Genomic DNA, 56,824 nt, shown 5'->3' with positions numbered 1-56,824 from the left:
GCGGTGACTCAAGCGGAAGTTGCGGGTGCCGTGGTGGACTTAGCGGCCATTAACAATTTATTTGGCGAATACGACCCCACTGCCGAGCGAGATAGGCTAGCACAGCTCGAAAAAGAGCGCCTTGAGCAAGAGGCTAATCAGCCTGTCAAAGAAACTACTCTGAATTTAAAGTTGCAAGGCGTGGTAGCCAGTAACGATCCTGCAAAGTCGTGGGCCATTATCGGCGAGGCGAGTTCGCAAGCGCTTTATAAAATAGGTGATGCGGTGCCAGGTGTTAGGGGTGTTACCGTTAAAAATATTGCCGACCTCTGGATTATCTTAGACAACAACGGTAAAGCCGAGAAGCTGTGGCTGTACGGCGAGAACGATAAAAAAATCAAGGCTAGGCCATCTCGGGTTGCTCAGCCGGCAGTTAGGCCGGACGAAAATGTTATTAAAGCTGAAGTCGACGAAAGCGCTGTTAAAGACATTAAGTCGATAGGTGATGTCGTACGCTTTATGGTGGCGACAGAAAATGGCCAAATGATTGGTTATAAGGTGCGCCCTGGTCGAAAGCGTGAACTATTTGATCAGGTTGGCCTCAAGAACAACGACATTGTTGTGTCAGTAAATGGAATTGAGGTGAACGAGCCTCAAAAAGTTCGGGAAGTCTACCAAGCATTAAAAACGGCCACAGAGGCTAACCTTGAGGTGATGCGTGACGGTAGTACGCAATTTATCCAAATCCGCATGAGTTCTGGTTAGGAGACGAGTGGGTGCTTAAACGTATAATAAAAGCTGGATCGGTGTTTTCATTACTTGCTGCAATTAGCGTTGCTAGCTGGGCTGAGCAAACATGGACAGTGAATTTTAAAGATTCTGATATCGAAGAAGTGATCAAGTTTGTTGCAGATGTAACAGGCAAAACGACGGTTATTGATCAGCGGGTAAAAGGTCGTGTCAAGGTTATTTCTTCTAACCCTCTCAACGAAGAAGAGCTGCTGCACCTTTTTCGTACAGTACTAGAGATTCATGACTTCACGCTGGTAGAAGTTGATGATGTTATTCGGGTAGTACCATTAAAAGATGCGCGCTCTTCCCCTGTACCAGTGACGGATCAGGCAACCAAAGAGCAGGGGTTTGTTACTCAGGTTATTCAGCTGCAAAATATTGCTGCAGCCAAGGTGTTGCCGGTTATTCGCCCGTTGGTGCCACAGCACTCACATTTAGCGGCTTACGACCCTTCTAACTCTATTGTTATTTCGGACTCAATCGATAATATCGCGCGAATTCGCTCGTTAATTGAGCGCATTGATAAGTCAGCCACACCGGTTACCGATGTTGTTGAATTGCGTTATGCCAGTGCCGACGAAATGGTCACAACGCTTACTAAAATCGATAAAGACGAAAAAGCGCGTAGCGGCTCGCAGAATACTGTGACGCTAATTGCCGATAAGCGCAACAACGCCGTTTTGGTGACAGGTGAAGAGCTACAGCGTCAACGCATTAAAATCTTATTGCGTAAACTGGATAAGCCCAAACCGCAAACAGGCAATGTTCGTGTTATTTATTTGGATTACGCAAAGGCTAAACCAACAGCAGAAGTGCTGACTAAAATTGTTTCTAATTTATCCAAGCTTGGCCCTGGTGGCGGTAAAGGCGATACCGCGAATGCAAGTGCAACAGTGGAGGCCGATGAGGACACGAACGCGCTTTTGATTACTGCCGAAGGCGACACTTTAAATTCGTTGTTGGAAGTGGTTGATCGGTTGGATATTCGACGCGCGCAAGTGCTTGTAGAGGCAATTATTGTTGAGACGCTAGATGGTGCCCAGTTGGATTTAGGGGTTTCGTGGATGTTCCGCAATACCGAAAATGGCACCTACGGCGCCTCAGATGGCGGCGGCGGGCCGCTAGCAGCGGCTGCATTTGGCGGCGCGGTTGAGAATGGCGCCGATGATATCAGCGCGTTAACAGATTTAGCGACAGCACTTGCGGGTACAACAGGCCAAGTGTTGGGTATTGTTGGTACGAATAAAAACGTAGATTTCAATGCTGTCATTGATGCAATGGAAGGTGATACCAAAACAAATATCTTATCAACACCAACATTATTAACACTGGATAACAGTGAAGCTTCGTTTACCGTTGGTCAGAATGTTCCTTTTGTAACAGGAAGCTTTTCTAATTCGGGTACCGGTGTGAATAGCCCTTTCCAGACAATTCAGCGTGAAGATGTTGGTATTACCCTAAAAGTAACACCTCAAATTAACGAAGGCGATAAGGTCGTACTGGATATATCGCAAGAAATATCGAGCATTTCTGAAAGCGCCGATGGCGCTGCCGACATCATTACCAATCAGCGTAAAATAGAAACTAAAGTGCTCACGGCTGATGGCGAAGTTGTGGTTATGGGCGGCTTTATTCAAGAGCGAGCTGTGAATAGTGAGCGCAGGGTCCCTGTACTTGGCAGCATCCCTTTGGTTGGGCGCTTATTTCGATCCGACTCGGATAAAAATGATAAAACGAATCTGATGATTTTTATTCGCGCTACCGTAATTCGTGACGATTCTGCATTAACGGGCGCAACCGCTGAAAAGTATAAATATATACGAGACCAGCAATTGAATATGCGAGACCGCGGCTTTATGCGAGTCAAAGAAAACAGCATGCCTTTGTTGCCGGATATGTCGGAATACGATTTATCTCCTGTTGTTGCTCCTGTGACTACTGAAGAGTAGGGGCGCATAAATGAGCGATTTAGAGCAAACATTAGCCGAGGAGTTTGAAGATTCTGGCTACTCGGAGCTTCAAGATGAGGAAGAGATCAAGCTGGGTCGCCTGCCATTTGGTTTTGCCTCTGAAAACTCGGTATTAATTGAAGATGGCACGGTGTTTTATACCGGCACGCCTTCGCTCAAAACTCTTGTGGAACTTCGCCGCTATACTGGTGATACACTGCGCCTTGAAGCACTTGAAACAGAGGTGTTTCAAAAAAGGCTAACCCACCACTATCAAAGCGGTGACAACGAAGCGCAGCAAGCTGCAGACGACATGGGCGCCGAATTTGATTTGTCGGCGCTAGCAGAAGATATTCCAGATGATGGTGAGCTGCTTAGCGGTGAAGGTGATGCGCCAGTTATTCGTCTTATTAATGCAATTCTCTCGCAGGCTGTGCAAGAGCGCGCTTCCGATATTCACGTAGAGCCTTTCGAGCATCGCGTATCTGTACGATTCCGTATTGACGGCGTTATGAAAGAGGTGCTTTCCCCAAAAGCTCAGCTTGGCCCAGTTTTAACGTCTCGTTTAAAGGTTATGGCGCGCTTGGATATTGCTGAGAAGCGGATTCCACAAGATGGTCGTATTACTGTAAAGCTAGCTGGGCACGCTGTTGATATTCGGGTTTCGACATTGCCAAGTGCCCACGGCGAGCGGACTGTAATGCGGATTCTCGACTCATCTGCCGGTGCGCTAAAATTAGAGCAGCTTAATATGCCGGCCCAGGTGCTAGAGCATTTTCAAGCAGCGCTAGCCAAGCCGCACGGTATTATTTTGGTTACAGGGCCGACCGGCTCGGGTAAAACAACATCGCTATATTCTGGCTTAAGTTATCTTAATAGCCCCAATCGCAACATATTAACGGTGGAGGATCCCATTGAATACTTGCTGCCTGGCGTAGGTCAGACGCAAGTAAATAACAAAGTGGATATGACCTTTGTGCGTGGCCTGCGCGCTATTTTGCGACAAGATCCAGATGTCGTAATGATTGGTGAGATTCGTGACCAAGAAACAGCTGCAATTGCAGTACAGGCGAGTTTGACGGGACACTTGTTGTTGTCCACGTTACACACCAATACCGCAATTGGTGCAATTACCCGATTGGGTGACCTTGGTATTGAGCCCTTCTTATTGTCTTCAAGCTTAGAGGCGTTGATTGCTCAGCGCTTGGTGCGCGTATTGTGTTCAAGTTGTAAAGAGCCGCATGATGCCAGTGCATCTGAGTGCGAGCGCATTAAGATTCCAAAAAACAGTAAAATTTTTAGGGCGGTTGGTTGCGAGAAGTGTAATTACGGTGGCTATCGTGGCCGTACGGGTATTTACGAGCTTATCCCTGTTGATGACGGCCTGCGACAATTGATTCATGAAGGGGTGGGTGAGCAACAAATGCTAGCTCATGCCCGTCAGTATTGTGAGCCGATAGAAGCTGATGGTCGCGCAAAAGTGCTTGCCGGGATCACAACTGTTGAAGAGCTTCTTCGTGTCACCTCCTCACATTAATGGTTTTTTATGGCAGCGTTTAGTTATCAAGCCCTGGATGCGAAAGGGAAAACGGTTAAAGGTGTTATCGAGGGCGATAACGAGCGTCAGGTACGCACGCAGTTGCGCCAGCGAGGCTTGCGCCCGCTAGAGGTTAAAAGCTCGGTAAAAAGAGCCACTCCTAGCAAAACGAAAGGGAGCCAAAGCACTGGCGGCTTGGCTGGTTTACTGAGCGGCTTTGGGCAGTCCAACGGCATAAAGCTGAGCGTAAAAGATACCTCGCTTGTAACTCGTCAACTTGCGTCGCTAGTGCAATCGGGCTTGCCGCTCGATGAGGTTTTACAGGCCTGTGCAAATCAAAGTCGCAAACCTCAAATAAAGGCCATGATTTTGCAGGTGCGCTCTCGGGTGCTAGAAGGGTTGTCGTTAACACAAGCGATGGCAGAGCACCCTCGGACCTTTAACGATCTTTATCGTGCCATGGTTAAGGCTGGTGAAAGCGCTGGCTTTTTGGGGCCGGTGTTAGAGCAGCTTGCCGAATATACCGAAAGCAGCCAAGAGACCAGTCAAAAAGTGAAAGGGGCTATGACATACCCGCTCATCCTTTTTGTGGTGAGTATTGGTGTGGTTACTGCGCTGATGGCATTTGTGGTGCCAAAGCTTGTTGGTCTGTTTGAAAATCAAAAAGCGGAATTGCCGTTTTCCACCAAGATGTTGATTTTCATGAGTGATTTTATTCTTAATTATGGCCTGATCACTATCGGCGTGATTGCGGCTATTGTTGTTGGTGTTCAGCAATACCTTAAAAACCCCAAAAATCAGCTTAAATGGCACAAAATGCTGCTCAATATCCCGTTGTTTGGTGAGCTTAATCGAACGGCTGAAGCAGCTCGTTACTCCAGCACTTTAGGTTTACTGGTGAAAAGTGGCGTACCCGTGTTGGAGGCCCTGCGCATTGCCGCACAGGTTTTGACTAATCGGCATATCCAAGCCGCCGGCAAAGAAGTTGCCATATCAGTTAAGGAGGGCATGGGGGTGGCTAAAGCGATGGATCAAGTCGATGAATTCCCACCCTTGTTGGTACAAATGGTGGCTAGCGGCGAAACAAATGGCCAGCTTTCGGAACAATTGCTTTATGCCGCGTCTAATCAACAAAGGGAGCTGCAGTTTACGCTAGCTACCATGATGAGCTTACTAGAGCCCATGACTATTTTGTTTATGGCGGGGATGGTCGGCTTTATTGTGATGGCCATTCTTAAGCCCATGTTTCAACTCAATCAAATGGTTTAATAAGCCATTATTTTTAATACTTATTAGGAGATTTTATGACTCGTGCAAAGCAGGGCGGTTTCAGCCTGATCGAGATCATGGTAGTTATCGTGATCATTGGTTTGATGGTCGGCGTTGTGGGTCCGGCATTGTTTGGCAACATTGCAGAGGCTCAGCGAGAGCGAGTTACCAATGATTTTGCCTCTATCAAAACCGCACTACAAACGTACAAATTAGATAATTATATCTATCCTACTAGCGAGCAAGGTTTAGATGCATTGGTTAATAAGCCTGACGGTGAGCCGGTGCCGCGTAAGTGGCGCGATGGTGGGTACCTAGAAAAAATGCCTAAAGACCCTTGGGAGCGTGAGTACATTTACTTGAGCCCTTCGGATAACGGCAAAGGCTTTGACATTATTAGCTATGGCGCTGATGGTCTGCAAGGCGGCGAAGGTGACGCCGCTGATATTAGCTTTTGGGATGAGAAAGAAGGCTAGTTAATGCGCCCATTAAAGAGCAAGGCAGGCTTTACCTTATTGGAAGTATTGGCAGTTATTGCTGTCTTAGGTATTGCGCTTGCCTCTGTTACTTTAACAATTGGGCGCGGAGGACCAGAAAGCGCGGTCACCGAAAAAATAGAGCAGTTTATGGCGGTAAGTCGTTTTGCGGCTGACCGTGCTGTGCTTTCTGGTGACCCTATGGGACTGCTGTTGGAGCCCCCACAATGGCAGTCAGACTCAGAGCCTGAGTGGGAAAATATTGGCTGGCGCTATCGTTGGCAAGCGGGGAATTATCAGGGGTGGAGTGATGTCCCAGAGCTAGAGGCGATCTCTTTCGACCCGGAAACGAAACTTCATGTATTAATTGATGATTTAGATTGGCGATGGGAGGAGCTATTAGACCGCTCCCTTCCCGTGACGGCCTATTATCCTACCGGTGATTTATCGTCTATAGAGATCCAAATCACTGATGAGCGGCTTCCAGATTATTTGCAAACTATTCATATTAACGAATACGGGCAGCTCGAATGGAAAGAGCTCGCTGAGGAGTTGCAGGCCCGTGAAGACCGCTAATAACTACCGCATTGTTTCAGCAGGTTTTACGCTGATTGAGGTGATGGTTGCCTTAATGATTATCGGCTTGGCATTACCTGCACTCATGGCTCGTATGAGCACAATGGCAAATACCGTTGGCTACAGCCGCGATTTAACCATCGCGCACTGGGTGGCGGAAAACAAAGTACAAGAAATGTATTTGGCGGAAACCCTGCAAAATGTTGTACCGACGGGGCGACAAGCCGGTGATATTGAGATGGCAGGTATCATTTGGGACTGGAAAATAGAGGCCGAAGAGCAAAAAGGCATGTACGCCGGTACCTTAAGAGTCTGGGTGAGAGTTGGCCCTCAGGGGCAAGATCCCATTGTTGAAATCTCTTCAATTATGGTTCAGCCTTAATGATGTTTGGGCACCAAATTAAAAAGCTGCGTCAAAGCGGTTTCACTTTGATTGAGGTGATGATCGCGATTGTGATTATGGCGATGATCGCGGTGATGACTAGCCAGTCATTTACTGCCGCTATTGCAAGCTCCGAGGCTACACAGGAAGCTATTGATCGCATCGCTGCAGTGGACAGAATATGGGTGCTGCTTGAGACCGATATGCGCAATGTGATTCCGGCAATGCCCAAGGTGTCTCGTGATAAGCCAATTCCTCCCGTTTTTATTGATCCGAGCGAAGAATACCGCTTAACCTTGCTGCGTGCAGGCTACGCCAACCCCTTGCGCTTACCTCGAACCGAGGTGGTTCGTGTCGGTTATCGCTTTGAGGATAACGCTGTTTGGCGTGATACCTGGTTTAATATTTCTGAAAGTGATGAGCGCGAAGCGCGCCCGCAAATTATATTAGAGGGCGTAGAAGACCTTTTTATTAAGGCGCTGCCGTCGCGCAATAACGCCAGTGTATCGGGTGGTCCTTGGCAGGATCGGTGGCCAGCCAGCGGTCAAAAGCCCCAAACGCTGCCAGCAGCGATTGAAATCACGCTAGTCACCGAAGATTTTGGTGAAGTTAAGCGAATCTATTCAATATTGCCTGGCATCGATAATAGCCTTGTGAACGAGGTGCAGCAATGACGCGCGTGATGCCGAGTAGCTCGCCTCACCGCCAAGCCGGTATTGTGTTGATTCTGGCTATGTTGATTGTGGTATTAGTTACTTCTTTGGTGGTTGCCACTAGCTGGCGTTTCGAGCTGGGTATGTCGCGAAACGAAAATCGCTGGCATGGCTTGCAGGGGCGTATGGTACTTGAGGGTGGTGAGCGCCTAGTAGGAAAGCTGCTGCTCGTGGAAGATATCAACGACCCAACGGATGATGGCAAAGCCGATCACCTCAACGAAATGTGGAACGCCCCGCAAACGGTACCTATAGATGGTGGGGCAATTACAGTAGAACTTGAGGATGCACAAAGCCGCTTCAATATTAACTTGCTGGCCTTGCCAAAGCCTGTCATTGGCAATGGAAGCGGCACCGGTAACGAGAATAGGGGTGGTGCTAATCAACCAGAGGGTGGTAGCCCGCAAGAGGTCTTGCGTTGTAAAAATGACCCAGAGCTTTTCGATTGTAAGTTCACTGTGGCGCAGCGTAGGTTTATTCGATTTTTACAAACGTTGCCGCTGAACGAGCAAGATTTAATGCCAGAAGAGGCTATTGCCCTTACGCAAGCCATTATTGATTGGGTTGATGACGATAATAACGTTTCAGGCTTTGGCGGTGCAGAGCAGAGTTACTACAGCGGCAGCGAAGTGCCTATTGTTGTAAGCAACGCCCCAATGACCACGATCAGCGAGTTAAGCTTGATCAAGGGTATAACGCCAGAGCTTTACGATAAACTTTTGCCCTATGTTATTGCGCTGCCTGCCAACGGGGATAAAGCGGCGTTTTTAAATATTAATACCATTCCCGACGTGATGTTCCGCATGTTTAACGCTAAAGATATTCAGGAGCCTTTAGATCCTGATATGGGCAGCCAACTTGCTCGGGCACGTAATGAAAAGTCTGACCCTAACTTTGCACCGGGTCAGGGCTATCAAGAGGTTAATGAATTTGTGAATGATGCAGTGGTTGCTGATTTGCAAATTGTGACTGATGCGAATAACTTTGATAGTGCACAATTAGTTATAAGTACCAATTATTTTATATACTCAGCCGATGTGATGATCGGTGATAAAACGCGGCATGGCAAAAGCTTGTTGCGCCGAGATAATACCAATGTCACAACGCTTTGGCGCACAGATGCTAACTTTTAAGGTAGAGCTTGCCTAACTGAATGCTCGATGTCATGGTCAGGTTTAACGTCGCAACCGCGGGTTGCGCTCAATAATAAAGAATAGGTGATGCAGTGGCAGAGCGAATTCTGGTACGCAAAATTGCAGTAGGGCTTTGGCAGTGGAGACACGTCTCGCCCCAAAATCAATGGCAGGGTGACTCCTTCTACACTGGTGATATTAACTTGCTTGCCGAATCTGTTGCGGGTAAAACGTGCTGGTTGGTGCTCGATGGTCGCGAAGTGGTTACTCAGCGCGTTGACGTTGGGGTAAAAGATCGGAAGGTTTTGTCAAAGCTGGTGCCGTTTCAGGTTGAAGAAACTGTTGTTACACCGGTTGATGAGCTTGTTTTTGCATACGGCCCCTTAATCGATGGCGATGTTGATGCGTCATATGCTCGTGAAGACGAAGTGGCAGAGCTAATTGCAGAGCTTGAAGATATTGGCGCAGAGGTGCCATCGGTAATTTGCGATTACATGGAGTTGGATCAGGGCGAAGGCTGGGTTCTCCTGCTTGATGACAATAGTCTTTACGTAAAATACGGTGCTTGCTCTGGGTTTAGTTGTGACGCCGTTAATGCTGAGCTATTTATTTTGGCGCTTTGCGAGTCCGTCAAAGATGATGCCGAAAATTTACCGGCAGCTATACAATTAGTTGCTGAAACCGAAGATGCGATTGCGCAATTACGAACATGCCTGCCTGATTATATTGAAAACGCCGAAAACATTAATATCTACGAGCAGGAGGGTGGCTATTGGGATGTCGTTAAGCTTCAGGCTAACCCAGTGTTGGAGTATCGTTCTGGTAATTTGGCTCGCAAATTACCGTTTGCTCAATGGTGGAACGATTGGAAGGTTCCTGCAATTGCAGCGTCTGTAGCGTTTGTATTAGCCGTGGGTACAACATGGGGCGAACTGCACCAAGCTAAAAAAGCGTCTCAACAACTATTTGCCGAGAGGGATGCCATTTTTAGGCAGGTTGTTTCATCTGGCTCGATTAGCGATCCTGTCCGCCAACTTAAAGCTAAGCTAGGCAAACAGGAGGCAACAGATCCATCCAATGTTGTTTATTTGGTGTCTAAGGTTGCTCCGCAAATACGCGGCAATGCCGACTTGAACGTCACGAGTTTCCGTTACACGCAAAACACTTCTTCTTTGCAGTTTAATGTTGAAGCTAAAGATTTTGCCATGCTCGAAGCGCTACGCGGCAAAATTGCCGAAAGCGGCTTGGTCGCCGAAATCAAAAGCTCACGAGTATCAGGGGATATCCATCAAGCGCAAATTCGAGTGACGGATAGCTAATTATGAATGATTTTAAAAACTGGTTTTTACAAAACTCTCCCAGAGAACAGCTGCTGTTGGCTGTTGGCGCCATAGCTGTTGCGTTAACACTGCTTTATTTGGTTTTGCTTGCGCCAATGACAAAAGACCGCGATAAACAAATTACCAATAACAATGCAGTCTTATTGCAGCAGGCCGAAGTCCGTCGTTTGGCTTCAATTGTATTAGGTCAGCAGCAAGGCGGTGGTGATCAGCCAAGAAACTTAGCCCAAGTGACTAACCAAAGCCTTCGTAATCATGGTTTGCGCATGGAAGATTTTCAACCCACTGGCGATAGCGATGTGCGCGTCCGATTAGCCAGTGTTGAATTTAATAAGGTTATGGCTTGGCTCGACGAGCTGGAAAACAAAGAAGGCGTTCAAGTGAAAGAGGTGTCAGTGACTGCTGGCGATGTGAAAGGCATGCTCAATAATGTCACTGTTAAGTTACACAGGAACTAACATGTCTAAATTATTAAAGTTGGTTTTGGGTCTTGTACTTGTTGGTTATTTTTGTGTGCTCGTTGTCAAGCGTACTCCAGCAACGCTGGTAACGGCCAACCTCGTAAAAGTGCTGCCTCATGTGCAGTTAGCTGCGATTACCGGGACTGCATGGAAGGGGCGAGCAGGGGCCGCGCATTTGAACATTGAAGGCCAGGTTATCGACTTAGGTTCGATTTCTTGGAAGTTTAGGCCCCTGTCTTTGTTGGCTTTAAAAGCGTGCGTTGATGTTGAAAGTGATGTGCTCAATGGTAATGTTTGCCGCACCGTTGGCGGCGTTAATCAACTTAAGAACTTACAAGTCGAACTACCAGCAAGCTTAGCCAATAGATCTTTACGCGACGCGAAAATCGCCGGTGTTGGCAGCCTTATTATTGCCGAAGGCGCTTTTAACGATGCCGGTGAGGTATCGAGTTTACAAGGTAATTTTACGTGGAAGGGCGCGCGGTTAAATTTCCAAGGAATGTGGTTTACGTTGGGTGATTTCGCCGCTGATCTTTCGGCTGCAGGTAATGGCGCTGTACAGGCTAATGTTTTTGACTTGGCTGGCCCCTACGGAGTTAAGTTGAATGGTGAGTTTGGTATTGCCACTGCGCCGAAAGTAAAGGGAGAGGTGCTCCCTAGGGAAGATGCTTCCGATGATATTCGCGATGCACTCGGCTTGTTTGCTGTGCCTCAAGATAGTGGTGCTTTTGCTGTGTCATATCCGATTGGCAGTTAGCCACTTTCTTTCTATACGCCTTTAGAATTTGGAGTTGTACGTGTCGGTAAGGCTTGCTTGTAGTCTATTGTTGATATTGCTAAGCCTGCCTCTGAATGCTTGGGCGCAGTGGTTTGAGGGTTCTGAAAACATTATGGGTACGCAAGTTGTTGTGAGCCTGTGGTCGCCCTCTGATGCGAAAGGATCGGCTGCTGTTGCTGGTGTAATGGATATTATGCGCGGCGTTGATAACCGGTTATCGCCTTACAAAGAATCCTCTGAGCTAGCGCAACTCAATGCAAGAGCATTTAAAGCTCCTGTTGTATTATCGACCGAAATGGCGTTTTTGTACGAGCAGTCACAGGCCATGTACGCATTGACAGATGGCGCTTTCGATATAGCTTACGCCTCGGTCGGTAAGCTATATAATTATCGCGAAAAAAAGGCGCCGTCTAAAGCGGACATCGAGCGTTTGCTGCCGGCGTTGAATACCGCTCACCTTTCATTCGATAACAGTGCTAAGACGTTACAGTTTTTAAATGCCGATGTTGCGATTGATTTAGGAGGTATCGCTAAGGGTTACGCCGTTGATCTAGCGATAACCTATTTGCGCGAACAGGGTATTCAAAATGCCTACGTCAGTGCTGGTGGTGACAGTCGGGTGCTTGGGGACCGTGGCGGGCGGCCATGGCTCATAGGCATTAAAAATCCACGTATGCAAAAAGATGACGATAAAGAAACGGTAATTACCTTGCCGCTCGAAGATGTAGCCGTTAGCACATCGGGTGATTACGAGCGCTTTTTCATCGACAGCGTTAGTGGTCAACGCATCCATCATATTATTAACCCAAAAACAGGCCGAAGCGCATCAGAGGTCATGAGTGTAACGATTATAGGTGGGGAAGGGGTCCGCACAGATCCGCTTTCTACGGCTGTTTTTGTACTAGGTGTACAAAAAGGCATCAACTTAGTGAATAAGTTGCAAAACTATGACGCCATCATTATTGATAGAGCTGGCCAAGTGCACTATAGCAATGGTTTAATGCCGCCTGCTTCCTAGCGGTATTAATTTGAAAGTGAGTCATGGAATGCTACCCTTGCGTCAAGCAATGGAGAATATGGCATATGAGGAACTTGGCAAAGCCACTTTGCCGCGCTTGTATAAAGGAAGTTCTGTGGGACCATCCCCAGAAACAATACAATAGAGGCGCTTTGTATGCCTACCCACGTGGTACTGCCTCATTCGTCTGATATCGGGTCGTTGTAGAACGGGAGACGCACTTGTTAAATACAGTTACAAACCCTCGCGCATTGGTGTTGTTGGCTTTACTTGCTAGCTCATGTTTACCGCTTAATGCACAAGAAGGCATTGATGCTGCTAGCATCAATGAAAGCAACACGGAAGTCACAGCTGTTGAAGCAAGCAAAGCTTCAGATAAAAGTGACCAGCAGGCAGTGCGCGAAGAAAAACAGCAAAACTTCGTTGAGCGCAAAGAAAATGCTACCCCTTTAAGTGAGCGAGTCGAAGATCTAAAGAAAGCCGCGCTGGAGCTGAATCGCGACTTGTTAATCTTGGAAGAAGACTTGCTTTTTCCTGCGAATACCCAAGTTGCTATTTATGTATCCGTTGATATTGGCAAATTTTTCTCACTTGATGCTATCCGCTTAATGATCGACGGTGAAATGGTCGCCAGCCATCTATATACTGAAAAGCAAAATAGTGCTTTGGTGCGCGGTGGTGTTCAGCGTCTTTACTTGGGTAACCTAAAAACCGGACAACACCAAATCACAGCGTTTTTTCATGGCTATGGACCAGAAGGCCGTGAATATAAGCGCGGTGCGAGCTTTACATTGAATAAGGACCAATCTCCAACGATGTTAGAGATTAGAATTCAGGATTGGATTACACGGATGCAACCGACATTCAAATTTAAAGAGTGGCATCTATGAGTGCACGCCTCTGGTGGGCGTTGATGTTATGCACTATTTGTTCAACTGCCACAGCTAAAGAAGAACCCTTGAGCTCCGTCGCTGACCTGCGTTACGGGGTTGCTTTGTATCACTACTATCAGGATCAGCACTTCTTAGCCTTAAGCGACCTATTGGTTGCCGAGGAGCAAGGAGGTATTAAAGGCCACGGCGATAACCCCGAAATTATGATGGGGGGGTTCTATATGGCCTATGGTCTTGAGCGTACTGCTAGTGATATTTTTGAGCGCCTACTCGACTCCAATCGGCCACAAAAAACACGCGATGCCGCGTGGTTGTACTTGGCGAAAATGCGTTATCTTCGCGGTGATCTGGCGGCGACTCACGAAGCGCTAGAGCATATTAGTGAAACCCCAGTAGGCGCTGCCGTCGAAGAGCTCGAGTCGTTAAAGGTTAATTTGTTTATCAAAGAAAACCGCCTAGAAGAGGCCCGAGCAATTGTTGAAAAGGTTAGCCTCCGTGAAGATCGGGCACCTTATTTATATTTTAATATGGCCGGTGCCTATGCTCGCAATCAAAACTACGAGCAAGCCGTTGCGTTTTATAACCGTATTACGCAAATGCGTCAGCGTTCTGAGGCTCATTTAAGTTTGTACGATAAAGCGATGACTGCAGCCGGCTTTGCACACTTATATAACCAGCAAAATGATTTAGCCGTACAGCAGTTTAAGCAAGTGCGCCTTGATGGTCCGTATTCTAATCGGGCACTTTTAGGTTTTGGTTGGGCACAAGTGGAAGGTGAGAACTACCAAGCGGCACTGACGCCTTGGCAGGCGCTATCAAAGCGAACGCTCATTGATGAAAATACGCAAGAAGCGATGGTTGCCATTCCTTATGCTTACGAACAAATGGATTTAAAACCTGCGGCCTTACAAAAATACCGTGAGGCTGAAGCAAGTTTCGAATCCGAAATAGCAACCCTTGATATTTATATGCAAGAGCTGCGCGGCGATGCCATGCTTGAAGCCCTAAATATCGACCCGTCAGAAGATATCAATTGGCTGGATTATGCGCAAAGCAGCAATTTAGCGCCACAGCTTACCTATTTAACCGAGCTTTTCTCTCGCAATACCTTTCGTGGCTTGATTCAAGAACTGCGCGACTTGTTAGATTTAAAGCGCCGCTTAGTCGAGTGGCAGGGGCGTATGAATTTTTATAACGATATGCTCGTTGAGCGCGAAGCAAACCGTTTAGCAGAAATGGATTTTATGGCACAACAGGAAGCCTATTCTCGGCTAATTGCGCTAAATGCTGAGCGCGCAGATATTTTTAGTTACCTTGCGGCTGTTGAACAAAGCAATGATTTTACTGCGTTACTGCAGGGCGATGAGTTATCTCGTTTGGAGCGCATAGAGCGAGCAGAGCGTAACATTTCTTTGCTAGAGGCCGCCGGAGAAGATGTTACAGAAGCGAAAGAAAAAGTGCGTCGTCACCGTGGGCTATTGGAGTGGCAGTCGGGCCAGTTTTTTGCTGAGCGGCTGTGGCGTGGCAGAAAAACGCTGGCCGAGCTAGATCAAAATATTCAAAGCGCGAGTAAAGCGCAAGATCGTATTCAAAGCCAAGTGGCTAACGGCAACGACTTAGCGCCTTACCGTGCTCGGATCGATGATTCACGCGCGCGCATTGATGTGCAGTTAGAGCAAGTTCACAGTGAAATACAAAACGCCCAAGAGGTACTGCGCGGTGAGGTGGCTAATGCGCTTGACGATCAGCGTACCCGGCTGCGTTATTACTTGGCGCAAAGTCGTTTAGCGATAGCGCGCTTACTGGATGAAGCTGACGGGGAGGATTATTAATGAATATTGCCTCTTCGCGAATGGGGTTGCCGTTGTTTCGCAGCTCTTTAATAGCTTTGGCAGTGTGTATTGCTGGTGCCGGTTGTAGCTCTTTTAAGCATCAAATTACCGATTTAGGGCCGACCCTGGCCGATTTGCCCGAAGCCGAAATTCCTGTAGTGCTTGAGCCTGTAGCTGTTGTGTCGCGAGAAGAAATTGAAGCGATGTACCGCTCGGCATTAAGCGTGGCAGAAGACGCCGAACTACGTCACCAAATACAAATACGATTGGCTGATATTGCTATGGCGCGCAACGAAGACGCGCAAATCACCAGTGAAACAGGTGGGGTTTTCTTTAGCGATACCATCGATATGTACGATCAGCTGATTCAATTGCAAGCGGCGCAAGCCGGTGTTGCTGACGAGCGTTTGCTGTACCGAGTGTCTAAAGCTTATGCGCTTGATGCTCGCATGGGGGAATCAGATGCGCGCTTGGCGGCGTTGGTGGCTGCTAACCCGGATTCTCCCTTTGCGGCGGAGGCACAATTTCGTCGCGCAGAGCTAGCTTTTGGCCAGCAGGAGTATCGCCAAGCGTACGACTTGTATTCAGCGGTGGTTGAGTTTGGTGAGGAGACGCCATTTTTCCTTAACGCGGTCTATATGCAAGGTTGGTCGCTATTTAAGCAGGATAGGTATCATCAATCGCTGGTGCCGTTTGGTACGGTGATGGATAAACTGTTGCCGCCAGGTATTGCGACAGGGGACTTGAGTGATTCGCAAAAGAGCTTACTGGCCGATACGCTTAAAGTCATGGGCTTCTCTTTTTCTTATTTAGATGGCCCTGACACCATTGCAGAATTTGCCGACACCCATGGCGAGCGTGAATATCAGCACTTAATTTATCGCCAGCTGGGTGATTTATACTTAGATAAAAAGCGCTATCGCGATGCGGCGAATACTTATTCAGCTTTTGTTAGCCGCTACCCAGAAAGCCAATTTAGCCCTGAACTAACCGTTAAAACCATCGATGTTTACCTTAAAGGCAACTTCCCTAAAGATGTTTTGCCGGCCAAGGAAGCTTATGTTCAACGCTTTGGCTTAACGTCAGCATACTGGCAAAATCGAACGCCGGAACAGCGCGCTACTTATTCAGCTACTTTAGAAACTTATTTAGACGAAGTGTCTAGTTATTATCACGCTGAAGCGCAAGCCTTAGTTGCTGCCAATAAAAAGTATCGTGCAGGGGCATTAAAAAAAGCGCCAGATGCAGCAGAGCCTTACTTTCTTAAAGCGGCAGGGTTTTATGGCGAAATCTTAAAGACCTTCCCAGAAAATACTCGCAAGGCTGAGCTGACTTTCTTAATGGCCGAAGCACTGCATGATGCGGGTAACTTAAACGATGCCGTTACCGCCTACGAGCAAGTCGCTTATGAATTCCTTGATGAGCAGCGAGGCGCTACGGCCGGTTATGCTGCCATATTGACTTTGGATCGTATGCTTAAAGAATACGAGGGTACGGCACAACAAACTGACGAAGCATTGTTGGCGCTGCAAACCCATCGCATTAACAGTGCAATTAGCTTTGCCGATTATTATCCTGCAGACGAGCGTGCGGTTGCTGTATTAACCAACGCGGCAGAGCGCTTGTATCGCGAGGGCGACAAAGAGCAAGCTATTGTAGTGGCTACGCGACTAACTAAATGGCAGCCAACGCAATCATTAGCGCTGCAAAAAACGGCGTGGCTAGTACTGGCGCACAGTCAATTTGAGCTAGAAGCCTATGAGCCAGCTGAAGCGGCTTACAGACACCTGTTAACTATTGTTACTGAAACCGACAAAGATCGCGGCCAGGTTTTGGATAGAATTGCAGCCAGTATGTATAAGCGTGCAGAGAAGGAAATTGCCGTAGGGGCCAAATCTCAAGGGGTTAACCGCTTGTTGAGTATTGCACTCATCGCACCGCAAACTGAGCTGGCTGTGAACGGCCAATATGATGCGGCGAATTACTTAATTGAGATGAAAGACTGGACGCGTGCCGAGCGTGTGTTAATCGATTTTCAGCAGCGTTTTCCTAGCAATAAGCTCGCTAAAACAATTCCGCCTAAGCTGGCTGTCATCTATCAAGAGACTCAGCAGTGGGATAAGGCCGCCGAGCAGCTCGTGATTATGTCGAGTAGCGACGCCGACCCCGAAACCCGAAGAAGTGCGCTATACCTTTCGGCAGAGCTTTATCATAAGTCCGGTAACGGGCCGTTAGCTGAGAAAACCTACGAAGATTACATTAAGCGTTATCCAGTGCCTTTTGATTTAGCATTGGAAGCGCGCGTGCAATTAATGGCTATGGCTGAAAAACGTGGCTCAATTCGCACCCAGGAACGCTGGATGAACGAGTTAATTAAGGTGGATGCTAAAGCGGGCGCTAATCGTAATGCTCGCTCAACTTACCTAGCGGCGCAATCGGCCAGTTATTTTGCGGGTAAAGATTTGAAAGCTTTTGAATCGATAAAGCTGCGAGCCCCGATTAAAAAAACACTTAAAGCGAAGCGCAAGGCAATGGATCGCACGCTAAAGAGCTACAAAACAGTGATTGACTACGGCGTTGCAGAATTTGCTACCGAGGCTAATCACCGTATCGGTGAAGTGTACGCTAACCTTTACCAAGAGCTGCTCGACTCTGAGCGCCCTAAAGGGTTGGATGAATTAACCATGGAGCAATATGAAATCATGCTTGAAGAACAAGCTTACCCCTTTAAAGGTAAGGCTGTTGATATGCTCGTAATTAACGCTGAGCGCTCATGGGGTGGTTTTTATGATAAATGGGTTAAGCAAAGCTTTGACGCATTGGAAGAGCTACTGCCGGCACGTTATGGCAAAAAAGAAAGTATTGTTGAGGTTAGTAAAGGTGTGCACTAAGACGGTTAAAAGCATACTGCCTCAATGTGGTTGCAAGGTATTCCTCTGGGCTTGTGTCGCAGCGCTTATTCTTGTTAACGCTGGCTGCGCTACCAATAATGGCGGTTCTGGAGCAGAGCCCGAGGCTCAAATCGTCTACCAGCCTGGTGATGAGCCACCGCTTGTTTTACTGCCTAATCCTTACGACCAGCAAAAGGTAAAAGTTTCTGCCGATGTTAAGGCGGCTTTTGCTAAAGGCGTGGCGTTAATGGAATCACAAAATTGGCCACAAGCCGAGCTGCACTTTGATGCCATAGCGCAAGCCAACCCGAGCTTATCTGGGCCTTGGGTTAATTTGGGTATTTCCTTGTGGCGCCAGCAGCAATACGAAGCGGCTGCGCAGGCATTTGATCAAGCAATTAATGTTAATGCTTTAAATGTTGAAGCCTATAATGCTTATGGTGTTATGGAGCGTGAGCAGGGGCATTTCGCTGAAGCTGAAACACTCTACAAGCGCGCAATTGCGGTTTGGCCCCACAGTGCGATAGTGCATCGAAATTTAGGTGTACTTTACGATATGTATATGGGGCGCTTCGATGATGCGCTTGCGCATTTTGAAATGAGTGCGCGAATTATGGGTGAACCGGACAAACAATTGAAAGGCTGGATTGTTGATATCAAAAGACGCCAAGCAAAAATGGCGCGTGAGCAGGCCAAAAAAGCGCCCAGCAATACGCCTTCAGAGGTATCGCAATGAAAATTTATTTAACTTTAAGCTTGGTTTTAATCTTGTTTAGTTTTCGCGCTGCTGCCGAAGATGTTGTAAGCATCAGTACAACGGTCAAAGGCAATCAAGAGCATCCAAGTGTGACTTATATTATTCCTTGGCGGCAAGCTTCTGATGAAAGCGCATTGACGATGCCGTTTGAGACGCGCACGCGTTTGGGTGATGTGTTTGAGCATGTTGAGCGCGCTGAGCATGAACGCGAGGTGAGCTACCTTGTGCAAATGAAATCTGCGCCGCAAGCCTACGACATTGACAGCGGCGTTACCGAATAAAACCCCTTTTTCAATTTTTTCATTAATTACTTCTTATATAGAACAACGCATGGCGGAGAGAATAAAATGTTAGATACTGCGATTGGCTTTTTTCAAAATGGTGGGCCTTTTATGTACCCCATTGGCCTGGTGTTAGTAGTGGGTTTGGCAGTTGCTTTAGAGCGCTGGATATTCTTAACAGTAGCCAAGGGCTCAAATCGCCGTGCATTCGATCGAATATTGCCTTTGCTACGCAAAAAAGACTATAACGGCGTTGTTGAAATTGCCCGTAGTTCGCAAGCGCCTGTAGGTCGTATTATCGCTTCAGGGTTGGCGCGTATGCAGCAAACGCCACGCCGTGAAGAAATCGAATACGCTATGGAAGAAGGGGTGATGGAGGCGGTTCCTCGTTTAGAAAAACGCACAGCCTACATAGCAACCTTAGCAAATATTGCTACTTTGCTAGGTCTTTTGGGGACGATTATGGGTTTGATTGCGGCGTTTACAGCTGTAGCGGAAGCTGACCCATCGGAAAAAGCGACTTTATTATCACAAAGTATTTCTGTCGCGATGAATACAACAGCATTTGGTTTGATGGCTGCAATTCCTCTTTTGCTTCTTCACACTTCTATTCAAAACAAAACAAACGAAATTATTGATAGCTTGGAAATGGCGGGCGTTAAGTGTTTAAACATCTTATCGGCTAGCGCGCTTTCTGGTGCAGCAAAACCTCAATCGGCCGCCGCTCCTGCTGGCGCTCCTAAAAGCCCTGCTCGATAATTAGGCTGCAATAAAATATGAGAATCAGACGTAGAGCAAAAGAGGATGCCGATCTCGACATTACCTCTTTTATGAATCTGATGATTATTCTCGTGCCCGTTTTGTTGATGAGTATGGTGTTTTCACACATTACTGTACTGGATTTAAAACTGCCGGATCTAGCGCCCAATAGCGCGAATGATGATCCGCAGCAAAATGAGGCGTTAGAGGTGGTCATTCACCCAGACAAACTGGTTGTTAATTACCCTGCGGGAGCACCGTTAAAAACGGTTCTTCAAAAAGACGGTGAGCATGACTTTAAAATGCTATCTACCGTGCTGCAGGAAATTAAGCGCCAGTTAGCCGAAAAGGGTAAAGAAAAGCGCGACATTTTCATCCTGTCACAAAAAGATACGGATTACCAAACGATTGTCAGTACTATGGATACCGTTCGTTCTTATGAGGCAGTTGTTGTTGCTTCTGTGGTTGATGCTGAACTGTTTCCTGAAATATCGTTGGGCGATGCACCTATTGTAACGCCCGTTGAAGAGCGTCCGTACGATGCCATGCCAGATGCGGAGGTGATGCAATGAAGCAGTCCCTACGCGCACGAAGAATGGCACGCTTGCATCGCCGCCACAAAGGGCAGCCAAAGTTAAACCTAGTATCGTTAATGGATATCTTTACGATTCTGGTTTTTTTCTTGTTGGTTAACTCCTCTGATGTAGAAGTTTTACAAAACAATAAAGCAATTAAATTGCCAGACTCAGTCGCCGAGAAAAAACCAGACAACACGTTAGTTGTGATGGTAAGCCCTGACGATATTGTGATTTCTGGTCGCTCAATTGTTGATGTGAAATCTGTTTTGGCAGATGACGGCGAAGAAATTAAAGCGCTAAAAAAAGAGTTGGAGTACTTAGCTTCACGCAAACCGTACGCTAACGATAGCGAAGCGAAAAAGGGCCGCGATGTTACGATTATGGGGGACAACACCATCCCTTATACTTTGTTAAAACGCATTATGACCACTTGTGCGCAAACGGATTATCGCAATATTTCGCTTGCGGTAAGTAAAATTGCAAACTCTGCTGAAGCACCGGAGGCGCCATGAGTAATGCCAAACTCATACTAGCGCCAAATTTGGCTTTGCCTTGGTCTAGTGAGCTTGAAGATAATAAGCGCTACTGGAAGATCTTTTTAGGTCTGTTTATTCCGTTTATTGTGCTGGGTTATATCATTGCTCAAGTCGATTTGCCGGAAAAAACTCGCGAAGAACGCGCTAAATTACCGCCTCAATTGGCACGGGTTGTATTGGAAAAAAAGGAGCTGCCTAAGCCTCCTCCGCCAAAGCCTAAGCCAAAACCTGAGCCGAAAAAAGAAGAGCCCAAAAAGGAAGAACCTAAACCTAAGAAAGAAGAGCCTAAGCCAAAGCCTAAAAAGGAAGAGCCCAAGCCTAAAAAAGCGCCAGACCCTGTAAAACTGAAAAAGGCACAGGAAACGGCGAAAAAGAGTGGGGTACTTGCCTTTGCAGACGACTTGAGCGCTATGCGCGATACGCTTGATGTGAGTGATGTTAAAACGCAACAGGTGACCCGGGCGCAAGGAAAGGCTGCAGCGGTTAATCGAAACTTGATTAACAGCGGTGCCCAAACAATGAGTGGTGGGGTTAATACCGCTGCGCTAAGCACTGATACTGGCGGCGCGGCGCTTTCTGGCCGTGAGACAACAGCGGTTGATAGTAAGTTAACTGAAGTGAGTGCCGCTGCTGCTGAAGAGCGAGCCAGTGACGCTGAGGCGGTTAAAGGTACGCGCAGTAAAGTTGCCATGGCGCAAACAATCGATGCCAATAAGGCCAGTATTTTTGGTTTATACCAGCGTGCGTTGGATGAAGATCCCACCCTTGAGGGGAAAGTGGTCTTTGAGTTAGTGATTGAGCCGGCGGGTAATGTCTCTAGTGTTAAAATTATATCCAGTGATTTGGGTGATAAAAAGCTCGAGCGTAAGTTAAGTGCTAGGTTGCGCGGCATTAATTTTGGTGCCGATGATGTGCTTAAGACAACACTAAGGCATACGTTTAACTTCTTGCCCTATTAGGATCGTAAGTATAAAAGCCCGCCGGAGCAATCCGTGCGGGCTTTTTTGTGGCCGTACAATGGTGCGCCTTGTGATGAATATGAATAAACCCGACGTTAAAATAATCGATGTCTGTGATGCGCCTAAGCTTATTCCTATAGTGGCGCATTGGCACCATGCCGAGTGGGCGCACTTGAACCCAGGGCAAGCCTTGCCTGCTCGTATTAAGAAAATGTCGGCTTACCTTAAGGTTTCCACCAATGCACAGGGGACTGATTCTTTTACCCCCAAGCTATTTGTTGCGCTAAATGGCGAAGCTTTACCGGTGGGTACTGCCGCGCTAGATTTGCACGATATGGACAATCAACCGATGCTGTCGCCTTGGCTTGCAAGCGTATTTGTCTTGCCGGAATACCGTCAGCAAGGTATTGCGACGGCGCTGGTTAAATACGCGGTTAAGGTTGCCGTTGATGAAATGGGAATTAAGCGAATGCATTTGTTTACGCCGAATCATAGGCCGTTTTATGAACGCTTGGGGTGGGTCCATTCCCAGCGATTATCGTATTATGGCGAGCCTGTTGATTTGATGTATTACCAGTAGCGAAAACGTCAATGTGCGGTGTTTTTTTCTTGCCCGCAACGGCTACAGCGATATAGCGTTACAAGTTTTCCTTGTTTAACATCAAATTTCTTTTCTGTGACTACTTTCCATTTATGAAACCCATTTTTGCACAGAGTTTTGCCCTTGTGTTTATCGCTGGGTTTTGGCCGCTTAAACTCTAAAATATTACTCATGCGAGCTGAATAATTCGTCTGTTTTAGCCGCTAAAATAGCGTCAGTCAGATGGACGTTGTTAATTTTATGCGTCCACCACTGCACTGTGAGTTTACCCCATTCAATCATTATGCGCGGATGGTGGTTGTGCTTATCTGCAAGGGTGCCGATTGTATTGGCAAAGCGTAGCGCAGCAGTAAAGTCTTTAAACGCATAGTGGCGCACAAGCATAGGCTGGGGGTTGGATTTTTGGGGGTTGGATTGTAGTTCCCAGTCGGGCAGCTCTTGCAATGCTTGTGTTAATTCTGCGCCGGCTAAAGGTGTAGCACCTACTTGGCAGGCCTGACACTCTTGTTTTGCAAGGTTGCTCATATATACCTCTAAGTGCTGGCTTCGGCTTTAACTTGTGGGCGTTAAGCTCAAGTAAAGCCGTCTTGCCTGCTGGCTATATTATTTGATGGTGAGGGTTTGCTCGGCAATTTTAGCTTGCCAGATTTTGGGCCCCGTTTTATGTGCCGAATCGCCTGTGCTATCAACGGCAACGGTTACTGGCATATCTTTTACTTCAAACTCGTAAATAGCCTCCATGCCTAAATCATCAAAACCGACAACTTTAGCGTGGGTAATCGCCTTAGAGACCAAGTACGCTGCGCCGCCAACGGCCATTAAGTAAACCGCTTTGTTATCTTTGATGGCCTCAATGGCTGCATCACCGCGCTCGGCTTTGCCGACCATGCCCAGTAAGCCTGTTTTTTCGATTACGGTGCGGGTGAATTTGTCCATGCGAGTTGCGGTTGTGGGGCCTGCGGGGCCAACTACTTCTTCACGCACGGGGTCCACAGGACCTACGTAATAAATAAAGCGGCCCTTTAAATCTACCGGTAGCTCTTCGCCCTTGCTGATCATGTCGACCATGCGCTTATGGGCGGCATCACGGCCTGTTAGCAGTTTACCGTTAAGTAATACGGTTTCTCCGCTTTTCCATGTTTGCACATCGGCGGGTGTTACCGCGTCTAAATTAACGCGGCGCACAGTGTCGCCAACTTCCCAACTTATTTCGGGCCAATCTTCTAATGCTGGTGGGGTTTGGCTGGCAGGGCCGCTGCCATTCAAAACAAAATGGGTGTGCCGAGTTGCTGCGCAGTTAGGGATTAAAGCAATCGCTTTGTTGGCTGCGTGAGTGGGGTAGTCTTTAACCTTGATGTCTAGCACGGTGGTAAGGCCGCCTAAACCCTGAGCGCCAATACCGAGTTGATTAATCTTGTCGTATAGCTCAATACGCAATTCTTCAGAGCGAGTTTCGGCGCCTTTATCAATAAGCTCTTGAATGTTGATGGGCTCCAGGAGGGACTCTTTTGCGAGCAGCATGGCTTTTTCGGCGGTACCGCCAATACCTATGCCAAGCATGCCCGGTGGGCACCAGCCCGCGCCCATTTGCGGTACGGTTTTTAATACCCAGTCAACAATGGAATCCGAGGGGTTAAGCATGGCAAATTTAGACTTTGCCTCAGAGCCACCACCTTTAGCGGCCACGTGAATGTCTATAGTGTCCCCTGGGACTATTTTGTAATGAATAATGGCAGGGGTATTGTCGCCGGTGTTTTTTCTGGCGCCATCAGGGTCGGCAAGAATACTTGCACGCAACACATTGTCTGGGTGTTGGTAAGCCTCGCTCACGCCTTGGTTTAGCATGTCTTCGAGCGCCATATCGCCCTCTATCGTCACATTCATGCCAACTTCTACGAAGATGGTCACAATGCCTGTATCTTGGCAAATGGGGCGGTGCCCCTGCGCGCACATGCGGGAGTTAATTAAAATTTGGGCGATGGCGTCTTTGGCGGCTTGGCTTTGCTCTTTTTGGTAGGCCGCGTGCATGGCATCGATAAAGTCTTTGGGGTGGTAATAAGAGATATATTGCAATGCATCGGCTACGCTGGCGATGATGTCTTCTTGCTTAATCACTGTACGCATGTGTTGTCTCGTGTCGGCAGAATTGGGCGTGTAACGCGTAATTCTACACACTCAACGTTCGCGACTAAAGGCAGTTAAGGCAAAAGCGGGTTAAGTTATTGGCAGTTGCTAATATTTATAGGCGGTATTCAGGTAAAAGCTTTTAACGCATTGCCTTGACCTGCGACCTTAGAGTTGGCAAAGTGCGGCTTTACTGTAATTACATACAGGTTTTTAATGGCGCTTATTTTAGGAATTGACCCAGGCTCGCGTAAAACGGGTTACGGTATTATTGATTACCTTAATGGTAAACCTTGCTATGTCACCAGTGGGGTCATTCGCATTCAAGCAGAGCTTGCCTTACCTGAACGCCTTAAGGTGATTTTCGATAGTGTTGTTGAAATTATCGAGCACTATCAGCCGCAGGAGTTCGCAATCGAGCAAGTTTTTATGGCCTCCAACGCCAGTTCAGCATTAAAGCTCGGGCAGGCTCGTGGCGCGGCTATAGTAGCCGCTTGTTTTCATGATTTGCCGGTATCAGAGTACGAGGCGCGCAAGGTCAAACAGGCGGTTGTTGGCACTGGCGCGGCCGATAAAACTCAGGTGCAGCATATGATTAAGTCGCTCCTGAAACTGGAGGGAACGCCGCAAGAAGATGCCGCCGATGCATTAGCTGTAGCGTTGTGCCATGCAAATACACAGCATTATTTAGTGCGTACCGCCGGTGCGCGTCAATTTCGAAGGGGGCGATTAGTATGATTGGGCGTTTAAAAGGGGAAGTGCTCGAAAAGCAGCCACCAATGATATTGTTGGATGTTATGGGGGTTGGCTACGAAGTACTTGCGCCGATGAGTACATTTTATAACCTGCCTGAAACGGGTGTGGCAGTTTTGCATACACATTTGTCTATTAGCGAAAATGCCCATCAGCTGTTTGGCTTTTCTAGCCAGCAAGAGCGCAGTTTATTTCGCCAGCTGATCAAAGTAAGCGGGGTTGGGCCTAAAATGGGCTTGGCAGTTTTATCGAGCATGGAGCCCAACGAAGTCGTTGCTGCAATCCTTAACGATAACGTCACGGCACTCACAAAAATTCCCGGTGTAGGCAAAAAAACTGCAGAGCGCTTGGTGATTGAAATGCGAGACCGCGTCAAAGATTGGCAGTTGCCCGCAGGCGCTGCTGGAGACAATAACGAGGCTGTAGCCGCGAATGGCGATATACTGGCTGAGGCAGAAAGCGCAATGATTGCGCTGGGCTATAAACCGGCAGAAGCCACTAAAGCCATTGCCCGCGTACTTAAAACTAACGAGGTTACACGCAGTGAAGAATTGATTCGCTTAGCGTTGCGCAGTATGTTGCCTGGGGCTTAGCCCGCCTTGCGATGTCATTTGGTTTGCTGCATGGCTTAGGTCTAGCGGCGCCTTTTATTAATTAAGAAGTAAAACTTGCATGATAGAACCCGACAACCTGAAACCGGTAGCGCAAGAGCGTATTATCCAGCCGGCCGCGCAGGGCAAAGAAGAGCAGGTTGATCGCGCTATTCGCCCTAAAATGCTGGCTGATTATATTGGTCAGCCGCATGTGCGCGAGCAAATGGAAATATTTATTGGTGCGGCTAAGGCACGGGCCGAGGCGTTGGATCACTGTTTGATTTTTGGTCCGCCAGGTTTAGGTAAAACTACATTGGCTAATATTATTGCCAATGAAATGGGCGTTTCCCTCAAAAGCACCTCTGGCCCCGTGCTGGAAAAAGCCGGTGATTTAGCTGCGATAATGACCAACCTCGATGCGGGCGATGTACTGTTTATTGATGAAATTCATCGTCTTAGCCCTATGATTGAGGAGGTGCTTTACCCCGCAATGGAAGATTACCAGTTGGACATTATGATTGGTGAAGGCCCTGCAGCGCGCTCGATTAAATTAGATTTGCCGCCATTTACACTCATTGGTGCAACGACGCGCGCGGGCTTGCTAACCTCGCCGCTGCGCGATCGCTTTGGGATTGTCCAGCGCTTAGAATTTTACAGCTTGGCCGATCTTACTCATATTGTGACTCGCTCAGCCAGTTTGATGGGCGTTGGCATTGAAGCGCTAGGGGCGGAGGAGGTTGCCCGTCGTGCTCGAGGGACCCCGCGAATAGCCAATCGCCTGTTACGCCGCGTGCGTGATTATGCGGAGGTTAAAGCCGATGGTGTTGTGACGGCCGATGTTGCTGATAAGGCACTTAATATGCTGAATGTCGATGCGCTGGGTTTCGACCATATGGATCGCCGCTTGTTAATGGCACTGGTTGATAAGTTTGGCGGTGGTCCCGTTGGAGTGGATAGCCTTGCAGCCGCAATCAGTGAAGAGCGAGACACCATTGAGGATGTTCTAGAGCCTTATTTGATTCAGCAAGGCTACCTAATGCGTACGCCGCGTGGTCGAGTGGCCACGCAAAAAGTATACGATCATTTCGGATTGACGGCTCCGGCCAGCATGAAGCAAGATGCTTTGCCTGGCTTAGAGGGCTAAATAAGTTTTGTGGAATTTTTAATGGCTCTTGCGTTCAGAGTGGGACAATCTATAGTGCTCACATTGTTTGCCAATACTCTATCATCTTGCTAACTACTGGGTTTACGAAACATTTTATGACTCCAAGCGAATCTCTTTCTATTTTTGACCTGGTGGCCGATGCTGGCCCTGTGGTTATGTTGGTTATGTTTGTACTTTTTGCCGCCTCAGTTGTTTCGTGGGTAATGATTGTTCAGCGCTTTGTTTACCACTCGCGTGCTAGTGCCAGTTTTTCTCGTTTTGAAAAAAGCTTTTGGTCGGGAGGCGACTTAGCTCAGCTTTATCGTCAGGGCAATAGTCAAAACGCTCAAGGTATAGAGGCGATTTTTCGCGCGGGCTTTAAAGAGTTTTCTAGGCTTAGTCAGCAGAAAAATACCGCTGCAGTGATGGAAGGTACACAGCGTGCTATGCGAGTTGCCTTAATGCGGGAGCAAGAAAAGCTCGAATTGCATTTACCTTTTTTAGCCAGCGTAGCTTCGGTTAGTCCTTATATCGGCCTGTTTGGTACGGTGTGGGGTATTTTGAATTCATTTCGTGGCTTGGCAAACCAGCATCAAGCGACTTTAGCAACGGTTGCGCCAGGTATTTCCGAAGCGTTAGTAGCTACTGCAATGGGATTGTTTGCGGCTATCCCTGCGGTTTTGGCCTATAACCGTTTTGTAGCACGGGCCGAAAGTTTGGGTGCCAACTATCATACCTTTACAGAAGAGTTCTCCTCTATTTTGCATCGCCAAGTCCACGCTGAATAAACCACAGTGAATACTATGTTGCCTGCTAAAAAGCGAAAACCACTGGCTGAAATTAACGTGGTGCCTTATATCGATGTCATGCTTGTCTTGTTGGTGATCTTTATGGTTACTGCACCGTTATTGATGCAGGGTGTTCAAGTTGAGTTGCCACAGGCGCCTTCAAGCCCGCTAGATAATAAAGACGAAGAGCCACTAATCGTATCGATTAAAACTGATGGCTCTTATTACATCAATTTGGGCGAGAAGGGTGATCAGCAAAAGCCTTTAGCGGATATTATTGATCAAGTTGCCAAAATTCTCCGGCAAAAGCCGCAAACACCCGTACTGGTGTGGGGCGATAAAAAAATTGAATACGGTCTGGTTGTTAACCTTATGAGCGAATTGCAAGGTGCTGGCGCGCCGAGCGTGGGCTTGGTGACGGAGCCTGGTTCAAATAAAAAATGATTCGATTGCTTCGGGAATACACCGTACCTCTTTTTGCTAGTGCCTGTTTGCATGGTATTTTGGTGTGGGCTGTTATTCACGTTTGGCAGCCGCAAAAAGAGGAGCCCAACTTTAAGCGTCCTGAATTTGTTAAGGCTACGCTTGTTGAGCTTAAAACTAAGGCGCCTGAAAAAAAGATCGCTGGAAGTAAAGTGAATAAAGTGGACTTAACCGCGGACAAAAAAAAGAATGCCAGCGCCGAGAAAAAACGTAAGCAACAAGAGGCCGCAGCCAAAAAAGCTAAAGCTTTGAAAGAAAAAAAGGCGGCAGATGCAAAAGCTAAAGCCGCTAAGGAGCGGGCAGCATTAAAGGAAAAAGAAAAACGCGAAAAAGCAGCGGCAAAAAAACGCGCCAAAGAAGAAGCGCGTAAACGTCAGCAAGAAGCCATCGATAAAGCATTGCGTGAAGAAGAAATGATGTTAGCTGAGCAGGCCGAGGCCCAAACAGTAAACTCGTTTAAAGCCATTATTATGGAGCGCATTGCGCAAAAGTGGAGCCGGCCTCCATCGGCAAGAAAGGGTATGCGTTGCGAACTGGTGATTCAATTAGTGCCGACCGGTAAAATTATTACTGTCAATATTGTTAAAGGCAGCGGTAATGACGCCTTTGATCGCTCGGCTGAGCAAGCAGTGCGTGCCGTTGACCAAATCCCTGAATTGCAAAAAATGGATATTGCCGTTTTTGAGCGCAATTTTAGAACCATTAATCTTTTATTTAATCCTGAGGATCGTCGCCTGTGATTTGTCGCATTGTACTAGCGCTGTTGTTTGTTATTACGACAATGAACGTCCACGCTAGTTTATTTATTGAAATTAACCGCGGGAATGATAATCCTGCCCCAATTGCTGTTGTGCCTTTTGGTCAAACACGGGGCTTGCCCGAAAATATTCAGGCTATAGTTGCGGCAGATTTAGAGCGCAGCGGCTTTTTTAAGCCAATTCCAATAACGGATATGTTGGCAATGCCCACATCGCGCAGCGAGGTCGTGTTTAGAGACTGGCGTATGCTGGGCGCTAATTTTTTGGTGATCGGTAAATTAGTTACCGAAGGCGAAGGCTACGCACTGCGTTATGAACTATACGACGTGTTGGCGCAAAAAAATATTCATACGGCTACGGTTAAGGCTGGAGTCAACGGCTTGCGCGATATCGCTCACGCAATAAGCGATGCCGTGTACGAGAAGGTTACAGGCATCCGCGGTATTTTTTCGACCAAAATGCTCTACGTGCAAGATTTGCGCAAACCCAGTGCTAGCCGTTATCGCTTAGTTTATGCCGATGTCGATGGCGCAAGGGCGCGGACCTTACAGGCCAGCTCAGAGCCTATTTTGTCGCCAACATGGTCGCCCGACGGTAAGCGCATTGCTTATGTGTCATTCGAAACCTCTAGGCCAGCCATCTATATTATGGAGTTGGCAACGGGGCGCAAAACTCAGATGACGAGCTTTCGCGGGCTAAACGGCGCTCCTGCGTTTTCGCCAGATGGTACGCAATTAGCCATGGTGCTGTCTAAAGATGGTACGCCTGATATTTATGTGATGAATATTGCTAATAAGCGTTTGCAACGAATTACAAACGACCACTATATCGACACAGAACCGAATTGGTCTGTGGACGGTTCTGGTGTAATCTTCACATCTAATCGCGGCGGCAGCCCACAAATTTACCAAGTGAACTTGAAAAGTGGCCGTCCAGAGCGCTTAACCTTCGAAGGCGACTACAATGCGCGCCCGCGTGTTAGCCCCGATGGTAAAAGCCTTGTCATGGTTCATCGTCAAAATGGTGTGTTCCATATTGCATCACAAGATATTGCATCGGGTAATATGCGCATTTTGACCGAAACTTGGCTCGATGAATCGCCAAGTATTGCACCCAACGGCGCAATGTTGTTGTATGCTACGCAACACAACAAAAAGGGCGTACTTGGCGCGGTCTCTATGGATGCTGGCGTTAAATTCCGCTTACCGTCTAGTAAGGGGGATGTGAGAGAACCGGCTTGGGCACCGTATTTTTAAGTTGCTGTTTGTTTTTTGAACATTTTAAGTTTTATAAATACCATTTGGGAGTAAATCCATGAAAAAAATGTATTCCGCTATCGCATTTGCTGCTGCATTCGGTTTAATGACAGGTTGTTCGTCAAATAAGCCTACTGAAACTGTTGCTCCAGAAGTGGTAGAGCCAGTAGAAACTGAAACCGTAGAGCAAGTGATTGAAGAGCCAGTAGTTATCGACACTACTTTCTACTTCGAATTTGATTCTTCTGATTTAACCACTGCCGCACGTGCTGCATTAATGCTTCACGCAGAACAGTTGTCTGCTAGCCCACGTTCAGTGCGATTGGAAGGTCATGCTGACGAGCGCGGCAGCCGTGAGTACAACATGGCTTTGGGTGAGCGTCGTGCCAATGCCGTTCGTGATTACCTAGTTCTTCAAGGTGTAGATGCTGCTTCTATCGAAACAGTAAGCTACGGTGAAGAAAGCCCTGCTGAAATGGGTTCTGGCGAAATGTCATGGTCTAAAAACCGTCGCGTTGAACTTAAATAAGTTTTAACTTATGCATAAGTTTAATGCTGTAACTGCCGCCTTTATGGCGGCAGTTTCATTTTCAGTTATCCCTCCTGCAAACGCTCAGGTCGAAGTGGTTGATCTTGATGTACCGTCAACGCGGTTTCCGTCAGATCAAAACGCCAACGGTGTTAATGCCAGCGACGGAGGTTATTCTCCTCGTGGGGCTAAACCTTCACCGGCGAGCATGACGGAATTTTATTTTCAATTGCAAACACTGCAGCAAGAAGTGCAAACACTGCGCGGCCTTGTGGAAGAGCAAAGTTACCAATTGAAAAAGCTCAAACAGCAACGCCTTGACGATTATTTGGATTTGGATCGTCGCGTTAGTGGCCTAAGTCAGGCTACCAGTGGTAGTTTTGCTAAGCCTGTAGCCAGTGGTACTAGCAACACCGGTGCAGCTAATACTGCTTCGCAACCGAGCAGTTTATCGCAAACTCAAGGTTCCGGCGGTAATGCTGAAGACGAGCTAGCCTTGTACCGTGCAGGTATTGATGCCGTTTTAAAACAGCGTGATTACGATAAAGGCATAGAGTCCTTTGATGCGTACTTGCGGGATTACCCCAGCGGTGTGTATGCCGCAAATGCCAAATATTGGTTGGGCCAGGTGTATTTGCAGCGCGAAGATTTAGATAGCGCAGAGCAGTGGTTTAACACTTTGGTGCAAGAGCATCCCAATCATCAAAAAACGCCCGAGGCTAAATTTAAGTTAGCGAAAGTGCTATTTTTACAAGGCGATTTAGATGAGGCGCAAGCACAACTGCAAGCGGTTGTCTCTTCTGGTTCTTCGGCAGCAAAATTGGCGCAAGACTTTCTCGATAAAAATTACTAACTGTTATTGTATAAGTATCAATCTTTCGAATATGAATGCTATCAGCAGGAGAATTTTATGGACCCACAGCTAAAGAAGAATCTATCGAGCGCGGAATACTGGTTTCGCGCACTCTATGTTGTCTTTTTTTTGGTCTGTGCAGAAATTGCAGGCACCCTAATTTTATTGATTGCTTTGGCGCAAATTATATTCACGCTAATTACGGGCCACGCTAACGCTCGTTTAGTGCGTTTTGGTGCTAGCCTAGCGAAGTATTTATTTGCCATATTTAATTTTGCTACCTGTAAATCGGAAGTTAAGCCTTTCCCTTTTAGCGATTGGCCAGAGGTTGATGCTGAAACACCTGTTGAGCAGGCTGTCGTAGAAGATGTGGAAGAAGATGTTGTAGAAGACAAGCCTACCGCAGTTGTGGTCGAACCTGAGGCACCAGCTGCTGAAGCTGATGTGCAACCTGAGACTAAAGCAACTGCATCGCAAGAGCCTGATGTGAAAGATGGTAAAGCCACACAGGACGCGTAATGGAGTTGTTTCTTTTACGGCATGGCCATGCCAATGCTTATGCGCAAAGCGATGCACAGCGTGAATTGTCTGATCGCGGTCGCGAAGAAGTTCGAAGTACTATAATTGCTGCCCAAGCTGCGCTGGCATCGCTAGATGCCGTTTGGGTGAGCCCTTATCTGCGCGCGCAGCAAACTTGGCATGAGGCCAGTGCGCTATTGCAAGATGGCAACCCCGTTGTTACCACAGATCCGACAATTGCGCCTGACGGGCAAGTCGCTAGCGTTATTACTCAGTTGGAACGCAGCGGTGCTTCGCGTTTGCTTTTAGTGACTCATCAGCCATTTGTGGGCGATTTATTAGAAACATTATGCGGCTGCGAATCGGGTCGTTACTTTATGGGCACCGCTAATTTAGCCTGTATTTCTTTACCCTTGGTAGCTAGCGGGTTAGGTGAGCTCCAGTGGCTTAAGCAACCCAACCTGTAAGGCATGAATTCAAATAGCCCGTCACTGAATCAAACTCCTACCGAGTGCTCTTACGATGTTGCAGGTCTAGTGCTAAAAGCGCGCCTGTGGTCTTCTTCGCGAGGTGAGTCAATATCACATCGAACCCCGCGCAGGAGAATTATTGCGTTGCATGGCTGGTTAGATAATTGTGCTAGCTTCGACGGTATAGCTGCGAATGTCGATGCCGATATATTATGCTTGGATCTTGCAGGTCACGGTTTATCTGGCGGTCGCCAACATTTGGGGGCGTACAACGTTTGGTTGGATTTACCGGAAATATTAGCCATAGCTGACCAATTGGGCTGGCAAACATTTGAGCTTCTTGGGCATTCGCGCGGTGCTGCCATTGCGTTTTTATTGGCGGCGACGTTTCCAAAGCGGGTTGAGCGGCTTGTTTGCTTAGATGGTATTTTCCCGCTAATGGGAACCGCAGAAAAAGCCCCCGAGCAATTATTTCACTCGATTAATACCGTGAGGAAGCAGCGCCTACGACCGGTACATTATTACCCTACATTTGAAGCTGCAGTCGCCGCTAGGCAAAAGGGAATGTTTCCTTTATCGCCTGACGATGCCATCGCTTTTGCAAACCGCGCCGTATCAAAAAGTGCGAACGGTTATGCTTGGCAATACGACCCTAAAGTAAGTGCGCCCTCAGAGCTGCGTTTAACTATGGCGCAACTTAGCGCGTTTGCGGATGCCATAGTGTGCCCACTTACGTTGTTTATAGCGGATAAAGGCATTCTTAGTGGTGATGAGCAATTATTAACTTTTTTAAATAAATACCCTGCATGGGAAAAACGATATTTGGTGGGTGACCACCATTGTCATATGAGTGCGCAAGCTAATGCTATTGCGCAGTGGCTGAATGATATCGACGGGATAGAAATATAATGATTTTACGATTGATCGCGATTGTGGCGGCACTTACGGTTGTTAACGCACCAACTACGGCTGATGAAGCACAAGGGGCAATTAAATCAATTATTCCAGCTAAACACCGCTTGGTGTTTAATCAGCACAAAGCGGATGCCCAAATGCAGTGGGTGCTTTCCTCTATAAAAAAAATAAATGGCCGTTGGCGTTATGAAGAAAGTGGAAAAACCACCGGGGTACTACTAACGCAAACTTATGAGTTCGATCAGCTAGACCGCCAAGAATTAACCGAAAAAATGGAAGCGCTAGCAGTGCAAAAGCAGTGGAAGGCAGTGTTCGATTGTGAGGGCATGGCTTGCGGTAGAAGCTATGGCTGGAGCGAAATTTTTAACAATAAAGCTTTGCACGGTATTGATAGTAGCCAACGATACTGGGTGTGGAAAACGCCAGGTGCTTGGTATAGCGCGTTTATTGTGGAGCGAGGAAATCGCAGGGTTTACTTGCAGTGGCTGGAGCTGGCTTTAACCGAAAATACCTCTTTGGGTGTGGTGGCCAAAAATAGTTTAATTGCTTGGAATAACCAAGGCTTTGCCGTTTTACCAACGCAGCCGTCAACCGTCGGCTCCAACAGCTTGCCGCTTGAAATTACGCCTAGCGATATATTGTTAGTTAAAAGTTGGTTGGCAGCACAGCCCCACCGCAACTATGCCGTAGTAGGGCACAATCAGCAGTTGCCACATATTATTTCCCAGCAAGAGTCTCAATCGTTAAGCGGTGCACAAGCTTTAACTATTGAGTTAAGAAAAACCTTAAAAGATTACTCCTTTAAGGTTTACGGTCTTGGACCTATCGCTCCTAGAGACGATAGGTCAGCCAGGGTAGAAATTGTTCCTTTATATTCAGAGTAATTAACTTTTTATGAAATGGGCACTGTGTTGCGGCCTAATGCTGTAGGTAGGCCCATTTCTTGTCGTAGAGTGTCGATCAGGTCACCATGATTTCTGCCATTAAAGCGGTGATAGCGGCCATGTTTCCAATTGCCGAAATGCCCACCGACCATCAGTGCAATATCGGTTTGTTTATGGTTGTCTCCGTTGCCAACGCCTGAGCCAAATAGCACCGCAGTGCCGTCTAGTAAGGTGCCAGCGCCGTGCGAAATATCTTTCATTTCTCGCATAAAGTTTGCACATAGCTCGGCGTGGAAGGTATCAATCTTTGCCCAATCGTTATAGCGCCCAGCGCGGTTGTGGCTAATAGAATTATGGAAATGAGTGCCTATGCCTATATCTCTGTATTCACAACCCGCAGCTTCGCCGCCGGCGCAATAGGTAATGGCATGCGTTAGCCCGCATTCAAAAGCTTGCGCAGTAATTTTGGCTGCAATGCGCGCATGGTCGCCAATTGAAACGTTCAAGCTGCCGTTGTTAGGGTTAGGGATGCTGGCGATATTTGGTTTGGGGCACGCTTGCGGGTTGTCGCTGTTGTTTTCTAAGGCGATTAAACTTTGCTCTAAATTATTTAATCGGTCGAAATAATCTTCGAGGCGAGCGCGGTCGTCTGCACCGAGCTGGTTGGCAAGGCGCGCACGGTCTTCTTTTATATCATCCAAAATACTTAATTTCATTTGGCTGCGGCGGTCAAGGCCTGTGCCTGGCGCGGCATCGGCGCCAGCATAAAGCTTGTCGAATTCGTCTTTTAATGCTGAGCGCAGTGGCAATAAACGATTATTGGCGCCCCAGTTAAGGGCGTTTTTTAGTGGGTTGTAATAGCGGTTGTTGTTGGGTTTATCGAGCTGTGAATTACCCGCGAGTTGTAAAGAGTGCACTTTGCTTCGGGCGATAGCGTTATGTGCTTGGGCAACCTCTTGATCTAACGATGGCCGGTGGGTTTGGCTTTCGTCACTTTTAATACCCACCCCGGTTAACCAGCTGGAAATAGCAATCATATGGGTGTTGCCATTGCTACCTTCTTTATCGCAAGCGTTGTCCATACCTCGGTAAAGGCTAATATCATTTTTTAGCCCAAGGCGGTCAAACTCGCGTAGCGAGCAATTACTTAAATCAAAATTGGTTTTTGTACCGTCTTCGGGGTACCACTTTTCTTCGATAATGCCGTTAGGGACGTACATAGCAAAAAAGCGTGGGAATGCGCCGGGTGCATCGGCAAAAGCACTTTGGGAATTAAACATGCCTTCGAGTAGAGGTAAGCCTACAGCAGTGCTAATGCCTGTAGTCGTGCTGCGTAAAAAGGTACGGCGGTTTAATATAAATTTCATTATTTGGCTCCAGTATCGACAGATATTGTTATTGGATTGTTCCGGTGTAGGTGCTTGTCTTGCTTGTGAGTATTGCTTTAAGCAAATCTTTGGCGCCTACCGATCCATCGTTAGTGGCTTTTTCTACTGCTGTTTCTATTGCGCATTGGTCTTCGGTACTGCGCGTTGGTTGTACTTTGCGGCCAATGGTGTGAATTAAAAATTTGGTTGCAAAGCAAGGAGCGAAATGTGCTTTTGCTGCCATTACGTTAATCATGCCGGCGGCGTTGCTAAAGTCTTGGCCGTAAAGTTCGCCGTGGACGTTGAGTGGGTCTCCGTCAGGGTCGAAGCTAACGCTTTGTCCGGCTAAACCAAACTCGGTAAAGGCCCAGCCAATGGGGTCGATTTCTGCATGGCAGGTTTTGCAGGCGTCTCGGCTGGCGCGGTCTAGAATTTTTTCTTTTTCTGTTAAGTTGGAGTTGGCTTGTTCGTTAACGGCATTTTCTACAGCGGGGTTATTTAAGGGTGGCTCTGGTGCTGTACAGGTAAATGCTTCTAAGGGAAGTACGCCGCGCACTACAACAGAGGTTTTACTACCGTCGAAGGCTTTTGCTAATACCGAGGCGTGTGTCATTAAACCGCGGCGGCTGCTATTAGCGGGGAAGTGAGTTTTAACAAAAAGGGTATTGTTGGTTGTTTCAGTTAAGCCGTAATGCTTTTGTAAACGCGCATTAAGGAAAGAGTAATCAGCCGTGTAAATTTCGTTAATGGGTAAATTGTTTTGAATAATATGGGTGATAAATAAGCGTGTTTCTGTTTGCATGTCGGCGAGTAATTGCTGCCAAGCTTGGTCGCTAATATCAAGGTCCGAGCCTTCTTGTTTTTAGCCGCCAAAACCAATCCAAGCATCGACAAAAACCTGCGAAAAACGGTCGAACTTAGCATCCTTCATCATGCGGTTAATCTGTTGGTCCAGTTGTTCGCCCTCTAGGTCATTATTATTTGCAGCGGCTAATAATGTGGCATCGGGAATAGAGCCCCATAATGCCATGGCGAGGCGGTCAGCCAATTCGGCAGGGGTTAAATTGCGAGCTTGGGTTTTATCGTCTGCGGCTAGAGCGAACATAAAGCGAGGCGAGCTAATCATAGAAGCTACAACGGCTTTATAGCCGTCGGCATCGTTACCGGTTTTGTTACTGACTTCGCGGCGCAAGTTGTCAAAGCGCATAAATTCAGCATTGTTTAACTGTCGGCGGAACATTAGCTGCGCAATTGATTGGGTCGAAGTTTCAAAACATTGGTTTGGTGTGGGGGCGCTATTGCCGCACAATTCTGTGCCGCAATAGCAAACGCCGCCTGCGGCATTGTTGCAATCGGTGGCATTGGCGTAGAGTGTTCGGCACTGGCCGGTGGTTGTGCATTCTCCTAGTGTGGGTTGTGGTTCTACTAGGGCAATCGCGTCGCCACAGGTGGGAAACTTGCCGGCATTAACTATGGCATCGGCGGCATTTAACGCGCCTTCAAGTAATGCCTGGGTCCAGTCTTCTGAGGTGCTTAGTGCACTGCCTACGGTTGCAAAGCCGCCAATCACTTCAGTTTCGTCGGGTAGCGTGGCTGCGAGTTCCGCTGCGCCGGCACCAAAAACATCATGGACCGCGTTGGCAATTTCTACTTTATTTAAGCGGCGCATGGGCGTGGCTTTTTGGATAGGGTCGTTGCAGTTGGCCGCTTGGTAGCCGTCGTTAAAGGTTTCCATAATATAGGCCGCAATATCTTCTGCGCATTGGCCTTGGCATAAGTGGGCTCCGCCGTTAGGCATTTTAGTGTCGATATATTGTGTTAAGCCACCGATAGAGCCACAACTATCGCACGATTCAAAAGCATCACCGTCACGCGCCACTAATGCACCGCCTTTATTGGCAATGCCTTCACCGTCGTTGCCGTGGCACGAAGCGCAAGAGCCAGCTGCGGTATCGCGGAAATACAAGGTAGCGCCTCGCTCTATGATGGTTCCCATTACAGGCGCATCACTCGATGAGCTTTGATTGTTTTGACTACTAGAGCTTTGGCTACTGACCGGCCGATTAAATAAGGTGTTTTTGATGTAGTCGGTAACGGCTTCGGCGCACAGTTGGCCGCAGGCTAGGGCATTGCCGTCTGGCATGTCGTCGCGAATAACGGCGATCATGTCTGCGCTACTGAGTAGGTCATTATTGAGTGGAAATAAACTACCTACCCCCTCTAGTGAGTGGCAAACGCCCGCGCAGGTTGTTTCATAAAGGCTTTTTCCATCTAACTTCGGCGTTGCAGTATTTGATGATGCGCTACTGGATGCCGGTGTGTCACTCATCGATGATTCGATGCTGGAGGAGCTAACTTCTGGTTCGGCAACGCAGGCGGCAAGCAGTAAAATGCAGCAGCCGGCAAGCATGGATTTAAGCTTCATGATCAACCCTTTTCGGTAAACGGACCGGTGTTGTTTGATTGTTATTTAATAATGTATTTTTGTATTTGGTGTAAAAAACAACATATACAACAAATATGATATTGCTTGTCTTGCCTGTCAACAAAGGGGCCGGTTAAATATGCAATATGGAAGCTGGTTCACATTGAAAGCGGTGTCAATGTAAGCGCTAGGGGCCGAGGTGCCTGATTGAGAGGAGCTATTTAATGCGAGGTGGCTAGAAGGACCTGAATTCTTACGGTCGAGTGAGTCAAGAAAAGCGCTTGATGGATATACGAAAAATGAGATGATTTGCTCTCATTTTCTACAGCGCGTTAACGCCTAGTTATTTCGATATGACAATTGAACTTGAAAAGTACAACTCTCAATGGCCTAAACTCTTTGAGCAGGAAAGGGCTAGATTATTTCAGGTGGCTGGTGAATGGTTATGTGGAGCAATAGAGCATGTGGGCAGCACCTCCGTCCCGGATCTTACCGCTAAACCAGTGATTGATATTATGTTTGGCGTTAAAAGCCTAGAGGTATCTCGCCCAGCCATAGATGCGCTATCAAAAATCGATTATTGCTACTACCCATATAAAACTGATGTCATGCATTGGTTTTGCAAGCCTAAGCCTGAATACCGGACGCATCACCTCCATCTAATACCCTATCAAAGCGAACTTTGGTGTGAACGGTTACGGTTCCGCGATATTTTACGTAGCAATAAGAAAATAGCCCAAAAATACACTGATCTAAAGGTCAATCTTGCCAAAGATAATTCTCTTGATCGCGAAGCATATACTCAGAAAAAGTGGCCATTCATTCAGGCAGTACTTAATGGGAGTGTTAACTGCTAAGTCAGGAGAGGAAGGGTGATGCTCTCTGTTTTGATTTTAATGTGTTATTGGTCAGCTGAGGTTTTTCTTTAATCTGCTTATGTATAAAAGTGCGCGCAGCATGTTTGTGGCGTGAGGTGCAGGGCGGTTGTCTAGCATTAAAGTCATTTTTTAGGCGGCATTTTTTGTGTTTACTTGATGTGCGCTCTTTAAATTTGAAAGCAATTAGTTTTGAATAGCTACTCACTTGGCAAAGTGTGCCTAACAGCTTTCGGCTGTGCCCCGCATTAAGCCAAAATTCATGCCGCGAAAGAGTGATAAGGAAAAGCACATGTCATATGTCGATTGTTTTGTTGCTGCAGTACCCTCTGAAAATAAAGCTAAGTATATCGAACACGCTAAAATTGCTGCCGAGTTATTTAAAGAAAGTGGAGCGCTAGAGGTCGTTGAAAACTGGGGGGATGACGTGCCTGCAGGTGAGGTGACTTCTTTACCTATGGCCGTTAAAGCTGAAGAGCACGAAACGGTAGTTTTTTCGTGGGTTGTTTGGCCTTCAAAAGAGGTGCGCGATTCTGGTTGGGGGGCGATGATGGAAGACCCAAGAATGTCTGCGGAAAATAACCCAATGCCCTTTGACGGTAAGCGGCTTATTTACGGTGGTTTTAAAACGCTTCTAAAAAGTTAATCGCCAGTGAGTGCTCAGGTTTTAGGGTACGATCACGGCAATAACTTCTTGTACGCGCCTAGGGGCGCTCCATTCAATGTTGCTGATCGCTAACTTGGCCCGTTAGGCTTGAATTAAAACCTGTAGCCTCCATCATGTTTGCAACTAGCTAGCGTAAATAAGCATAAACAAGAGCCGCCTTTGAATCGCTTTCGCCCAATTTCATCGTTGTCGAAGCTAAGCCTTAGTCTAGGTTTTGTGCTTGCGCTCGCATGTATTTTGGGCTCGCAGGCCTCCAGTCGATTGGGTCAGCAACCGCTGAGTGTAGCTGGCCAGCTTTGGTATTCGGTAGCAGCGAATAACTCACATTTTAGTAAGCGTTTAAAAAATGTGGGTGACTACACTCGCGATAGCCTATTTGATGGCATGCAGGATGTTTGCAGTGATGCAGCTACTTGGCCTGTGCATTCGCCATTGGTTGCTAATAGTCTTTATCGCACTTCTTTTAATGTTTCGCTTTATCCGCGGAGCAATCAACAGCCGCAATCGCGCGCGCCACCTTTCGTGTAACTCTTTTATTGTTTCGAGCATTGCTTGGTGAATTGCTTTTTCACTAGGTTTTGCTGTTTTTAATAAAAATTACGTAACTATTCAGCCAGCTGTGAAATTGAGTGCTAATCGATCATTTTCTAGGCCGTTCAAGCCATCCATGGGCACTATGCACCTGCTCTGGAAAGCGTGCTCCTGCGCTTTCTCTCCTTACAATCCCTGTAAGGCCCTGCGCGTGAATGCCTAGAAAATAATCAATCAGCCCTCTGAGTGAGTAATATTTTTTACGGGTGAATAGTTACAAAATTACAACACGAGTTATCACATGAAATCACTGCGTTTGCGGGCCATTGCATATGGCCTAATCACGGCGGCCGTACTGCTGTGCGCGTTGCCGAATTTACTACCGTCGGGGGCAGTCAAATGGTTGCCTGCGGCTTATCTTAATAACACCGTATCACTTGGGCTTGATTTACAAGGCGGTTCGCATTTGTTGCTGGCAGCCAATTTTCAGGAATTAGTAAAAGCTGAGCACGAAAAAATCGCTCAATCCTTAACAGGCCAGCTTCGCGACGCTCGCATTGGTCATCAGCTGATAAAAGCCGATAGCGACGCGATTATTTTAAGTTTTAATAATGCGCCAGGCGTTGACGTAGGACGGGGGCAGGCTAAAGCGATGCAATCTGCCGATGGCTTTGCTTTGGTGGCTACCAGAGTGCAAGACACCCAGCTTTCTGTGAGCCTTACTGATGCGGCGCGTGAGCATTTTCAAAAGGATGCCATCGAGCGAAGTCTAGAAGTTTTACGTCGCCGCCTTGATGAAAGTGGCTTGGTCGAACCCAGTATCACGCGGCAAGGTTCAGAGTATATTTTGGTTCAAATGCCGGGTGTCGAAGATCCATCTGAAATACGTGCTTTACTGGGCACAACGGCCAAAATGACTTTTCATTGGGCCGCTAACACGCAGCATTCAGCTACAAACATTACCTTGCCGGATGCCAATAGCGACAGGCTTTATGTTTTGGAGTCTCATGTAGCGCTTGAAGGGCAGCACGTAAGTGATGCCCAGTTTGCGTTTAATCAAGACAACCAACAACCGGTGGTTAATTTTAAGCTCGATAATGAGGGCGCGCGAAAATTTGGCGACATGACACGCAAAAATATTGGCCGTGTTTTGGCGATTGTGCTCGATGATAAAGTGTTAACGGCGCCGGTTATTCGCGGTGTTATCGCCGGTGGTAGCGGGGAAATTAGCGGTGAATTTGATGCCCGCCAAGCAAGCGAGTTGGCATTGCTGCTACGTGCTGGTGCTTTACCCATTCCGTTAGATGTTGTGGAAGAGCGTACCGTTGGCCCAGATTTAGGTAGCGATGCAATCGCGATGGGGTTGACTACCGGGTTGGCAGGCGCAGCTGTTGTGTTGTTATTTATGCTGACCATTTATGGGCGTTGGGGGGCTATTGCGTGTGTGAGTTTGGCGGTTAACTTTGCATTGGTTATGGGTATTTTAAGCCTGCTAGGTGCAACGTTAACGCTGCCGGGAATTGCGGGTATTATTCTCACTATTGGTATGGCCGTTGATGCCAACATTCTTATTAACGAGCGCATTCGCGAAGAAACGCGGCGTGGGTTGCCGGCGTGGCAGGCTTTGCAGGTTGGTTTTGGTCGTGCTTACGGCACTATTATCGATTCCAGCGCAACAACATTAATTGCCGTGAGTTTGTTATTTATGGTTGGCAGCGGCCCTGTACGCGGTTTTGCCGTAACCATTGGTATTGGCCTACTTACTTCATTGTTTACCGCGATGGGAGTCACGCGTTTGTTGATGATGCGCACTATCAAAGGGCGCGAACAACAACCGCTGGCTTTATCGGGAATTAAAGTATTAGATAAGCTTGGCCATGTACCATTTAATTTTTTAAAAGGTCGCGTTGTGGGTTTGGCGCTATCGGCCATTTTATCCATTGCGGCCATCGCCTTGTATGCTAAACCTGGGCTTGAATATGGGGTCGACTTTACCGGCGGAACAGTTGTTGAGGTTGTTGCGAACAACACGGAAAGTGCGGATTTGCGCGCGCAGTTTGCTGCATATTCGTTAGGGGAAGCGGCAATTCAAGAATTTGAACAGCCCGGCCGGTATTTGGTGCGCTTGCCTGCCGATGCGGCCAACGCTGCAGCGGCCGATCAAGTGAGTGCGGTAAAAAGTGCTGTCACTCAACTACAGGCCGAGGCTAGTTTTCCTCGCGTTGATATGGTTGGCCCTAAAGTGAGTGGCGGTTTTGCCGATGCTACTGTATTGGCTATTTTGTTAGCTGGCGTAGGTATGCTGTTGTATTTATGGTTTCGGTTTGAATCGCATTTTGCGTTGGCGGCGACAATAACGATTGCGTTGGATTTAGCGAAAACTATTGGTTTTTTTGCATTAACCGGCGTCGAATTTAATTTAACCGCCGTCGCGGCATTACTTGCGCTGATTGGTTACTCTGTAAACGATAAGGTTGTTGTGTTTGACCGCATACGTGAAACCCTAAGAGCAGAGCCCGACAAGCCCATGTTATCGGCATTAAATGAGAGTATATCGTCAACCCTTACGCGTACGGTTTATACTTCCGTAACAACATTTATTGCCTTATTACCGATGGGTCTATTTGGCGGTGCCGCCGTGGCTAGTTTTGCCTTGCCGATGTTGTTTGGCATTGTTATTGGTACCAGCTCGTCAATATTTATTGCTTCGCCAATACTGTTTTATTTAAGCCGGCGCAGGCAAAACAAAGGCCTGCTACAATTGCGCCAAACTCGTGAAGAAATGCAGGCGCAGTTAGATCTCATTCCTTAAAAACGCTGGGCAGCTTTGCCTGCCCGGCTTATATCTGGTGCATTATGAGTATTGATTTAACGTACCAATTTATTTTCGGCGCGGCTTTATTGTCGTTGTTGTGTGTATTGGCGAGTGCTTTTACTCGCCGTATAGGTGCGCCGGTGCTGCTGATTTTTTTAATATTGGGCATGCTTGCCGGCGAGGATGGGCCTGGGGGCATTAACTTTAATGACTTCGAGTTAGCTTTTTTATTTGGCAATATTGCGCTGGCGTTGATTATTTTTGATGGCGGGCTAGGTACCCGCAAAGACACATTTCGCATTAGTTTAAAACCGGCATTGTCGTTGGCAACACTGGGCGTTATTTTGACGGCCGGTACTACCGGCGCTGCAGTGCATTTTATTCTTAACTTGCCGTGGTTAGAAAGCTTATTAATTGGCGCTATTGTTGGCTCTACCGATGCTGCTGCAGTATTTGGACTTTTGCGCAATGCCGGTTTCGACTTAAAAGAGCGGACCGGGGCAACCCTTGAAATCGAATCTGGTTCTAATGACCCAATGGCCATCTTTTTAACCATTACATTGGTTGAGGTGATGCAGCTAGCTGGCTCAGAAAACCAAGTTTGGGCCATTGCTGGCGAGTTTGTAAAACAGATGGGCTTAGGCTTGGCCCTTGGTTATTGCGGTGGTGTTGTGTTGTCATATTTACTTCAACGCTTGCCGTTAATCACATCTTTGTACCCGTTATTAGCGCTCGCTGGGGGCATGAGCATTTTTGGTTTAACGGCACTGTGCGGCGGCAGTGGTTTTCTCGCTATTTTTATTGCTGGCGCAATGCTTGGTAATCAATCGTTACCGCACAGTAGCGATATTCACCGTTTTCACGATGGTATAGCATGGCTAAGCCAAATTGGTATGTTTTTGATGCTGGGTTTGCTGATTACGCCAAGTGATTTGCCTCCTATTATCATTCCAGCATTATTTGTAGCACTTATTTTAATATTTGTCGCGCGGCCGGTTGCGGTGTTGTTAGCGCTGCTGCCGTTTCGTTACCCGTGGCGAGAACAGTTGTTTATTAGTTGGTGTGGACTGCGCGGGGCTGTGCCTATCATACTGGCGTTGTTTCCATCGCTAGCAGGAGTAGAGCAAACAAAAACCGTTTTTGAGTTGGTTTTTTTCGTTGTATTGATTTCTTTAATTCTGCAAGGCTGGACTATCGCACGCGTAGCTGGCTGGCTACAAGTTGCATTGCCGCCTAGCGCTAAAGAGCCGGAATATTTACAGCTAAAAATTCAGCAAGAACAAGATACAGAAATTTTTGTTTACCGAGTGTTCGCCGGCAGTAGTGCGCAAGGGTGTAAGCTCCATCAATTGCCAGCTATTGAGGGAAGCCAAGTCGTCGGTATTATTCGCCGTGGTGTATTGGTTGATGAGCACGCAGGAAAAACGTTGCAAAGTGATGATCAGGTAATGATACTTGCGGCCAGCCCCCATGCTGATTATTCGCGGTTATTTGTGCCGGCCTCTAATCATAAAAATAATTTCTTTGGTGAGTTTGTCCTTAACCCAGAGACAAAACTTGCTGAAATTGGACATGCTTACGGTTTCGATGTCTCCGAGTTAGATGCAGATTGCAGTGTTAGCCAGTACTTGGTGAAGCGTTTTCATGGGAAGCCGGTGGTGGGGGATGCTCTAAAAATAGGGGGTGTTAAACTGGTGGTTATTGAGGTTGATGGTGGTCAAGTCGTTTCTGTAGGGCTGAAGTTGCGGGCAAAGTAGCTGTCTATTGGGTAGTGGAGGTACAAAAAGAAGTTCGTAAAAAACGCGTTGAAAAGAGAAATACAGAAAAAGACCCAGCTGTATATGCCTTTCAAGTGACGGATATGATGTTTAACGTTATGGCGCCAAGGTTTGAAGTCCCTAATGAAGAAGAGTTAAATTTTGGCTGCACGCTTCAAAGTTAATTGACTAGCCTTGGGGTTATTTTGGCAGCGGCTTAAAATAACCCCGCATAAGTTTAATCGCTTTAAGGTCTTTGCTCGGTTATTTGGCTACCAGCCTTCAACACCAGACATGTCAGGTAATTCGTGGGCGATACCTTTGTGGCAGTCGATACAAGTTTTTTCTCCGCTGGCTAAAGCAGTGCTGTGTTGGGTGGCTGCGCGTTGGCTTTGTCTGGTGAAGTCCATATATTCAAAGTCATGGCAATTGCGGCACTCTAAAGAATCGTTTGCTTTAAGGCGCGCCCATTCATGTTGGGCAAGTTCTAATCGTTTATCTAAGAACTTTTCTCGGGTATCAATGGTACCAAACACTTTGCCCCAAACTTCTTTGGATGCTTGCATTTTGCGAGCAATTTTATCGCTCCATTCGTGTGGAACGTGGCAGTCTGGGCAGGTTGCTCGCACGCCAGAGCCATTGTTGAAATGGATCGTGGTTTGCAGTTCTTCATACACATTGTTGCGCATTTCGTGGCAGCCAATGCAAAAGGCCTCGGTGTTTGTAACTTCTAAGGCGGTGTTAAAACCACCCCAAAAAATAATGCCAGCCAAAAAACCACCGAGCGTTAAAAACCCTAAACCAAAATGAACCGAAGGCCGGCTGAAAATATGCCAGTATTTTTTAAGCAGGTTTTTCATGTTGTTGGTTTCCCACTTTTAGTTGGTTTTGTTTTTGTTGGCGGGTAGGTGATGCATATCGCGAAATGTGTTTTCAATAAGCGGTTTATTGCTTACCTGTGTAACATGGCACTGTGTGCAAAAATATCGCCTAGGTGAAACATCCGCTAAAAAATTGCCATCGCGGTCCATGTAGTGGGTCACACTAATCATGGGCGCCTGGCTGTCTTCAACTCGCAAACGTGCGTGGCATGTCATACATTGGTTAGCGTTGGTATCAATTTGGTAGGCTTCGATTTTGTGTGGAATGGTTGGCGGTTGCATCGGGTATGCCCGTGTTTTGCGCTTATCCTCATTAGATGCATTATTTAATAATGCTGGTGTTGTATTGGTGCTTTCAAGTGGAGTGCCTTGGCGCAGCGTTGCTATCTCGCTTGCCAGTAAGGTGCTACTGGCCATTACAATGCAAGCGCTCAAGAGTAATTTGGCTAATGTGAAAACACTTTGTGGGGTTGATGTTTTCATACGACTTTACTCACTTTTACGGCGCATTTTTTAAAATCTGTTTGCTTTGATATAGGATCGATGGCATCCAGTGTAACTTTGTTAATTAGCTGCCTAGAGTCAAACCAAGGTACAAAAATTAGCCCTTGGGGCGGCTTATTTCTGCCGCGCGTTTCTATTCTGGAAATAATATGCCCTCTGCGCGATTCGATGCGTACTTTATCTCCGCGCCTTAAACCCGCTGCTTTGGCATCGCTAGGATGTATAAAACAAACGGCATCTGGGAATGCACGGTAAAGCTCTGGTACGCGCTGGGTCATCGAACCGGAATGCCAGTGTTCTAATACGCGTCCAGTGCACAGCCATAAAGGGAAGTCTTTATCGGGTGACTCTGGTGGTTTTTCGTAGGGCAGTGCAAAGATAATGGCGCGGCCATCGGGCTTGCCATAAAAATCAAAGCCTTTGCCTTTCTTAACGTAAGGGTCGCTGCCTTCTTTGTAGCGCCATAGGGTTTCTTTACCATCGACAACCGGCCAGCGTAAGCCCCGCTCTTGGTGGTAGCGATCAAAGCTGGCTAGGTCGTGGCCGTGGCCTCGGCCAAAGGTGGCATATTCTTCAAATAAGCCTTTTTGCACATAAAAGCCAAAATCTTTGGCTTCTTGGTTGTTGTAATCGGGAGAGGTTTGCTCTAAACCAAATTTATCGACATTGCCATTTTTAAACAATACATCGAATAGCGTTTTGCCTTTATAGTTTTTATTGTTTGCCAGTAATTCTTTTGGCCAGACATCGTTGGTTGTAAAGTGCTTAGAAAACTCCATGAGTTGCCAAAGGTCCGATTTGGCTTCGCCGGGCGCATCAACTAACTGATGCCAAAACTGTGTGCGTCGCTCGGCATTGCCGTAAGCCCCTTCTTTTTCGACCCACATTGCGGTGGGTAATATTAAATCACCTGCTTGGGCCGTAACGGTAGGGTAGGCATCGCTAACGACAATAAAATTTTCGGGGTTGCGGTAGCCGGGTAAGCCTTCTTCAAGCATATTGGCTGCCGCTTGCATATTGTTGTTACACATTACCCAGTAAGCATTAATTTTGCCGTCTTTTAAGTGCCTGTTATGCAAAACCGCGTGGGCTCCCACCTTCGGGTTAATGGTGCCCGCTGGAATATTCCAAATTTTTTCTGCGGTAGTTCTGTGTTCTTCTTTGGCAACTAGTAGGTCGGCTGGCAGACGGTGTGCAAAGGTGCCTACTTCGCGCGCGGTACCGCAAGCGGAAGGTTGCCCTGTTAAGCTAAAGGGGCTATTGCCCGGGGTTGCTATTTTGCCTGTTAATAAATGCAGGTTATAAATTAAATTGTTCATCCATGCGCCGCGAGTATGCTGGTTAACGCCCATAGTCCATAAAGACATGACTTTTATATTGGGGTCGGCATACAGTTTTGCCATTTTAAGTAATGCAGCTTGGCTTACTCCGCTTATTTCGCTGGCCTTTTCGACGGTATAGTCGGCTACAAATTTAGCGTACTCCTCAAAATTAATCGCTTCAGAATCGCCTGCATTGCTGGCATTTTTAGCGCTTTGTTCGCGTTCGTCTTCTGGGCGCAGGCCATAGCCTATGTCAGTTACGCCTTTGCGGAAGTTGGTGTGTTTATTAACAAAATCCCAATTCACTTTTTTATTTTTAATAATGTAGTTTGCAATAAAGTTTGCAATAGCAAGGTCGGTATTGGGGTTGAAAATAACGGGGATGTCGGCCAGATCAAAACTTCTGTGTTCATAGGTAGACATCACGCAAACTTGAGTGCCGGGTGTACTCAAGCGGCGGTCGGCAATGCGTGTCCATAAAATTGGGTGCATTTCTGCCATGTTAGAGCCCCATAGTACAAAGGCATCGGCATGCTCGAAATCGTCATAACACCCCATCGGTTCATCAATGCCAAAGGTGCGCATAAACCCAGCCACTGCACTAGCCATGCAGTGGCGTGCGTTGGGCTCGATATTGTTCGAGCGAAAGCCCGCCTTCATCAGTTTTACGCCGGCGTAACCTTCCCATACGGTCCATTGGCCGGACCCGAACATGCCAACCCCGTCCGGGCCTTTTTTATTGAGTGCGTGCTTAAATTTTTCGGCCATTACGCTAAAGGCTGTGCCCCAGCTGACTTCGGTGAAGTCGCCGTTTTTATCGTATTTACCATCGCGCATGCGCAACAAAGGGGTTGTGAGCCTGTCTTTGCCGTACATTACTTTTGACAGGAAATAACCTTTCACACAATTTAAACCACGATTTACTGGCGATTTAATATCGCCATGGGTCGCTACGACTTGCCCAGCCTTAGTGGCCACATTAACGCTACAGCCTGTGCCGCAAAAACGGCAGGGCGCTTTGGACCATGTCAAGCGTGTGTCGTCCAGTGCGGTAATCATGTTGCTGGCATCGGACGGTAAAATAACACCCGCTGCCGCGCAGGCGGTTGCAGTGGCTTGCTGTCGGACAAATTCTCGGCGGGATATGCTCATGATGCGTGCTCGTAAAGGGGTTGATTAAGTTCAGAGGCCGGTTCGCTGTGGTGATAAACCATGGTGGCAGAAACAACGCCTTTAATAGCTTTTAAAGCATCAATCATATTTTGCGTGTCGTGCAATGATGGGGCCTCTAAAACAACAATCATTTTCCCTTGCCCTTCGTCGCTTGCACTAATTGAGGCGTGTTCTTGCTTTTCAATACTGTCGTAAACGGAGGACCATGCGAGGCTGTTAACCTGAACAATAATGCTGCTGATGTGTAATATCATGCCAGGCTCCTTAGTGACCAAAAAATATCTGAGATAACCAAATGGCCAAGCCATAGGCGCCAACAATGGTGGTAGCCAGTAGAGGAAATAAGAAAACACAAATAAAGACGATCATTTTGAGTTCGTCTTTTTTACTTGTCGTATTGTTGGGCATTGCCTACCTCTCTTAAAAGTCTGGACAGTCGCGTGTGTTTCGCGATGAAGGGCGGTGCTAAAACACCGATGCAAGGATAAATAACGTGATAGCCAACTATCATAGATCATCGCTAGCCTGCGCTTACGATAGAAACTTGATGCAGATCAATAGCGGTGTGGTTATATCGGAAGGTGCGAAAAAATGATGGGGGAGGGGGTAGCAATATACGGGAAGTATTTTGCTGTTTAATAGGCGGTGATGCTTTCTTTACGCGTTGTTAAATGTGGTTAAGTTTTGGTAGCGAGCAGTAACCTCTTGGGGCGCCTTTAAAAATGCACTTTTTCCGCGATGGCGGCTACAGGTTTTTGCCTCGATAACTGCTCCTTCGTTATTCTAATCAGCCAGTTCGCGCGGCGGTGCAATGTCTAATAATGCGCTTCGTGCACTGGTGCGTCGCTCTACGTTCTGAGTCCATTCAGTCGCCTAGGTGGTGCTTGACTTCCACGAACGGCAATGTCACTAACTTAGCGGCGACCGACAATTTTTCTGGACTCGCTCAAGCCGTCTACGACTTCGTGCTCCAGCAATTTGATCACCTTGTCATCCCTGCAAGAGCCGGCGCGTGAGGGTCCTGAGAAATCACCGCCTACCGCTTAACTTGCCTTAAGTTAATGGCATTGCCACGAACGGAGAAAATGCAGAAAGTAGCTAGGAACAACTGTCCCAGCTCTCACACAAAAAATACTATTTTTTAGATGCCTATTGATTGTTATTCTGTCACAACGATTGGTGAGTCTTGCCGGTGCCTTTTTGTTTTATAGCAATTCGTTTAAGGCGCCGGTTCCGGTTTCCGGTTCGCCAAAGCTATCGATATCTAGGCCCATGGCGTGTGCTAAAGATACCAATAGATGCCCGTGTGGCTTAGATTCAAAATCAATATAACGGCCAGTATTAAAGTGCCACTTGCCTCCAGCAAGCATTAAAGGTAAATCTATTTTTCGGTGCGCGTTGCCGTCGCTCAGTGGGTTGGCAAAGAAAATTACCGTATTGTCGAAAAGCGTGCCGCCGCCGGGTTCTGGAACAGATTTTAATTTATCGATAAGCACTTTATGTTGTTCGCTATACCACGTGTTTATTTGAATTAAGGCTTCAATTTGGTTGGGGTCGTGGGATAAAACGTGATGATTGTTGCCAAAATCGCCTAACCAAGGGAAGGGCTGGGTACTGGTTGGGCCAGACCATATTAGCGTGCCAACGCGGGTTGCATCGCAGGCAAATGCGCTGACCATCATATCCATCTGCAATTGGGCCATCTCGCGGTAATTGGCGACGCTGCGAAAATCGAGCGGCTCACCTAAATTGGGCCCATCGCAAATAGAAACCGACTGCCTAAAGCGGTTTTCAAGTTGCACGATAGATTCTTCGTGGCGTTGCATCAGTGCACGATCTTCCATGCCTAATTTACTTTGCAGGCGGTTTAGGTCGTTCTTAACGCCGTCGAGTATCCTTTGGCGCAGGGCCAAGCGTTTATCAATGCCATCGCTATTGCCTGCGCCGCCTTGGGTTCCGAATACGCGGTCGAATGCGGCGTAAGGGCTGGGCTCCCAAGGGACTGGATCATAGGGGCCGCGAAACAAAATTTCACGGGTATAAAAATCGTCGCCGCCAAATGGCACAATGCCTAGCTCTAAGGTGCTAAAGCGGGTGTTGTCTTGGCGCTGCTGGGCAATGTATTGGTCGAGTGTAATGCTGGGGCATAGGCGGAAGCGGTCCATATCGGCTGGCACATTGGAAAAGAGCTGCGGATGGCCAGAGTGTGGTTTTGCGGGCTCCGGTTCTAGGTCTAAACCAGAAAGCACCAGTAAGTCTTTTTTGTGGTTTTCTAGTGGGGCCAAAATGCGATTAAATTCAAAGTCGGCGCCGATGCCGCTGGGTTTCCATTCTTGGTGCACGGTGCCGTTGGCTTGGTAGCAAAATAGTATGCGTTTTGGCGGTGCACCGTCTTGGGCGCGGCTTTCTAATACCGGCAGGAACGGCGCCAAAGCTGCGCACGCACCGCTTTGCAGTAGCGCCCGGCGACCAATTTTAGGGGCTCCAATTCGGCATTGATGGCGTACCGGTGCTTTTTGTTTGGTCTGATTAATCATTGCGATTCTCCGGTGCTTTTGTAGCGAAAGGCATCGCTTTGCACGACTGCGAAAATGAGGTCTTGGATATTTCCGTTTTTGGCCAGTGCGCGCTTGGCTTGTTGCAGGCTACAGGCATCGGCTGAGGTTTCGTGTTCGCGAATGGCATAGCGCAGCCACTGGGTTGCCATGCAGTCGCGCGCCTGTACCGAATGGGCAAATATTTGATTGAGTTCGTGGGCGCCATCAAAGGGGCCGTCCATATCGACGGTGCCGACAATTTCGCCCGATGCATCGACGGGAAGCGGGCCTTCCATTGTGCGGTAACGGCCCATGGCGTCGAAGTGCTCAAAGGCAAAGCCTAGCGGGTCGATAATGTTATGGCAGCCTGCACAGGCGGGGTTGTCGCGGTGTTGGCTAAAGCGCTCGCGCGTCGTTGCACTAGGGTCTACTGCTGGAGGGTTAGTATTCACATTGGCGGGTGCCTCGGGAAGTGGCGCGCAAATTAAGCGGTCGCGAACAAAAACACCGCGTTTAACGGGCGAGGTTTGGTCGCCGTGGGCATGTACGGCCAAAAAACTGGGGTGTGTTAATACGCCGCTTCGCACGCTGGCATCAATAGCTTCGAACGCGCTGGAGGCGTCAATACCGTAGAGTGAGGCTAGTGGTTCTTTGGCTAATGCAAGGTTTGATGTAAACAGTGTGCTCAGTAATCCGTCGCCATGGCGCACAACATAATCGACAAAGGTTGTGGTTTCCTCCCACATGGCGGTACGCAGCGCAGGGGTAAATTCGGGGAATAGTGTAGGGTCTTTTTCTAGCGTGCCGAGTTTTTCGATATCCAGCCACTGGTTAAAAAATTCGATTACCCCGTCACGGCCTTTATCGTGCGCCAGCATGCGCTTTGTTTGCGCGACAATACCTTCTGGGGTATCTAGCTCACCATTTTCGGCGGCTTGGAGTAATTGGGCGTCGGGAATGCTTTGCCACAGCATGGCGGCTAAGCGGCTAGCAATACTTAGCCCTGTAAGTTTTGCTGTGCTTTGTACGGTATGGGTTAGCTCTAATTGATAGAGGAAATTGGGCGATTGCAAAATGTATTCAATCGCTGCGCGGATGCCATACTCGAGATCTTCTTGTGCTGCTGCCCAGTCAAATAATGTGCCTAGCTCATCGGCTTCTTGGCTTGTGAGTGTGCGGCGAAAGGCTTGCCTGCCCAAGTTGTTTATAAACTGAAGCGCGCAGGATTTATTCCTGTTGGTTGGCGTACAAGGCAGTAATGCATCGAGTTGCTGCATGGCGTTGTCGGCGTGTTGCTCTGCGGCTAATAGCAGTTTTTCTGCGCCTAGTTCGGCCAGTGGGTCGCCTCGGTTACTCGCAAAGCCTGCAGCGGGTATATCGCTAGGGAAATCGTCAGCTAGCTTGATAGGGGTGTCGAGTAAATCGCGCACGGCGTTATCATATTCGCGGTGGGTTAAACGGCGCAGGCGTGTGGGTGTAACGGCAATGGCGTTAGAGCATTCACCATCGCGAGTCAGCGGGTCGGGCAATTCATTTTGAGGAGGTAAAGTTTCGCCGCCGCAAGCTGTGATGAGCAAGCCCGCTAAAATGATCAAGGCGCAGTTATTTTTCATATTTACCGGTTGGCTTTAAGTGAGGGTATGTATTCGTGCAACAAAAGTGAAGCCCGTTGAGCACGTATTTGTAGCCTTGCTTACGGCTGTATTTTTGACTGTCGCGATAGTTTGTTAAATAAATATCTAGTGGGAGATTACTGCCAGCCGCCTTATAGGCCAACAATAAAGTCACTAAACCGTGGATCCAGTCATAATAAAATATTTGATTTCGATCGAGGTGGATTTTTTTGGAGGCTATAATTTTTTATAGTGCCCGAATGGTAATTTGATTTATTTATTATTCGGGTTGTTTGGTTGATTTTTTAATGAGGGCTGCTAATAAAGTCTTCGTACATTCTGTTTATCTGCGCAGCGCTTATTTCGTTGCCATCGCTAATAATTAATTGGTGCTTAAAGGTCTGTGATGTGTTTTTGTGCAGTACGTAATTAAGTGCTTTATCGCCAAAAGCAGCACTGCCAAGGTTGTCGACAGCAAATAGGCCGTAATCTCTGGCCATCCAATGGGCTGGATAATTAATGTTAGAAGGCGAGTCAAACATTAAAAGTGAAACCGGTGTATTTTGAATATTGCCTTTCAGTTGCATCCAGCTTGCGCGTTTGCCCCAAACATCCGGGTAGCCTTCAATGCCTTCGCTATTGCGGTAAGTCGCTTGGTTATCTCGTATTTCTAATTCCGCTGCAACGCGAATGGCAAATAAAGCCTCTTTGGAATCGTTAAAGTGAACATCCTCGTCTAGCGCTGTTAAAGTGGTGGTGTGGGTGATAATGCGAGCATCGGTATTACCACTAAAGTGATAAAGAGTTTGTTCTTGAAGTAATATTTTGCCGGTATCGTCTAGCCAATTTTTGGCCACACGAATTTGACCGGCATCACCAGAATGCATTTCTAAAATGGCCTCGTGTTCGATGCGGCCGTAGCGCACGTCAGGCTTTGGTGGCGTGCGGCCAGCGTTCCAAAAATCTATGCCGTTAACATCGCCATGATTAAACCAAACCCCGTGTTGATGTGTGTGATCAGTGCTTTCACCCTCGCGAGTATCCAGCGGGTAGCCGCGGGTAACGGTAATGCCACTAGCGCTAATGACCGGAAATAATACGGCTTTATTTAGCAGCGGGTGATCGTATAAATACGAGCTGAAATATTGCCCGCCCATATAAATATCGATTTTTCCTTCATCGGGGGTGTGGGTAATATCAACGAAGGGCGGTTCTGATTGTTCACTATTCGAAGGGTCATTATTATTTGGGTTGTCTGTGGCTGCGCAGCCAATTATTAAGCTGTATAGTAATATTATGGCAGGGCAAAGCAAATTTTTATAACACAAAAACATACGTTTCTCGTTAGTTGAATGCCCGCGGGCTTTGGGTAGGTACTCGACAATTATTGCCCGCATCATACACGCTGCGCTGCAGCAGAACTGGGTAGTTGGTCTTGTCTTGAATATTTGATTTGGACTTTTGGGGGGGGGGTATTTGAGAATGCGGCTTGGGATTTTAGTCCTTTGGTGTTGGCTTTATGATGCTGCGCAGCCAATGGGCAGTGGAATTGTCTAGCGTGAAATAGGCATCAATTTCACTTTGTTGTTGCCAGTACTGATCACCGTCCTTAAATAAGAACGCGCGAGTCAGCATGCGGCGCCTAGGGTTAAGTTGTTTGACAATTTTAGCCGGGTTGCCAGCGGCAACACAGTTGGCGGGAATATCTTTGGTGACCACGGCGCCCGCGCCAATTACACTGTTCTCGCCAATGCTAACGCCTTTGGTAATAATGGCGCGGGTGCCTACCCATACGTTATTGCTGAGTGTTACATCGGCTGTGCAACGAAAAGGACGCAAGCGGTTGTACAAGCCGTGCCAGTCTGAATCGTGAATTAAAACATCGGCCGCAAGCATGCAGTTATCGCCAATTGTAATGCGGCTCATTGCGGTTACTTCAACACCTGGGGCAATTAAGCAATAGTCGCCAATAGTAATATTGCCTTGATGGTTTTTGTCGCCCCAAGTGGTGAGTTTTACGGGTTTGTTGTTATTGCTAATTAAATGCAAAAAATGCCCAGCGTGAATATGTGGGCCGTTAACTTGGAGTGACCGAGGTGCCAAAAAACGTGCGCCTTGGCCGATAGTGTCAAATTGCGGGTGAACGTAGTACTTGCTATACCATTGATTTAATCGCATGAGTACGCGCTTGAACCAATATGGGCGATGGTCTCTACGCATGGGCGGCATTCCTATTTTTAATGAAATTAGCTTGCATGTGGTAGCCAAACCAAATTAGGAAATGTTATTAATAATGCGAGAACCGCCAACTGAATCATAACGAAAGGCCATACTGACCGATAAATTGTTCCTAGTGAAATAGACTCGGGCGCAACACTTTTTAAATAAAAGGCCGCCGGCCCAAAGGGCGGGGTGAGGTAAGACATTTGCATATTGACCGCAAATAAAACACCAAACCACACAGGGTTAAAGCCTAAGGTGACAATAATAGGTACAAAAATTGGCATGCACAGTAAAGCAATGCCTATCCAGTCCATAAATAGCCCGAGTATTAATAGCACGGCCATCATGGTGATAATAATAACGACTGGCGGCGCATCGATAGCTAAAATTAACGTTTGAATAAGTAAGCTTCCACCGATTAAGTTGTAAATACCAACCAGCAAGCTAGCCCCTATGCCTACCCAAATAATCATGCCGCAAGCTTCTAGCGATTGTTTTAAAGCGGCTTGAATATCACCCCAACGTAAACGTTGGCGCATTGCGGCCACCAACATAACGGCGGCTACACCCAAGCAGGCAGCTTCGGTAATAGAGGCAATGCCGCGATAAATGCTCCCTAGCACCAATGTCATTACAAATAGTGGGCCGACAAAGCCTTTAATTTTATCTTGCGCGGACATGGTGAATGTCTCGCCATGGGGTGTTGTTGGCCGGTGCTTAGGGTTAAAGCGGCACTGGCAATAAATATAAATAAGGTAGGCGCCGGCCAAAATAACACCGGGAATAATAGCGGCAATAAATAAATCGCTAATGGGCACATGACTGGTAAGGCCATATACGATTAAAACAATGCTTGGCGGGATCATTGTGCCTAAGGAGCCTCCTGCGCAAACTGTGCCTATTGCAATACTTTGGCTATAGCCCAAACGCAACATTTGCGGTAATGCAATTAACCCAAGCAGTACAATTTCGCCGCCAATAATGCCCGACACCGCCGCTAAACAAAGGCCGGCTAAAAGCGTTTGCAAAGCAAGGCCGCCGGACAGTTTTGGTGTGCTTGCGCGCATGGCGTTATAGAGCTCGGCTGCTAGGCCTGTGCGGTCTAATAACGATGCCATAAATACAAACATAGGCACCGCGACTAATACATATTCATTAATAAAGCTAAATACGCGGCTGGTTAGTAGTGGCGCGGCATGCCAATCGTACCAACCTAGTGTTACCAGTAGCGCGGTGGCACCGGTGGCAAACGCTAAAGGAACACCGCAAAGTGCCAAAAGCATAATCATGCACACCAATAATAATGAGCCATACCCTAAGCCTAAGTCGGCGCCCCAGAAAAATAATGTGCCGGCCGCTACAAGTGTTAAAGCTATTAATAGCGCTGGAAATACCGCTTCTGGTTGCTGCGTGCGAGTGGCCATATAGTTGCGCCAGCGCCCCCAACATTGCCGTAAAGCAATAATAAAAAGTGCAACAAAGGTAAGGCAAAGTAAGGTTTTGATAATGGCGGGTGTGGCTGGATTCCAAGCGCTGCCGGTACCCTCTATTCGCCAAAAGCCACTCGGCGTTACC

The 56,824-nt window shown here is 47.5% G+C and carries 57 protein-coding genes and 1 pseudogene (2 of these 58 running past the window's edge); 43 read left to right on the top strand and 15 right to left on the bottom strand.

All coding sequences use genetic code 11. The annotated features are described in order from the left end of the window. The 23 genes from gspC to MARGE09_RS17115 form a co-directional block, all read left to right on the top strand. Nucleotides 1–744: the 3' portion of a type II secretion system protein GspC gene (gene gspC / locus MARGE09_RS17225; protein WP_236984049.1), read on the top strand. The gene continues 216 nt to the left of window position 1, outside the view; only the last 744 of its 960 coding nucleotides appear in the window; its start codon lies beyond the left edge, outside the window; its stop codon occupies nt 742–744. A gap of 11 nt (nt 745–755) precedes the next feature. Then, the gene (gene gspD, locus MARGE09_RS17220; RefSeq protein ID WP_236984048.1) at nt 756–2,720 is read left to right on the top strand and encodes a type II secretion system secretin GspD; all 1,965 of its coding nucleotides are present in this window, start codon (nt 756–758) and stop codon (nt 2,718–2,720) included. Between the two features lie 10 nt (nt 2,721–2,730). Continuing rightward, complete coding sequence (gene gspE, locus MARGE09_RS17215; protein ID WP_236984046.1) at nt 2,731–4,257, top strand: type II secretion system ATPase GspE; 1,527 nt, start codon at nt 2,731–2,733, stop codon at nt 4,255–4,257. A 9-nt stretch (nt 4,258–4,266) separates the two neighbouring features. Beyond that, nucleotides 4,267–5,526 carry a type II secretion system inner membrane protein GspF gene (gene gspF / locus MARGE09_RS17210; RefSeq protein WP_236984044.1) on the top strand — a complete coding sequence of 420 codons (1,260 nt, stop codon included), beginning with the start codon at nt 4,267–4,269 and terminating at the stop codon, nt 5,524–5,526. A gap of 35 nt (nt 5,527–5,561) precedes the next feature. After that, on the top strand, nt 5,562–6,002 hold the full coding sequence (gene gspG / locus MARGE09_RS17205) for a type II secretion system major pseudopilin GspG (protein WP_236984042.1): 441 nt from the start codon (nt 5,562–5,564) through the stop codon (nt 6,000–6,002). A gap of 3 nt (nt 6,003–6,005) precedes the next feature. Continuing rightward, nucleotides 6,006–6,578 carry a type II secretion system protein gene (locus MARGE09_RS17200; protein ID WP_236984040.1) on the top strand — a complete coding sequence of 191 codons (573 nt, stop codon included), beginning with the start codon at nt 6,006–6,008 and terminating at the stop codon, nt 6,576–6,578. Then, complete coding sequence (gspI, locus tag MARGE09_RS17195; protein WP_236984038.1) at nt 6,565–6,960, top strand: type II secretion system minor pseudopilin GspI; 396 nt, start codon at nt 6,565–6,567, stop codon at nt 6,958–6,960. Before MARGE09_RS17200 ends, gspI begins: the two co-directional genes overlap by 14 nt. After that, a complete protein-coding gene (gene gspJ, locus MARGE09_RS17190) occupies nt 6,960–7,634 on the top strand; it encodes a type II secretion system minor pseudopilin GspJ (protein ID WP_236984036.1) in 675 nt (224 codons plus the stop codon). Before gspI ends, gspJ begins: the two co-directional genes overlap by 1 nt. Then, nucleotides 7,631–8,806 (top strand): type II secretion system minor pseudopilin GspK, encoded by a 1,176-nt coding sequence (gene gspK / locus MARGE09_RS17185; RefSeq protein ID WP_236984035.1) that lies wholly within the window; start codon nt 7,631–7,633, stop codon nt 8,804–8,806. The genes gspJ and gspK overlap by 4 nt, the downstream gene beginning before the upstream one ends. Before the next feature lie 92 nt (nt 8,807–8,898). Beyond that, nucleotides 8,899–10,125, top strand: a complete 1,227-nt coding sequence (gspL, locus tag MARGE09_RS17180) for a type II secretion system protein GspL (protein ID WP_236984033.1) — start codon at nt 8,899–8,901, stop codon at nt 10,123–10,125. Nucleotides 10,126–10,127: 2 nt separating this feature from the next. Next, on the top strand, nt 10,128–10,604 hold the full coding sequence (gspM, locus tag MARGE09_RS17175; RefSeq protein WP_236984031.1) for a type II secretion system protein GspM: 477 nt from the start codon (nt 10,128–10,130) through the stop codon (nt 10,602–10,604). A gap of 1 nt (nt 10,605) precedes the next feature. After that, nucleotides 10,606–11,364 (top strand): type II secretion system protein N, encoded by a 759-nt coding sequence (locus tag MARGE09_RS17170; protein ID WP_236984029.1) that lies wholly within the window; start codon nt 10,606–10,608, stop codon nt 11,362–11,364. A gap of 40 nt (nt 11,365–11,404) precedes the next feature. Further along, nucleotides 11,405–12,403, top strand: coding sequence for an FAD:protein FMN transferase (locus tag MARGE09_RS17165; RefSeq protein ID WP_338040729.1), 999 nt, complete (start codon nt 11,405–11,407; stop codon nt 12,401–12,403). Nucleotides 12,404–12,663: 260 nt separating this feature from the next. Continuing rightward, nucleotides 12,664–13,293, top strand: a complete 630-nt coding sequence (locus MARGE09_RS17160) for an AraC family transcriptional regulator (protein WP_236984027.1) — start codon at nt 12,664–12,666, stop codon at nt 13,291–13,293. After that, entirely contained in the window at nt 13,290–15,128 is a 1,839-nt protein-coding gene (locus MARGE09_RS17155) for a tetratricopeptide repeat protein (protein WP_236984025.1), read from the top strand. Before MARGE09_RS17160 ends, MARGE09_RS17155 begins: the two co-directional genes overlap by 4 nt. Next, nucleotides 15,128–18,019: a tetratricopeptide repeat protein gene (locus tag MARGE09_RS17150; protein ID WP_236984023.1), complete on the top strand. Its 2,892-nt coding sequence runs from the start codon at nt 15,128–15,130 to the stop codon at nt 18,017–18,019. The genes MARGE09_RS17155 and MARGE09_RS17150 overlap by 1 nt, the downstream gene beginning before the upstream one ends. Then, nucleotides 18,009–18,755: a tetratricopeptide repeat protein gene (locus tag MARGE09_RS17145; protein WP_236984021.1), complete on the top strand. Its 747-nt coding sequence runs from the start codon at nt 18,009–18,011 to the stop codon at nt 18,753–18,755. Before MARGE09_RS17150 ends, MARGE09_RS17145 begins: the two co-directional genes overlap by 11 nt. Further along, complete coding sequence (locus MARGE09_RS17140; protein ID WP_236984019.1) at nt 18,752–19,057, top strand: hypothetical protein; 306 nt, start codon at nt 18,752–18,754, stop codon at nt 19,055–19,057. Before MARGE09_RS17145 ends, MARGE09_RS17140 begins: the two co-directional genes overlap by 4 nt. A 66-nt stretch (nt 19,058–19,123) precedes the next feature. Beyond that, nucleotides 19,124–19,816, top strand: coding sequence for a MotA/TolQ/ExbB proton channel family protein (locus tag MARGE09_RS17135; RefSeq protein WP_236984017.1), 693 nt, complete (start codon nt 19,124–19,126; stop codon nt 19,814–19,816). Between the two features lie 17 nt (nt 19,817–19,833). After that, the gene (locus MARGE09_RS17130) at nt 19,834–20,388 is read left to right on the top strand and encodes an ExbD/TolR family protein (protein WP_236984015.1); all 555 of its coding nucleotides are present in this window, start codon (nt 19,834–19,836) and stop codon (nt 20,386–20,388) included. After that, entirely contained in the window at nt 20,385–20,906 is a 522-nt protein-coding gene (locus MARGE09_RS17125) for an ExbD/TolR family protein (protein WP_236984013.1), read from the top strand. The genes MARGE09_RS17130 and MARGE09_RS17125 overlap by 4 nt, the downstream gene beginning before the upstream one ends. Beyond that, on the top strand, nt 20,903–21,889 hold the full coding sequence (locus tag MARGE09_RS17120; RefSeq protein ID WP_236984010.1) for an AgmX/PglI C-terminal domain-containing protein: 987 nt from the start codon (nt 20,903–20,905) through the stop codon (nt 21,887–21,889). Before MARGE09_RS17125 ends, MARGE09_RS17120 begins: the two co-directional genes overlap by 4 nt. 73 nt (nt 21,890–21,962) lie before the next feature. Beyond that, a complete protein-coding gene (locus MARGE09_RS17115) occupies nt 21,963–22,469 on the top strand; it encodes a GNAT family N-acetyltransferase (RefSeq protein ID WP_236984008.1) in 507 nt (168 codons plus the stop codon). A gap of 8 nt (nt 22,470–22,477) precedes the next feature. Here the strand turns inward: MARGE09_RS17115 and MARGE09_RS17110 are convergent, their stop codons facing one another. The 3 genes from MARGE09_RS17110 to MARGE09_RS17100 form a co-directional block, all read right to left on the bottom strand. Continuing rightward, nucleotides 22,478–22,663, bottom strand: a complete 186-nt coding sequence (locus MARGE09_RS17110; RefSeq protein WP_236984006.1) for a hypothetical protein — start codon at nt 22,661–22,663, stop codon at nt 22,478–22,480. After that, nucleotides 22,656–23,015 carry a 4a-hydroxytetrahydrobiopterin dehydratase gene (locus tag MARGE09_RS17105; RefSeq protein WP_236984004.1) on the bottom strand — a complete coding sequence of 120 codons (360 nt, stop codon included), beginning with the start codon at nt 23,013–23,015 and terminating at the stop codon, nt 22,656–22,658. The genes MARGE09_RS17110 and MARGE09_RS17105 overlap by 8 nt, the downstream gene beginning before the upstream one ends. Nucleotides 23,016–23,093: 78 nt before the next feature. Continuing rightward, complete coding sequence (locus MARGE09_RS17100; RefSeq protein WP_236984002.1) at nt 23,094–24,614, bottom strand: fumarate hydratase; 1,521 nt, start codon at nt 24,612–24,614, stop codon at nt 23,094–23,096. A gap of 216 nt (nt 24,615–24,830) precedes the next feature. On the opposite strand from MARGE09_RS17100, the gene ruvC reads away from it, so the two are divergent. The 13 genes from ruvC to MARGE09_RS17035 all read left to right on the top strand — a co-directional run bounded on the left by ruvC (nt 24,831) and on the right by MARGE09_RS17035 (nt 34,559). Further along, nucleotides 24,831–25,352: a crossover junction endodeoxyribonuclease RuvC gene (gene ruvC / locus MARGE09_RS17095; RefSeq protein ID WP_236984000.1), complete on the top strand. Its 522-nt coding sequence runs from the start codon at nt 24,831–24,833 to the stop codon at nt 25,350–25,352. Then, nucleotides 25,349–25,960: a Holliday junction branch migration protein RuvA gene (gene ruvA / locus MARGE09_RS17090; protein ID WP_236983998.1), complete on the top strand. Its 612-nt coding sequence runs from the start codon at nt 25,349–25,351 to the stop codon at nt 25,958–25,960. The genes ruvC and ruvA overlap by 4 nt, the downstream gene beginning before the upstream one ends. 79 nt (nt 25,961–26,039) lie before the next feature. Next, complete coding sequence (gene ruvB / locus MARGE09_RS17085; protein WP_236983996.1) at nt 26,040–27,104, top strand: Holliday junction branch migration DNA helicase RuvB; 1,065 nt, start codon at nt 26,040–26,042, stop codon at nt 27,102–27,104. 116 nt (nt 27,105–27,220) lie between these two features. Next, complete coding sequence (gene tolQ, locus MARGE09_RS17080) at nt 27,221–27,892, top strand: protein TolQ (RefSeq protein ID WP_236983994.1); 672 nt, start codon at nt 27,221–27,223, stop codon at nt 27,890–27,892. A 15-nt stretch (nt 27,893–27,907) separates the two neighbouring features. Continuing rightward, nucleotides 27,908–28,336: a protein TolR gene (gene tolR, locus MARGE09_RS17075; protein ID WP_420828073.1), complete on the top strand. Its 429-nt coding sequence runs from the start codon at nt 27,908–27,910 to the stop codon at nt 28,334–28,336. Then, the gene (tolA, locus tag MARGE09_RS17070) at nt 28,333–29,115 is read left to right on the top strand and encodes a cell envelope integrity protein TolA (RefSeq protein ID WP_236983992.1); all 783 of its coding nucleotides are present in this window, start codon (nt 28,333–28,335) and stop codon (nt 29,113–29,115) included. Before tolR ends, tolA begins: the two co-directional genes overlap by 4 nt. Further along, entirely contained in the window at nt 29,112–30,389 is a 1,278-nt protein-coding gene (tolB, locus tag MARGE09_RS17065) for a Tol-Pal system beta propeller repeat protein TolB (protein WP_236983990.1), read from the top strand. The genes tolA and tolB overlap by 4 nt, the downstream gene beginning before the upstream one ends. Before the next feature lie 58 nt (nt 30,390–30,447). Then, nucleotides 30,448–30,918, top strand: coding sequence for a peptidoglycan-associated lipoprotein Pal (pal, locus tag MARGE09_RS17060; protein ID WP_236983988.1), 471 nt, complete (start codon nt 30,448–30,450; stop codon nt 30,916–30,918). A gap of 10 nt (nt 30,919–30,928) precedes the next feature. Next, nucleotides 30,929–31,771 (top strand): tol-pal system protein YbgF, encoded by an 843-nt coding sequence (ybgF, locus tag MARGE09_RS17055; RefSeq protein ID WP_236983986.1) that lies wholly within the window; start codon nt 30,929–30,931, stop codon nt 31,769–31,771. Between the two features lie 57 nt (nt 31,772–31,828). After that, complete coding sequence (locus MARGE09_RS17050; protein ID WP_236983984.1) at nt 31,829–32,290, top strand: DUF4389 domain-containing protein; 462 nt, start codon at nt 31,829–31,831, stop codon at nt 32,288–32,290. After that, nucleotides 32,290–32,757: a phosphohistidine phosphatase SixA gene (sixA, locus tag MARGE09_RS17045; RefSeq protein ID WP_236983982.1), complete on the top strand. Its 468-nt coding sequence runs from the start codon at nt 32,290–32,292 to the stop codon at nt 32,755–32,757. The genes MARGE09_RS17050 and sixA overlap by 1 nt, the downstream gene beginning before the upstream one ends. Nucleotides 32,758–32,760: 3 nt before the next feature. Then, nucleotides 32,761–33,669, top strand: a complete 909-nt coding sequence (locus MARGE09_RS17040; RefSeq protein ID WP_236983980.1) for an alpha/beta fold hydrolase — start codon at nt 32,761–32,763, stop codon at nt 33,667–33,669. Then, a complete protein-coding gene (locus MARGE09_RS17035; protein ID WP_236983978.1) occupies nt 33,669–34,559 on the top strand; it encodes a DUF4892 domain-containing protein in 891 nt (296 codons plus the stop codon). Before MARGE09_RS17040 ends, MARGE09_RS17035 begins: the two co-directional genes overlap by 1 nt. A gap of 8 nt (nt 34,560–34,567) precedes the next feature. On the opposite strand, the gene MARGE09_RS17030 is transcribed toward MARGE09_RS17035, so the two are convergent. Together MARGE09_RS17030 and MARGE09_RS17020 are read right to left on the bottom strand one after the other, a co-directional pair. Beyond that, nucleotides 34,568–35,926 (bottom strand): DUF1552 domain-containing protein, encoded by a 1,359-nt coding sequence (locus MARGE09_RS17030; protein WP_236983976.1) that lies wholly within the window; start codon nt 35,924–35,926, stop codon nt 34,568–34,570. A gap of 28 nt (nt 35,927–35,954) precedes the next feature. Then, nucleotides 35,955–37,922: pseudogene (locus MARGE09_RS17020) on the bottom strand (DUF1592 domain-containing protein). Nucleotides 37,923–38,704: 782 nt separating this feature from the next. Here MARGE09_RS17020 and MARGE09_RS17015 point away from each other — a divergent pair. The 6 genes from MARGE09_RS17015 to MARGE09_RS16990 all read left to right on the top strand — a co-directional run bounded on the left by MARGE09_RS17015 (nt 38,705) and on the right by MARGE09_RS16990 (nt 45,181). Then, nucleotides 38,705–39,208, top strand: a complete 504-nt coding sequence (locus MARGE09_RS17015) for a GrpB family protein (RefSeq protein WP_236983974.1) — start codon at nt 38,705–38,707, stop codon at nt 39,206–39,208. Between the two features lie 310 nt (nt 39,209–39,518). Next, the gene (locus MARGE09_RS17010) at nt 39,519–39,872 is read left to right on the top strand and encodes a DUF1428 domain-containing protein (RefSeq protein WP_236983972.1); all 354 of its coding nucleotides are present in this window, start codon (nt 39,519–39,521) and stop codon (nt 39,870–39,872) included. A 180-nt stretch (nt 39,873–40,052) separates the two neighbouring features. Beyond that, entirely contained in the window at nt 40,053–40,421 is a 369-nt protein-coding gene (locus MARGE09_RS17005; protein ID WP_236983970.1) for a hypothetical protein, read from the top strand. Nucleotides 40,422–40,725: 304 nt separating this feature from the next. Beyond that, a complete protein-coding gene (secD, locus tag MARGE09_RS17000; RefSeq protein WP_236983968.1) occupies nt 40,726–43,236 on the top strand; it encodes a protein translocase subunit SecD in 2,511 nt (836 codons plus the stop codon). Between the two features lie 44 nt (nt 43,237–43,280). Continuing rightward, on the top strand, nt 43,281–44,996 hold the full coding sequence (locus MARGE09_RS16995; RefSeq protein ID WP_236983966.1) for a potassium/proton antiporter: 1,716 nt from the start codon (nt 43,281–43,283) through the stop codon (nt 44,994–44,996). 14 nt (nt 44,997–45,010) lie between these two features. After that, on the top strand, nt 45,011–45,181 hold the full coding sequence (locus MARGE09_RS16990; protein ID WP_236983964.1) for a hypothetical protein: 171 nt from the start codon (nt 45,011–45,013) through the stop codon (nt 45,179–45,181). Between the two features lie 87 nt (nt 45,182–45,268). On the opposite strand, the gene MARGE09_RS16985 is transcribed toward MARGE09_RS16990, so the two are convergent. From MARGE09_RS16985 to MARGE09_RS16965, 5 genes are read right to left on the bottom strand one after another with little or no spacing between them, the layout of a single operon-like run. Then, nucleotides 45,269–45,856, bottom strand: coding sequence for a cytochrome c3 family protein (locus tag MARGE09_RS16985; protein WP_236983962.1), 588 nt, complete (start codon nt 45,854–45,856; stop codon nt 45,269–45,271). An 18-nt stretch (nt 45,857–45,874) separates the two neighbouring features. Continuing rightward, nucleotides 45,875–46,360: a nitrate reductase cytochrome c-type subunit gene (locus MARGE09_RS16980; protein WP_236983960.1), complete on the bottom strand. Its 486-nt coding sequence runs from the start codon at nt 46,358–46,360 to the stop codon at nt 45,875–45,877. Then, nucleotides 46,357–48,855: a nitrate reductase catalytic subunit NapA gene (napA, locus tag MARGE09_RS16975; RefSeq protein ID WP_236983958.1), complete on the bottom strand. Its 2,499-nt coding sequence runs from the start codon at nt 48,853–48,855 to the stop codon at nt 46,357–46,359. The genes MARGE09_RS16980 and napA overlap by 4 nt, the downstream gene beginning before the upstream one ends. Further along, nucleotides 48,852–49,130, bottom strand: coding sequence for a chaperone NapD (locus MARGE09_RS16970; protein WP_236983956.1), 279 nt, complete (start codon nt 49,128–49,130; stop codon nt 48,852–48,854). The genes napA and MARGE09_RS16970 overlap by 4 nt, the downstream gene beginning before the upstream one ends. 10 nt (nt 49,131–49,140) lie before the next feature. Beyond that, nucleotides 49,141–49,284, bottom strand: coding sequence for a periplasmic nitrate reductase, NapE protein (locus tag MARGE09_RS16965; protein WP_236983954.1), 144 nt, complete (start codon nt 49,282–49,284; stop codon nt 49,141–49,143). A 476-nt stretch (nt 49,285–49,760) separates the two neighbouring features. On the opposite strand from MARGE09_RS16965, the gene MARGE09_RS21575 reads away from it, so the two are divergent. After that, entirely contained in the window at nt 49,761–49,892 is a 132-nt protein-coding gene (locus MARGE09_RS21575; protein WP_255711693.1) for a hypothetical protein, read from the top strand. A 189-nt stretch (nt 49,893–50,081) separates the two neighbouring features. On the opposite strand, the gene MARGE09_RS16960 is transcribed toward MARGE09_RS21575, so the two are convergent. The 5 genes from MARGE09_RS16960 to MARGE09_RS16940 form a co-directional block, all read right to left on the bottom strand. Continuing rightward, nucleotides 50,082–51,413 carry a DUF1552 domain-containing protein gene (locus MARGE09_RS16960; protein ID WP_236983952.1) on the bottom strand — a complete coding sequence of 444 codons (1,332 nt, stop codon included), beginning with the start codon at nt 51,411–51,413 and terminating at the stop codon, nt 50,082–50,084. Beyond that, nucleotides 51,410–53,026, bottom strand: coding sequence for a DUF1592 domain-containing protein (locus MARGE09_RS16955; RefSeq protein ID WP_236983950.1), 1,617 nt, complete (start codon nt 53,024–53,026; stop codon nt 51,410–51,412). Before MARGE09_RS16955 ends, MARGE09_RS16960 begins: the two co-directional genes overlap by 4 nt. A gap of 305 nt (nt 53,027–53,331) precedes the next feature. Further along, on the bottom strand, nt 53,332–54,426 hold the full coding sequence (locus MARGE09_RS16950; protein WP_236983948.1) for a DUF6807 domain-containing protein: 1,095 nt from the start codon (nt 54,424–54,426) through the stop codon (nt 53,332–53,334). A 97-nt stretch (nt 54,427–54,523) separates the two neighbouring features. Then, entirely contained in the window at nt 54,524–55,246 is a 723-nt protein-coding gene (locus MARGE09_RS16945; protein ID WP_236983946.1) for an acyltransferase, read from the bottom strand. Nucleotides 55,247–55,272: 26 nt separating this feature from the next. Continuing rightward, nucleotides 55,273–56,824, bottom strand: the 3' portion of a protein-coding gene (locus MARGE09_RS16940; protein WP_236983944.1) for a TRAP transporter large permease subunit. Its footprint extends 344 nt past the window's final position; only the last 1,552 of its 1,896 coding nucleotides appear in the window; its start codon lies beyond the right edge, outside the window; its stop codon occupies nt 55,273–55,275.

Origin of the sequence: Marinagarivorans cellulosilyticus, from assembly GCF_021655555.1 — a bacterium.
Classification (GTDB): Bacteria; Pseudomonadota; Gammaproteobacteria; order Pseudomonadales; family Cellvibrionaceae; genus Marinagarivorans; species Marinagarivorans cellulosilyticus.
Note: the sequence above shows the minus strand (reverse complement) of the source record. Positions and strands in the feature narration are given on the sequence as shown.

What these genes read in the sequence shown, in the direction of transcription:
- gspE (WP_236984046.1), top strand. Translation starts at nt 2,731, where the DNA reads ATGAGCGATTTAGAGCAAACATTAGCCGAGGAGTTTGAAGATTCTGGC.
- gspF (WP_236984044.1), top strand. Translation starts at nt 4,267, where the DNA reads ATGGCAGCGTTTAGTTATCAAGCCCTGGATGCGAAAGGGAAAACGGTT.
- gspG (WP_236984042.1), top strand. Translation starts at nt 5,562, where the DNA reads ATGACTCGTGCAAAGCAGGGCGGTTTCAGCCTGATCGAGATCATGGTA.
- MARGE09_RS17200 (WP_236984040.1), top strand. Translation starts at nt 6,006, where the DNA reads ATGCGCCCATTAAAGAGCAAGGCAGGCTTTACCTTATTGGAAGTATTG.
- gspJ (WP_236984036.1), top strand. Translation starts at nt 6,960, where the DNA reads ATGATGTTTGGGCACCAAATTAAAAAGCTGCGTCAAAGCGGTTTCACT.
- gspK (WP_236984035.1), top strand. Translation starts at nt 7,631, where the DNA reads ATGACGCGCGTGATGCCGAGTAGCTCGCCTCACCGCCAAGCCGGTATT.
- gspM (WP_236984031.1), top strand. Translation starts at nt 10,128, where the DNA reads ATGAATGATTTTAAAAACTGGTTTTTACAAAACTCTCCCAGAGAACAG.
- MARGE09_RS17170 (WP_236984029.1), top strand. Translation starts at nt 10,606, where the DNA reads ATGTCTAAATTATTAAAGTTGGTTTTGGGTCTTGTACTTGTTGGTTAT.
- MARGE09_RS17155 (WP_236984025.1), top strand. Translation starts at nt 13,290, where the DNA reads ATGAGTGCACGCCTCTGGTGGGCGTTGATGTTATGCACTATTTGTTCA.
- MARGE09_RS17150 (WP_236984023.1), top strand. Translation starts at nt 15,128, where the DNA reads ATGAATATTGCCTCTTCGCGAATGGGGTTGCCGTTGTTTCGCAGCTCT.
- MARGE09_RS17140 (WP_236984019.1), top strand. Translation starts at nt 18,752, where the DNA reads ATGAAAATTTATTTAACTTTAAGCTTGGTTTTAATCTTGTTTAGTTTT.
- MARGE09_RS17135 (WP_236984017.1), top strand. Translation starts at nt 19,124, where the DNA reads ATGTTAGATACTGCGATTGGCTTTTTTCAAAATGGTGGGCCTTTTATG.
- MARGE09_RS17130 (WP_236984015.1), top strand. Translation starts at nt 19,834, where the DNA reads ATGAGAATCAGACGTAGAGCAAAAGAGGATGCCGATCTCGACATTACC.
- MARGE09_RS17125 (WP_236984013.1), top strand. Translation starts at nt 20,385, where the DNA reads ATGAAGCAGTCCCTACGCGCACGAAGAATGGCACGCTTGCATCGCCGC.
- MARGE09_RS17120 (WP_236984010.1), top strand. Translation starts at nt 20,903, where the DNA reads ATGAGTAATGCCAAACTCATACTAGCGCCAAATTTGGCTTTGCCTTGG.
- MARGE09_RS17115 (WP_236984008.1), top strand. Translation starts at nt 21,963, where the DNA reads ATGAATATGAATAAACCCGACGTTAAAATAATCGATGTCTGTGATGCG.
- MARGE09_RS17110 (WP_236984006.1), bottom strand. Translation starts at nt 22,663, where the DNA reads ATGAGTAATATTTTAGAGTTTAAGCGGCCAAAACCCAGCGATAAACAC.
- MARGE09_RS17105 (WP_236984004.1), bottom strand. Translation starts at nt 23,015, where the DNA reads ATGAGCAACCTTGCAAAACAAGAGTGTCAGGCCTGCCAAGTAGGTGCT.
- MARGE09_RS17100 (WP_236984002.1), bottom strand. Translation starts at nt 24,614, where the DNA reads ATGCGTACAGTGATTAAGCAAGAAGACATCATCGCCAGCGTAGCCGAT.
- ruvC (WP_236984000.1), top strand. Translation starts at nt 24,831, where the DNA reads ATGGCGCTTATTTTAGGAATTGACCCAGGCTCGCGTAAAACGGGTTAC.
- ruvA (WP_236983998.1), top strand. Translation starts at nt 25,349, where the DNA reads ATGATTGGGCGTTTAAAAGGGGAAGTGCTCGAAAAGCAGCCACCAATG.
- ruvB (WP_236983996.1), top strand. Translation starts at nt 26,040, where the DNA reads ATGATAGAACCCGACAACCTGAAACCGGTAGCGCAAGAGCGTATTATC.
- tolQ (WP_236983994.1), top strand. Translation starts at nt 27,221, where the DNA reads ATGACTCCAAGCGAATCTCTTTCTATTTTTGACCTGGTGGCCGATGCT.
- tolR (WP_420828073.1), top strand. Translation starts at nt 27,908, where the DNA reads ATGTTGCCTGCTAAAAAGCGAAAACCACTGGCTGAAATTAACGTGGTG.
- tolA (WP_236983992.1), top strand. Translation starts at nt 28,333, where the DNA reads ATGATTCGATTGCTTCGGGAATACACCGTACCTCTTTTTGCTAGTGCC.
- pal (WP_236983988.1), top strand. Translation starts at nt 30,448, where the DNA reads ATGAAAAAAATGTATTCCGCTATCGCATTTGCTGCTGCATTCGGTTTA.
- ybgF (WP_236983986.1), top strand. Translation starts at nt 30,929, where the DNA reads ATGCATAAGTTTAATGCTGTAACTGCCGCCTTTATGGCGGCAGTTTCA.
- MARGE09_RS17050 (WP_236983984.1), top strand. Translation starts at nt 31,829, where the DNA reads ATGGACCCACAGCTAAAGAAGAATCTATCGAGCGCGGAATACTGGTTT.
- sixA (WP_236983982.1), top strand. Translation starts at nt 32,290, where the DNA reads ATGGAGTTGTTTCTTTTACGGCATGGCCATGCCAATGCTTATGCGCAA.
- MARGE09_RS17040 (WP_236983980.1), top strand. Translation starts at nt 32,761, where the DNA reads ATGAATTCAAATAGCCCGTCACTGAATCAAACTCCTACCGAGTGCTCT.
- MARGE09_RS17035 (WP_236983978.1), top strand. Translation starts at nt 33,669, where the DNA reads ATGATTTTACGATTGATCGCGATTGTGGCGGCACTTACGGTTGTTAAC.
- MARGE09_RS17030 (WP_236983976.1), bottom strand. Translation starts at nt 35,926, where the DNA reads ATGAAATTTATATTAAACCGCCGTACCTTTTTACGCAGCACGACTACA.
- MARGE09_RS17015 (WP_236983974.1), top strand. Translation starts at nt 38,705, where the DNA reads ATGACAATTGAACTTGAAAAGTACAACTCTCAATGGCCTAAACTCTTT.
- MARGE09_RS17010 (WP_236983972.1), top strand. Translation starts at nt 39,519, where the DNA reads ATGTCATATGTCGATTGTTTTGTTGCTGCAGTACCCTCTGAAAATAAA.
- secD (WP_236983968.1), top strand. Translation starts at nt 40,726, where the DNA reads ATGAAATCACTGCGTTTGCGGGCCATTGCATATGGCCTAATCACGGCG.
- MARGE09_RS16995 (WP_236983966.1), top strand. Translation starts at nt 43,281, where the DNA reads ATGAGTATTGATTTAACGTACCAATTTATTTTCGGCGCGGCTTTATTG.
- MARGE09_RS16985 (WP_236983962.1), bottom strand. Translation starts at nt 45,856, where the DNA reads ATGAAAAACCTGCTTAAAAAATACTGGCATATTTTCAGCCGGCCTTCG.
- MARGE09_RS16980 (WP_236983960.1), bottom strand. Translation starts at nt 46,360, where the DNA reads ATGAAAACATCAACCCCACAAAGTGTTTTCACATTAGCCAAATTACTC.
- napA (WP_236983958.1), bottom strand. Translation starts at nt 48,855, where the DNA reads ATGAGCATATCCCGCCGAGAATTTGTCCGACAGCAAGCCACTGCAACC.
- MARGE09_RS16970 (WP_236983956.1), bottom strand. Translation starts at nt 49,130, where the DNA reads ATGATATTACACATCAGCAGCATTATTGTTCAGGTTAACAGCCTCGCA.
- MARGE09_RS16965 (WP_236983954.1), bottom strand. Translation starts at nt 49,284, where the DNA reads ATGCCCAACAATACGACAAGTAAAAAAGACGAACTCAAAATGATCGTC.
- MARGE09_RS16960 (WP_236983952.1), bottom strand. Translation starts at nt 51,413, where the DNA reads ATGATTAATCAGACCAAACAAAAAGCACCGGTACGCCATCAATGCCGA.
- MARGE09_RS16955 (WP_236983950.1), bottom strand. Translation starts at nt 53,026, where the DNA reads ATGAAAAATAACTGCGCCTTGATCATTTTAGCGGGCTTGCTCATCACA.
- MARGE09_RS16950 (WP_236983948.1), bottom strand. Translation starts at nt 54,426, where the DNA reads ATGATGCGGGCAATAATTGTCGAGTACCTACCCAAAGCCCGCGGGCAT.
- MARGE09_RS16945 (WP_236983946.1), bottom strand. Translation starts at nt 55,246, where the DNA reads ATGCGTAGAGACCATCGCCCATATTGGTTCAAGCGCGTACTCATGCGA.